Genomic DNA, 57,671 nt, shown 5'->3' with positions numbered 1-57,671 from the left:
GCAGTAGAAGCTGCATCTGAACGTATATGGGAGCAGATATGAGAATTTGAAAGGTGGAGAGTTTCTTATTATAAAAAGCGGATTTTAAAAATTTTAATCGGAAAGCAAGCACAAAATTGCCTTCTGTTTTTTCGGTTTAAGTTCTCTAAAACTTTTTAAAAGGAAATCTTCTTCTTTGTTCGATATTCCTTTATTACGAGGGTATGAAACATGTTCTTTTGTTGAAATATCCGCATAAAAAAAGGAAATAGAAACATCCAATAGAGTGGCAATTTCCTGTAAACGTCCTGCTCCTACACGATTTATTCCTTTTTCATATTTCTGAATTTGTTGGAAAGTGACTCCTAAGGAGTGGCCTAACTGTTTTTGAGAAAGTCCTAGCATCTTTCTTCTATAACGAATTCTCTTGCCTACAGAAATATCATTAAAATGCGGATTTTTGTTTTGCACTTTAAAGTCCCCCACCGGGTGCGAGCGCCCTCGCATTAGTATTCCGGGAGTAGTAAAGTACTGAGTTCTAATCAGCTTTTTGCTTTTAGTGCTGAGAAGCACTTGGACATGGCAAAAACTCCCGGAATCCGGGAAAGCTCACATAATGAGCTAATTTTTTTAGAACTTAGGGCTTTACTTCCCTTATTGATCGTTGCGTAACCGACCAAAAACATCTCATTAATAAAATAATCTTAGAATATTAGCAATGAAAATTTAAACAGTCTTTGTTTTCGAAAATGCTCTAAAGACCGCAGAGGCATCGTAGCAGAGAGACATCGTAGCGAAGATACATCGTACCGGAGATACAAGAGGAGAAATGGTCATTCAAATTTTAGCTGTTGTAACAGAGGTTGAACCTGCACGTATTTTGGAGCGGACCAATGATGGGTGCACCGCTGCTATGGCATCAGGTATAAAATTTGGTAGAAAACCCTATCCTAAAATAGAGATGACTCTCTCACTGATGAAATAAAGAATTTCATTCAAAATAATCAAGAAGAAAACAGTTCTCTCTTTTGCGACTTATTGCAGGTTTAAACGACAGATCTCTCTAAAGAATTCAGAGAGCCTGCGGTGATTGCTCATCTCAAAGCTCTTCAATGCGCTTTTGTACCTTTTGCATTTGCGGATAATATTCCAGTGCCGTTTCATAAGCTTTAAGTGCAAGCTTTGGCGGTTGCGTTGCTTCCATAGTAATTCCAAGCTCAAAAAATGCTATATAATTGCGCGGTTCGCGTTTTAGAGCATGGGTTACGGTCAAGCATGGCAAGTTTAAAATCACTCAAGTTGCATATGCACAAAAGCGCGTCTTATCCAGCCTTCAGCGTAAGTTGGTAAGAGCGTAAGGGTGTTATCACTAGTTTTCAGGGGTAAGTTTAAAGAGCCTGCGGTGATTGCTTGTCTAAAAGTTCTTCAATGCGCTTTTGTACCTTTTGCATTTGCGGATAATATTCCAGTGCCGTTTCATAAGCTTTAAGTGCAAGCTTTGGACGTTCTGTTGCTTCCATAGTAATTCCAAGCTCAAAAAATGCTATATAATTGCGCGGTTCGAGTTTTAGAGCATGATTAAGGTCAAGCATGGCAAGTTTAAAATCACTCAGTTGAATATGCACCCAAGCACGTCTTATCCAGCCTTCAGCGTAAGTTGGTAAAAGTGCAAGAGCATTGTCAATGTAATCAAGAGCAAGACCATAATTGTCAGCATTGATAGCATTTTCTGCCCATAACATCAAAAGATCAATCGTCTCACTGCCTGATTGTGACCATAAACGCTGAAGTTGCTGACTGATCTTTCTTGCTTTCTCAACATCGGCACAAAATTTCAATTCTTTAAGTAAGCGTAAAATTTCTGCTTCTTTTCGTTGTTCAGTTCTCTGGGCATAAGATTGGTGAACAGCATCAAAATCTTCAAGAATGGTCGCTGCCGAATCAGAATTAGGCTCAGCTGGTGCTGAGGAAGGATCATTGGGGATCAGATCATCCAAGGGCAAAAGCAATTGTGGAGAAGGAGGTTCCGCAGGAAGTGAAGGAGGATTTTGCCCGTATCCGCGAGAAATAAAACAAAGGTTGCTTACAAAAATAATAAAAAAACTGGTAAAAAAAAGCAAAAAACTTTGTTGGAAAATACAAAAGCTACGGGATTGTAAAGTTTTTAAAAAAACAAAAAACCTCATAAAAACATGTCCTCAAAAAATGAGGGATCAACCAACCGATTAGAAATGCAAAAACAAACTTCCAAAAGACCAAAAAGGTCTAATGCCTGCAAAAAAGCAGGCACAAAAACCATCAGCCCTGACGTGCTCTAAAACGTGGGTTCGTTTTGTTGAGGATATAAACACGACCTTTGCGACGCACCAAACGATTGTTACGGTGGCGTTCCCTCAGTGCTTTAAGCGAATTTTTAATTTTCATCATACTCACCGTTGATAGATATCTCTCTAACGCAATGTCATAACTTCAAGGTTATAATCTCACTCTCATAGTCGCGTGCTGTAAAAACAACATTGCACTTTAAAACTGTGATTGCGTCATAACATCTTGTTATGCACTTTTTCATTGTAATCACAAAAGAAAAACGCACCTTTAATAAGGCACGCATTAACACATTTCATTAGCACAACGAATAAGTGAAAATTGCAAAAAAAACTATCTTATTTCTAACAAGAAGTCTTATTTTTGTCAAGGGATTATCTCTTACAAATTCCCTATAACTTCTCATACACGCAGGATGTTGAAAAGAGTTTCCGATAAAGAGCACTTTGTGCGCATCAAGAGGAGCGCTGATGAGGTGTGAGGAGGTTTTTGGAAAAGAGCTTCTCGAGGAAGATCTGTTCTGGGGGCATTGGGGAGGTGTGAGGGCTGTGTGTGGGGGCAAGGTTTTTTTGGATGCTGGCGTGATAGGGGTGGTCGATGTTCCTGCCCATCATGATGCCCTTGCAAAAGTTCTGGTTTGTTTTGAGAAAGGATGTGTGCTTTTATCAGGTTTTTTCGCAGGATTGAGCACTGTTACGTTTGGAAAAAGCTATGGTTTTGTTTCTCTGTACTTTGCAATCAAGTCGCGGTGATCTGTTATGTATTGCCAAAGGTGGTGATATGAGGCTCTGGAGGATGTTTCAGGGGATGGGTGAGAAGCTGTTTGAGGGGGGGAATGCTCTAGGGGTGTTTTTAGGAATATGTTTTGAGGGGAGGGCGGTATTTTGTATATTTTCTCTCAGTCGCTCAGAGTGCTGAGAAAAGCTTGCGGATAAGGAGCACTTTGTGCGCATCAAGAGGAGCGCTGATGAGGTGTGAGGAGGTTTTTGGAGAAGGATTCTTGAGGAAGATCTGTTCTGAGGACATCGGCGAGGTGTGAGGGCTTGTTGGGGGCAAGGTTTTTTTGGATGCTGGCGTGATAGGGGTGATCGATGTTCCTGCCCATCATGATGCCCTTGCAAAGGTTCTGGTTTGTTTTGAGAAAGGATGTGTGCTTTTATCAGGTTTTTTCGCAGGATTGAGCACTGTTACGTTTGGAAAAAGCTATGGTTTTGTTTCTCTGTACTTTGCAATCAAGTCGCGGTGATCTGTTATGTATTGCCAAAGGTGGTGATATGAGGCTCTGGAGGATGTTTCAGGGGATGGGTGAGAAGCTGTTTGAGGGGGGAATGCTCTAGGGGTGTTTTTAGGAATATGTTTTGAGGGGAGGGCGGTATTTTGTATATTTTCTCTCAGTCGCTCAGAGTGCTGAGAAAAGCTTGCGGATAAGGAGCACTTTGTGCGCATCAAGAGGAGCGCTGATGAGGTGTGAGGAGGTTTTTGGAAAAGAGCTTCTCGAGGAGGATCTGTTCTGGGGGCATTGGGGAGGTGTGAGGGCTGTTTGAGGCGGGATGCTCTGAAAGAAAGGTTCTAGGATGTTATTCTTAAAAAGGTGGTGGAGTGATATTGCGAGTGCTGTATCTGATGAAGTGTTTTGACAGAAAACTTTTATGGGCAATGCTTGAAGGTGCTCTTGGGAAGTTGCGCTGCTGTTTTGCGTCTTCCCTTGCGCATCAAAAGCAAGCGTATGGGGAGTCTTGAGAATTGTTCCCCTGTGTTCAAACAGTGTGATGAAATATATTCTTTCTCACATAGGTCACTGCTTGGGGATTCCTGCTTGGGGTTACTGTTTGTATTTAGTCACTGGTCCCGTTAATTGGATGACATGCCCCATTTTGCGTGTCGGTTGCAAAAGGCTTTTGCCATATAAATGGACCGATGTGCGCTCTTGTGTGAGATAATATTTGAAATCTTGCAGATTGCTGCCAAGAAGATTGGTCATCTCGCAATTGCTGTGCCGGTATGTGCTCCCCAAAGGAAGACCGCAAATGGCACGGATATGTTGTTCAAACTGTGAAGTTACGCACGCCTTTTGCGTCCAGTGGCCAGAGTTATGAACACGAGGCGCTAATTCATTTACTAAAAGGCTCCCATCCATTAAGACAAAAAATTCAATGCAAAGAACACCTACATAATTCAAGGCATCCATAACCGTTGCACTTATTTCTTGCGCTGCCTTTTGCACCGAAAGCGGAATACGGGATGGAACAAATGATTTGTGAAGAATGCCGTTTTGATGCTGATTTTCAGGGCAATCATAAAAAATATGTTCCCCTTGTTTCGTGCGTGCCGAGAGAACAGAAATCTCCGATAAAAAAGGAACAATTTCTTCCAAAATCGATGCCTGTTCCTTAAAAGCCGTGAATGCTTTCTCTAGGGTTTCTTCATTGGGATGATTAAGCATCATCTGATTTTTTCCATCATAGCCAAAACGTCGTGTCTTCAAAAGACCACGACCGCCTAACTTGGAAAGTCCTGAGACTAGAGAAGACATATCATCAACAGCATGCCATAATGCCGTTTTGATCCCTTGCTCTTGCAAAAATTGCTTCTCAAAAAGCCGATCTTGTGTAAACTCTAATGCCTTCGAAGAGGGATAAACCGGCTTGCTTTTCTCTACATATTGAATCATTTGAAGGGAAAGATTTTCAAACTCATAGGTTATAACATCACACAGAGATATAAAACGATCTAAGGCTGAGTCATCATCATAGGGTGAAACAATATGATCGTTTGTTGTTTGTGATGCTGGACAATCCGTTTCAGGGCAAAAAACAACTGTTCGAAATCCTAGTTCTGCTGCCGCTATGGCTAACATGCGCGCCAACTGTCCTCCACCTATTAAACCGATCACGCTTCCTGAAGGAAGAATGCTGGGTGAAGGGGATATGCTGGATGAAGCGGATATGCTGGGTGAAGCGGATATGCTGGATGAAGCGGATGCGCTGGATGAGGGGGATGCGTTGGGTGAAGGGGATATGCTGGATGAAGCGGATATGCTGGGTGAAAGCAGAATGTTAGAAGAGTCTGTCATTTTAAACCTCAGTTGCAGGCGTTTGCGCGACACTGGCTGTTTGTTGCTGACGCCAATCGTCTAACCGTTGTGCCAAATGATTATCATAAACTGCCATTACTGCTGCTGCTAAAAGTGCTGCATTAATAGCTCCTGCTTTGCCAATTGCTAACGTGCCAACCGGTATTCCTGCCGGCATTTGCACAATTGAAAGCAAAGAATCTTGACCAGAGAGAGATTGTGAGTGCACTGGAACTCCAAAAACAGGAAGCGGTGTGAGTGCTGCTAGCATACCAGGAAGATGCGCTGCACCGCCAGCTCCGGCAATCAAAACTTTGAAACCTGCTGCTTTTGCTCCTTTTGCAAATTGGTAAAGTCGTTCAGGAGTTCGGTGGGCTGAGATAATATGTGCAATATGAGAAATACCAAGACAGGTTAAAATATCTGAACTATGGCGCATCGTTTGCCAATCCGATTGACTGCCCATTAAAATCGCTACGTCACATGATTCTTTCATCATTCTCCATCCTTTTCAAGTGTTCAAGGCGATTCTCTCTCCTTATTTTTTAAGAGCCTTACAGGCTTTTTGCAAAGTTAATTGATGACAGAACAACAGTTTTTTTCAATTTCGCCTTCTTTTAAGGTGGGCTATAGATATAGATTGTAAGACAAAATAAATAATAAGGAGTCTTCATGGTAAATATGAGGAGCAAAATATTGAGAACAGCTCGTTTATAAAGCTATGCATTGCTTTTATGAGCTTGAATATAAATGGATTGGGAATGCTCTGCTCGTTTTGCAGTGTTTTGTTTGATTTCTTTAAAATCAATTTCTTTCGTTGATGATAGTATCGTCGATATTTTCGCATGATTTGGCTAAACGAGAAAACGTCAAGATCATTGCAAAACAGCCTGTAAAGCTTGCTATTTTGTTCATCGCAATTTTGTTTTCAATGACAAGCCTCTCGTTGCCACTCCTTATATTAGATCAAAAGAACAATACCGAAAAAACGTTGTTTTTGACTATTTTAAACTTTTTTCTTTATCAATAGAATTGAGGTTTAGCATCTTTTGAAAACTTCAGTTGTTTAAAATAGAAGAAAATAGAATGGTAAAAAAACAACTGAGGTTAATAGAAAGGTTTTAGAAAAAGTGCCTTATACGGTAGGTTAAATTAACCTGTGTTTTCAATTTAAGTTATACATAAGGTAAAAAAAATTAGCACAGTAGGGTGATTGTTGGGTTGGGAAGAATGCCATGGTTTATGGAGGAGGCCCATGTTTATGGTAAGGCTACAGTGAGTGGCTATGCAAGAATCTATGGCTCTGTTTATGATAATGCTAAAATTTCTGGTTATGTAAACTTCAAGATAAAGCTTATGCGAATGTAAAATTAATAAGAATAGAATTTGTTCATACAACGTTTGAGGTTTATAATTGACACTAATGGGTTATGATGGCGATAATATTGTCGCTACAGCAGCGTATATAATGGGCAAGAGAAGCGCTTGTTTTTAAAGAGAAAAAGCCGTGTCACAGAAAAATGCAGCTTTATTATTGGTATTTATGATATTCAGAGTAAAAATGAATTTCTTGTATCGATATATGATAAATCATGATTTTAAGTTTTAAACATAAAAGGCTTAAAACCCCCTGTAATACTGGTACCTATAATACTGGTACGACCGAACAGATTATAACTGCCCATCCTAAAAAACTAAAGCGTATTTTCGCTGCTCTTGAAGTCGCTATAGCATCAAATGATTGAAATTATCCATCCTTTCGGCTCCATCCGTTAAAGGGTGATTTTAAGGGTTATTGGTCGATTACTGTAAATGGAAATTGTCACATAATATTCCGCTTTGAGGGCATAAATGTCGAAATGGTCGATTATCTAAATTATCACTAAAAAGGAGGGCTAAACAATGATGAAAAATCCTCCACATTCCAGCGAATTATTGCGTGAAGATGTGATTAAAGAACTTAGTTTGTTTGTTACTGAAGCAGTTGCACGTCTTGGTATGTCTCGTGTCGCGTTTTCTAGAGTTTTAAATGGAAAAGCCGCTATTAGTGCTCATCTCGCTATTCAGCTTGAAATGGCTGGTGTAAGTACAGCTCGTGCTTGTTGGCTTGCTATGCAAATTATGATTTAGCGCAAGCTCTAAAACATAAACAAGCTAAGATAGATCCACTTTCTATGCATTCACGCTAGTACCTTTCATATCGTATTGTGTAACACTTTCTTAAGGTGCCATTATGAGCCCCTCCCTAGAAAATCATGATTTCGCAGTCGCGTGTGAAAGACTCAATAACGCATTACGGTTCTAGGTCCCAGGATGGCGTCAAGCGCTCTGTAAGGGGTTGTTTTAACTTTAACAATCAAGCCTTATGAGTTCACCAAGGCTTATTAAATCTCTCAACAAATACGGGTCATGATTTCATGATTTTGGTGAGCGGACAGAGAGTTTTAAGAGGCGGAAAGCTTCTCATTTCACAAGCGAAGCGACCTATAGGGAAGGGAGCGCGCCCTCATATAGTGCTGTAGTGACCAACCTATACAAAAGAAAGCAAGCTTAAAAAAATAAACAATTTATCATCGTTAAATAAATCAATTTTTATTTTACAGGGATTCGATTAAATTCATTTAAACAAATTAGAATATGTTCCTGTTCTATCACAATGAACATGTTCATCACTCACATTATCAATTAACAAACGAATCTGGATCAATTAACAATCAATCTGGTTCTCTATGAAGATTACCACGTGGGCTTCCAATTTCCTTGCAAAAAGCGTGATCTTTTATATGTCTGGTAATTTCTTCTTATTTGATCAGAAGTTGCATAACCTCTGTTAATTTATACATATCTTTTCCGCATTTTTTCGCTCTTTTTAAACTTACCAGAATAGTTAACTGAACGCATAATTAAATATTGAGTTGTTTAAACAAGTCTTTTATATCTTTTGCATAAAAAATATCTTCACCTTTGTCTGTTTTTTCAAAAGTTTTAAGCGTTTTTGTATTAGGAATATGCATTTCAAACGGCAATCTTTCTTCACTAATAATTTTAGTAAAAGCAATCCCTCTAAAATCAGACACTGTAAGTCTTAGAACGCCTCATATTTCATGTGCTTCTTTTTTTTAATTTTTGTCTATGCGTATTCACATAACATCTTTTGAAGCCATTGCTATACTTTATAAACCTCCTTTGATTTCCTTTTATCATATGGCTTAATTGAGCTACTTTTTAAGAATGCCTTTTTCTTTTTCGTTTTGTTAAGCAAATTTATTTGAAAATTTTGACGTTTTTAAATTTTTCAAAAATTGATTTAATTCTGATTGAAACTAAAGAATTGTTTCATTTTTTGATTTTGGTTTAATATTTTTTTCTGTGTGTAGATTGTTCAATCTTTCTGTGCAATCTTGATTCAACAAAGCATAGAAAGTGCGTTCTTAAGTGTAATGCATGACGTTATTTTCTTTCTTGGTCTGATTATCTCTCAGTTTTTTAATAACTTCTGTAGCGCATACTTCAAAATTACTCATTACAGCGTTAAGATCATTGACTTCCTTTGCATTGAGGTCACGATGAAAATCTCCAGTTGCAAAAATCGCTGAGAATACATCACATTCGTTGATTTCAGTTTCGAAGGTATCAATTTGGTGATTTCTATATGATACAAAGTGAGAAGTTCTAGACTTGGTAACAACTTTAGACTGAGTAAATAAAACAGCGTGAGCAATAGAACGGTGTACAGTTTTCATGTCTCGATGAATTTCTTTGATAATCTCAATGGTGGCGAAAGCATCTTGTTGCTGTTCCTTCATTGGAATAATGATGAAATCAGACTGACTGATAGTTATAGCTAGTTAAACGAGATGCCGTATTTTCCAAATCGACAATGACAAATGGGTTACGAGAAGAAAAGGTGTAATAAGGGGGCGGTGAGAAGCTTAAAGGTATAATCAGAATAAAAAGTTGACAATTATAACCAAAATGTGTACAACACAAAAATAACTAAAATGTTAATAACACAAAATGTGCACTGCTTTGTTTCATAGCAGAGATCATTTATAAATTTAATTATTAATAAGGGAATTTATCTCATGAAACGTATTGTTTTAACTGCAACTTTGTTTTCTATTTTTTCTTCAGTATTATCTCCGGTAACGGCTAATGCACTGCCAGTGGGGAATGGCTGGGGAACTAAGAGCGATGCGATAGTCGGGCAACTTGTAACAAAAAATGGTTTTGGAGACAGAGAGAAAAAGATTCTTCAAGAAATCATTGTTCCTGAAAGAAAGAACCTCTTTACATATGACAATAATAAATTTAAAATTCAAAAAAAGTATCATGCAATTCTTAGGGCTATGGGAATGAGGAATGGTTGTAGAGATCTTGACCCTAAGGAATATAGCGGTCAAAAATGGATGTCATGCTTTATTAATTAAAAGTAGTAAAGAGAGAACGACTCTTGATAAAGAAAGTGCATCTTGTTGTGCGAGATGCACTTTTTCGTAAGGGAACGCCCTTGTTTTTAGCGGTTTAGGTCTTGGAAAAACAGATCAAGTGGCGTATTTACCTGATATATCAGCTATGATAGCAGGTAACATGTTGACCAAAGCGATCAAGTGGGAACTCTTCTTTTTGGTGAAAAAGGCAGCAAGGAATCTTTTTATCTCTTAGCTTTTTTGTGAGGAAGTTTTATTCTGGACACCGTAATAACTTCGTCCTTTTTCATTTTTTCAATAAAAACAGGTGCTTCTTCCTTCCTTAAAAAAATGGCACGGATAGCTGAGGCGCACAGATACTGAGGCATTGAGAAATATTGAAAAGCCTCCACTCAAATCATCAAAAAATGTTTTTACTCTATCAGCAATTTCCTTTAAACGCCCTGCACTCACACGATTTAATCCTGTTTCATATTTTTGAATTTGTTGGGAACTTACCCTCAAGTGATCAGCCAATGTTTTTTGAGACATTTTCAGCATTTTTCGCCGAAAACGAATTTTTTTGCCCACGAAAATGTCATTATGAAGATTTTTTGCTTGATGAAGATTTCTCGCTTGCATCTTCCCCCCGCCGGTTGCAAGCGCCCTCGCATTGGTATTCCGGGAGCTTGAAAATACTGAATCCGAGTCAGCTTTTTGCTTTTAGTGCTTGTAGCACCTGGACATAGCAAAATCTCCCGGAATTCCGGGACACCCACATCAGTGGGTTCATTTTTACGCTCGGATTTAGGGTTTTTAGATCCCTATTGGTCGTTGCGTATGCGACCAAAACATCTTTTAAGTCATAAAGGAATTTCAGAGGATTTACAATAACAATTAGAACAGTTTTTGAAGTTACAATTTTTGAATGAGGGAGTGATCGCTGGAGGATGAGGGGTGGAGGATGAGAAGCGGAGGATGAGAGGTGGAGAGTGAGAGGTGGAGAGTGAGAGGTGGAGAGTGAGAGATGGAGGATGAGAGATGGAGGATGAGAGATGGAGGATGAGAGATGGAGGATGAGAGATGGAGGATGAGAGATGGAGGATGAGAGATGGAGGATGAGAGATGGAGGATGAGAGATGGAGGATGAGAGATGGAGGATGAGAGATGGAGGATGAGAGATGGAGGATGAGAGATGGAGGATGAGAGATGGAGGATGAGAGGTGGAGAATGAGGGGTGGAGAATGAGGGGTGGAGAGTGAGGGGTGGAGAGTGAGGGGTGGAGAGTGAAAGGCGGAGGATGAGAGATGGAGGATGAGAGATGGAGGATGAGAGATGGAGGATGAGAGATGGAGGATGAGAGATGGAGGATGAGAGATGGAGGATGAGAGATGGAGGATGAGAGGTGGAGAATGAGGGGTGGAGAATGAGGGGTGGAGGGTGAAAGATGGAGGATGAGAGATGGAGGGTGAAAGCTGAACAGCTGTTAGAGCTATGTGGTTAAAATATCTCCTTCTTTCTTAGCGTAAATGGTTTTTTCTCTAATACCTTCCTCATTTTCCTTGAAGTTTCATTCTGATTTTTTCTTCTGCGAGATTTCAGAGGCACAAACCCATCTTTTTGTAAGACCTTCAGAAATTCTTACCGTTTTTTGTTTTCTAAAAGGGCAGAAAATAGGCGTTACAATTTAAACCATCACTTAGCTGGTGAGAAGGGGAATTTTGTGGCAAGAATAAGAAGAGTGTGTTGTGAAAAGAGAGAATAAAAATCTCAATATTTAGTGAATGATGATTATTTTGTCGTTTAGATAATTCTTTCAGGGTTAGGGTGAAAATACGCTCTTTTGCTTCATGAAAAAGTAAGCGCATGCTGAGATGCTTTGCTTTGAAATTCACTTTTAGCAGCCTCTCTGTTTTGTTGTATTTTCTATAGTCATAAAGAGAACACAATATAATTGTGAATTGTAATAATTTGTAATGAATTGTGAATAATTAATATATTATCTCTATTTTTTAGCCCAAGTGTGCAATATGTTGCCCGTTATATAAGAAAGGAGACTTTAATGTTTGTTCCGTTTTTAATCGCTTTAGGTACAGCAATAACGACTGTGTATGGCAAAAAAAACATAAGTTATGCCTTATGGGCAATCCTGTTAGTTGTTATTCTTCTCACTTTTAATCATCATGCAACTTCTACTTTAAATCTGTCTTTTTGAGATAATAATCATGGAACATGTTCAACAAAAAAATCATCATTTCATCATATTTATGAACACATTAGGATTGTTAGGACTTTCTGCTGTCCTGTTGGTGGCTTTCTATTATCAACTGGTGAAGTTTGAATTGCCGTGCCCTCTTTGTCTTCTTCAGCGCGTAGGTTTGATGCTGGCAGGATGTGGCTTCCTTCTTAATATTCACCATAAGGTCAAAAATACCCATTATGGTATGGTTATTCTTGGTTGTATGGTAACCAGTATTGTTGCTGCACGTCAGGTGTTTTTACATATCACACCAGATGATCTTGGATATGGTTCAACGTTCTTTGGACTCCATTTTTATACTTGGGCATTCATTATTGCAGTGCTTTGTATTTTTGCCGTTGCCTTCCTTATGATTTTAAGTGAACTGTCTTACAAATTCAAAGTATTTGCTCCTTTCCCTTTACTCAGTAAAATGGCAAGTGGTCTCTTTGTCTTTTTAATTGCAGCAAATCTGATTTCTACCGTGCTTGAATGCGGAACTGGGCAATGTGCCGATGATCCCGTAAGATATGAGTTGTTGTCTTATTGGTTTCCTTCCTCTTCTTAAAGAGGTTTTTTAATAAACTTTCTAGCTGTATATCTTGAATGTTATAACTAAAAAAAGCGGTACTTTTAAATATACCGCTTCTTTTTTGCAAAAGCTTTTGAGAACAAAGCTCTCCAGCTTCTCATCCACCGGGCAGACTGCTTTGCTTTTGCAAATGCAGTTGATTGAGCCCGTTTGATTGAAGTGGGTTCGGTCAATTTATCAGCTTGTTTGATTAATCTTAAGAATTCTTTGCGTCAAACAAGAATGGTGAGTCACCAAAAGAATTTGCTTATCAAAAATTTTTGGTGGGCCGTGTCTATTTGTCGCCGGATTATTTTTCGTATCATAATCTTGGTCGATTTTGTTGTAATGGCAGATTTTTAGCTGTAGCGATCAGATATCGTACGGATTTTTCCTGTTAAACGAAAATACGTATTTTAAGGATTTTATGAATGTAAAACATGCTTAAACAATGTTGAATAAGGGAGGAAAATTGTTTCAATAATCATATTCGTTACGCATTGACAAAAGCATTTTTCTGTTCATGCAATGTGGCATAATCATTCAATGCAAAACTTTGCGACTATTTAAGGATGGTAATTTTTGCCAAGCATAAGGAAGTATAGATTGAAATTATGAATGTAAAAAACAACGCAATTTTCATACACTATTGATGAAGATAACTACGATTTTTTTTAGATAAAAATGCAATAATGGTAAAGAATAAAAAATTGCCATTTTGGGGAATAGGAGTGCACTTGCGAAAAATGTTCAAGTATGCTCTTGGTCTTATCTTTTGTTCTTCACTTTCATTATGACTTTACACGGATGCTCTCTCAGAAACAAGCTGTACACCGTGAAAACAGTTGGAGATAAGGTTATGGACGTTATACCCAAAAAACAGAGCAGATATTAAGGGGCGAAGTAAAGATAAGAATAGGGTAAAACAAGATGGCGTTCGTCTTGTGTTTTTTTGAAGACTCTTAAGCTCTTAGTTGGATAATATGTCATCATAAACGGGCTATAAGATTATATACATGTTAAGAAAAGATTATCTCTTTAAAAATAGCAAAAGTTTATGCATTGCATAATGGGGTCAATGCCCCTTATGAAGAATAGAATGCCATTGAACAAACAGCTCAAAAAAACCGTTTCCTAAACCACAAAAATACCCCATACAGCAAAAGCCTAGTGTTGCCAATTCACGCCCTTGTTTTAAAGAACCCTTTTTCAAGGTTTTTAAGCCCATTTCATGAAGGTATTCGAAGGGTATACTGTAAAAGCCGTTGTTCACTATCGTCTTTAGGCTTATGAAGTTGGAAAATGGTCCCATCATTCCTCTTTACTAACTCAAAATATTGCGATTATTTTTGCATTGAAATGGTGGAGCATTTTTACCTCTTTTCTTAAAGAGTTTTTACCTACACGCTAGTCCTACTTATCACATGCAAGTAAGTGATTTTAATTGATTGACTATGAGAGGATTTGAGATGAGAGAATCTTTACGATATTCGGCACTCTCATTCAATAAACAAAGCGATGATTTATCCTTATAAATTAGTGTATTGCATTACTTTAATGCGAGGGATGTTGCGTTTTAATGTGGGGAATGGGGCACGTTTTGCCGTAAAAATACCGGCTTAAAGAGAGAATATCAATACGCTATAGCTTCTATAAGCGCGTTTTCTGATCGATAAGCTTAAAAACTTATTATCTTTTTTCATTTTATACGCTTTTCTGTCTTTCTGTAAATTTTTAAAAGTATAAAAACGTAAATCTTGAAAAAGAAAAAACAGAAAAACTGTGCATGATCTGCATCCTTACAAATGTGCTGTAAAATGGCGGGAAAGGCTGTGCAGGAGGATGGGGTGTGCGCTTTAAGGAGGAGTTGAAGAGTGAGGTGAAGGGAAGTTGCCGGTGAGTTTATTTCCGATGAATTTGGAAGATGTTGTGGAGAGCGTGGGTAAAGAAGCGTGCTAAAGGATGAGGGGGCGGTTGGTGCTAGGTAATTTGTAGGTTGGTTGCTGGTGAGGGGGCGGCTGATGTTTGGAGGTTTATGGGATGGTTGCTAGTGGGGTGGTTGGGAGGAGGCTGTTTCCAGAGGGAGGAAGAGTATGTTGGAGAGCAGAGAGAAGAGCCGGATGAGAGGAGAAGTGGAGGGAAGATGGGGTGGATTACAATGAGGTCATTGTTGTGGGGGTGAAAGATGATTGGTTGCTGATGAAGCGTGATAACGATATGGTGGGGTAGGCTTAGGATAGGGTGGAGAGCGTGGGTAAAGAAGCGTGCTAAAGGATGAGGGGGCGGTTGGTGCTAGGTAATTTGTAGGTTGGTTGCTGGTGAGGGGGCGGCTGATGTTTAGAGGTTTATGGGATGGTTGCTAGTGGAGTGGTTGGGGGGAGGCTGTTTCCGATGGAACTGGATGTTGGTGGGGAATGCTTGTCCGTAAAAGTTCTGCACAATGCAGAATTAAATGACATATTAAAATTTACTTTTCTCACTCTGCAATAAAGGGAAATAGGATTTTGCAAAATTGAATCGTGAAAGTAGTTTTTAGTTTAGTGGGGTGATTGTCCGTGGAAGTTTGCCTATAAGCTGAGAGCAGGCTGGAAAAGAGGGGAATAGATGAGTGGAATGAGAAGAGCACATTTCCATTTGTTTTCATTTTAATCAAGTGTTTTTCAAATGTATTCCAACGGTGTTTTTATCACAGGTTTACTTTACTATTTTTCGTGTAGTCGTAAAAACGATAAAACGTAAATCTTGAAAAAGAAAAAACAGAAAAACTGTGCATGATCTGCATCCTTATAAATATGCTGTAAAGATGAGGAAAAGGGGGTGCAGGAGGATGGGGTGTGCGCTTTAAGGAGGAGTTGAAGAGTGAGGTGAAGGGAAGCTGCCGGTGAGTTTATTTCCGATGAATTTGGAAGATGTTGTGGAGAGCGTGGGTAAAGAAGCGTACTAAAGGATGAGGGGGCGGTTGGTGCTAGGTAATTTGTAGGTTGGTTGCTGGTGAGGGGGCGGCTGATGTTTGGAGGTTTATGGGATGGTTGCTAGTGGGGTGGTTGGGAGGAGGCTGTTTCCAGAGGGAGAAAGAGTATGTTGGAGAGCAGAAAGAAGAGCCGGATGAGAGGAGAGGTGGAGAGTGAGAAGTGGAGAGTGAGAAGTGGAGAGTGAGAAGTGGAGAGTGAGAGCTGAACAGCAGTTTGGTTTTTCAAAGTTATCATTAAGCGTTTTTATGCTCTGACGAAATAAGAGCACTATCGTCATGGTAAGTGATTTTTAAAAATATGCATGCATGTTTATGAGCAGAGAGTGAAACACTCTAAGCATATTTTAAAAACTTTCATTTTGATCAGAGATCAACCATAAAATTGCCTTCTGTTTTTTCGGTTTGAGTTCTCTAAAACTTTTCAAAAGGAAGTATTCCTCTCTGTTTGAGGCGATTTCATCATGCTGGGTGGGGGTGTCTTGTTTTGTAAAGAGATCAGCGTAAAAAAAGGCAATAGGAACACTTAAGATATCAGCAATTTCCTTTAAACGCCCTGCACTCACACGATTTAATCCTGTTTCATATTTTTGAATTTGTTGGGAACTTACCTTCAAATGATCAGCCAATGTTTTTTGAGACATTTTCAGCATTTTTCGCCGAAAACGAATTTTTTTGCCCACGAAAATGTCATTATGAAGATTTTTTGCTTGATGAAGATTTCTCGCTTGCATCTTCCCCCCGCCGGTTGCGAGCGCCCTCGCATTGGTATTCCGGGAGTCTAAAAATACTGAATCCGAGTCAGCTTTTTGCTTTTAGTGCTTGTAGCACCTGGACATAGCAAAATCTCCCGGAATTCCGGGATACCCACATCAGTGGGTTCATTTTTACGCTCGGATTTAGGGTTTTTAGATCCCTATTGGTCGTTGCGTATGCGACCAAAACATCTTTTAAGTCATAAAGGAATTTCAGAGGATTTACAATAACAATTAGAACAGTTTGTGAAGTTACAATTTTTGAATGAGGGAGTGATCGCTGGAGAATGAGGGGTGGAGGATGAGAGGTGGAGGATGAGAGATGAAGAGTGAGGGATGGAGAATGAGGGGTGGAGGATGAGAGGTGGAGGATGAGAGATGAAGAGTGAGGGATGGAGAATGAGGGGTGGAGAATGAGGGGTGGAGGATGAGAGATGGAGAGTGAGGGGTGGAGGGTGAGAGGTGGAGAGTGAGGGGTGGAGGATGAGAGGTGGAGGATGAGAGATGGAGAGTGAGGGGTGGAGAGTGAGGGGTGGAGAGTGAGGGGTGGAGAGTGAGGGGTGGAGAGTGAAAGGCGGAGGATGAGAGATGGAGGATGAGAGGTGGAGGGTGAGAGGTGGAGAGTGAGAGGTGGAGAGTGAAAGGCGGAGGATGAGAGATGGAGGATGAGAGGTGGAGGATGAGAGATGGAGGGTGAGAGGTGGAGGGTGAGAGGTGGAGGGTGAGAGGTGGAGGGTGAGAGGTGGAGGGTGAGAGGTGGAGGGTGAGAGGTGGAGGGTGAGAGGTGGAGGGTGAGAGGTGGAGGGTGAGAGGTGGAGGGTGAGAGGTGGAGGGTGAGAGGTGGAGGGTGAGAGGTGGAGAGTGAGGGGTGGAGAGTGAGGGGTGGCTGGGGAGAATGGTGTGTAAAGCAGAGAGAAGAGTGCGCTAAACGAGAAGGCCTGTAATGTACGATGTCGGTGAGATAGAGGGAAAGAGAAAAAGGGATCAAATATAATGAAATTCTCCTTAAAGAATCTCTCAAAATTCTATCTGAACCTGCTCAAAAGGGTATACACAGAAATTTGTTAAAACTTTTTGAGAGCATTAAGAAACAAATATAAAAAGAAAAACCTTTTCCTTTTTGTTGAATTTTTGTTCACAAAACCAAGAAAATAAGGTATGAACGCTGAAAAATAACGTGCTGCTCAAAAACGCATCAACTGTCTATAAAGGAAATTATTGTTTATGTCAAAAGAAGAAGTCTTGGAGTTTTCTGGTATCGTAACTGAACTTTTACCGAATGCGATGTTTCGCGTAAAACTGGAAAATGATCATGAAATTATTGCTCATACCGCTGGAAGAATGCGCAAAAATCGTATTCGTGTGTTAGCTGGTGATAAAATCATGGTTGAAATGACGCCCTATGATCTAACAAAAGGCCGCATTATATATCGCTATAAGTAGTTCATCTGTGGTTGTTACTTTTTCTAAAAGCAGCAATAGTGTTCCTAAAAGCCTTTATCTTGCTTCCAAGAGCAAAAATCGTCCTGGAAATGCGTTATATGAGGGAGTAAAGAATATCAGAGGTCTCTCAAAAAAGAAAATCAGGGATGCTAAACGCATTGGCTAGTCGTTTAAAATCATTCTGAGGGGGTGGAAATGGAAGTCATAAGAAAAACTTTCTTTAAAAAATCTCGTTTGGAAGAAACCTCCTTAGAGGAAATCCAATTGATACTTGCTTCCGCTTCGCCCCGTCGCTTGGCTCTCTTAGCACAAATTGGTCTTGATCCCCATCAGGTTTATGCAACCAATATCGATGAAACACCAAAATTAAGAGAACATCCTGCAAATCTTGCAAAACGTTTGGCAAAGGAAAAAGCTCTTAAAGCACAAGAAACTTTTCTATGGCGCGATCAAAGCAGTGGAGAAAAAGTATCAGCGCAGAAAATAGTCATCTTGGCCGCTGATACTGTGGTTGCTGTTGGGCGTACTATTCTTCCCTCACCAGAAAGCGAAGATGAGGCTTATGAATGTTTGCGCTTCCTTTCTGGACGTGCACACAAAGTCTATGGCGCTGTTTGTGCGCTTAATGAATGCGGAAAAATAACCGTAAAATTGGTCGAAAGTTGTGTCCGTTTTAGACGGTTGACCTCTCCCATGATGGAGGCCTATCTTTATTCTGGAGAATGGCAAGGAAAAGCCGGTGGATACGCTATTCAAGGCAAAGCAGGTGCTTTTGTTGTCTATATCGCTGGTTCTTATTCCAATGTGGTGGGCTTGCCTTTGGCTGAAACAATGGATCTTCTCACGGCTTATCACTATCCACTTCTCACTCATTGGAATGGAAAAACACATTAGAGAAACGGATTGACTGGCAAAACCAATGGAACAGAATAACAAACAAACAGAGCAAAAATTAAGTAAAGGGCGCGAACAAATAAAAAAAGCCCACCAAACGCAAACAAAGCCGAATGTGAAGCAAACAGAGATCTCTTCAATCCGTCCTCCCCATCTTTGTCCCATTTGTGGTCAGATGGCACAACAAAACGCCTATCCTTTCTGTTCAACACGATGCCGGGCGATTGATCTGAACCGATGGCTTTCGGGCTCTTATATCTTGCCACCCCTGCCACAAAAAGCTGATGAAGAAGAGTAAAAAGGCTGCCTAGTCTTGAGAAGCGTTGGAAGTCCGGCTTTGGGTTGAACAGGGCAGGTATTTGAAGTTGAGCAGGGCTGGGCGTTTGAGCTTGGGAAATTGGCATTTAGGTTGAAGAATAACCGGGCATTGAAGCTGGGGAAGCTGGTATTGGATGCCAAGGACGACGTTGATTGTGTGAATGATAGGGTGGAGGTTGCGTGCTTGAGACCCGGATCGTTTAAGTGTTTGGAGTTGAAGAGAAGCTTCGTGTTCGCAATAAAACTTGTGAAGAAGAGTAAAAAGGCTGCCTAGTTTTGAGAAGCGTTGGAAATCCGGCTTTGGGTTGAACAGGGGCAGGTATTTGAAGTTGAGCAGGGCTGGGCGTTTGAGCTTGGGAAATTGGCATTTAGGTTGAAGAATGACCGGGCATTGAAGCTGGGGAAGCTGGTATTGGATGCCAAGGACGACGTTGATTGTGTGAATGATAGGGTGGAGGTTGCGTGCTTGAGACCCGGATCGTTTAAGTGTTTGGAGTTGAAGAGAAGCTTCGTGTTCGCAATAAAACTTGTGAAGAAGAGTAAAAAGGCTGCCTAGTTTTGAGAAGCGTTGGAAATCCGGCTTTGGGTTGAACAGGGGCAGGTATTTGAAGTTGAGCAGGGCTGGGCGTTTGAGCTGGGGAAGCTGGCATTGGATGCCAAGGACGACGTTGATTGTGTGAATGATAGGGTGGAGGTTGCGTGCTTGAGACTCGGATCGTTTAAGTGTTTGAAGTTAAAGAGAAGCTTCGTGTTCGCAATAAAACTTGTGAAGAAGAGTAAAAAGGCTGCCTAGTTTTGAAAGGCGTTGGAAGTCCGGCTTTGGGTTGAACAGGGCAGGTATTTGAAGTTGAGCAGGGCTGGGCGTTTGAGCTTGGGAAATTGGCATTTAGGTTGAAAAATGACCGGGTGTTTGAAGCCGGAAAGAAAATTGAGCCTTGAGAGTGGTCTGTTGAAAACAGAATATTGCCACTCTTTATTATGAATAATACTCTCTTTTTTCCAATTGTTTCCTTTGCTGTCATCTTTCTTGCACGGTTCTTCTTGTCGTTGTTTGTTTTTGATCTTTTTTCTTCTTTACTCGCGTGATCCTCCTCTTGCTATGGGGCGTGTGAGAACCCATATTTGTTTTAGCACTACAGCTATTTTCATGCTGCCTCGTTCGCGGTGTTTTGCGGGGGTAAGGCCGATCCTTGCGGGTGCTTTGGGGAGTTAAAGTGCAGCGGTAGTGCAAGAAAGGAAAAAAAATGAATCTGGAAAAATATAGCGAACGGTTGCAAGGCTTTTTACAAACAGCACAAAATAAGGCTCTCTCTTCTGATCATCAACAATTTATGCCAGAACATTTCCTCAAAGTGTTGTTAGAGGATTCTCAAGGATTGGCCGCATCATTGATCCAAAAAGCTGGCGGTGATCTCTCTCTTATTCAAAAAGCGCTCGAAGAAGCGCTCGATGCTTTGCCAAAAGTGCAAGGCGGAAATGGGCAACTTTATCTCTCGCAGCCGTTGGCAAAAGTCTTCACTCTAGCAGAAGATCTCGCACATAAAGCTGGGGATCAGTTTGTAACCGTCGAGCGTGTGCTGCAAGCGCTTATCATGGAAAAAACTGCAAAAACAGCCGATATTCTCACAAAAGCAGGTCTGACTCCGCAAGCACTCAATCAAGCCATTAACGCTTTGCGTAAAGGAAAAACGGCTACAAGTCCTCATGCCGAAAGCCAATATGATGCTTTGCAAAAATATGCACGCGATCTTACAAAAGATGCACGGGAAGGAAAACTTGATCCTGTTATTGGACGTGAAGAAGAAATTCGCCGCACTATTCAGGTGCTCTCACGGCGTACCAAAAATAATCCCGTGCTCATTGGTGAACCAGGTGTCGGAAAAACGGCAATTGTTGAAGGGTTAGCACTGCGTATTGTTAATGGCGATGTGCCAGAAACTTTGCGCGATAAACGGCTCTATGCACTCGATATGGGAGCACTTATCGCTGGTGCAAAATATCGCGGCGAATTCGAAGAACGTCTTAAAGCAGTGCTGGCTGAGGTGCAAGCCGAAAATGGGCAGATCATTCTCTTTATTGATGAATTGCATAATCTGGTTGGTGCTGGAAAATCCGATGGTCCTATGGATGCTTCCAATTTGCTAAAACCCGCTCTTGCGCGCGGAGAACTCCATTGTGTGGGGGCAACAACACTTGATGAATATCGCAAATATGTCGAAAAAGATGCTGCTCTTGCACGGCGCTTCCAACCCGTCTTTGTGCCTGAACCAACCCTTGAGGATACAATCTCTATCTTGCGCGGCATTAAAGAAAAATATGAACAACATCATAAAGTGCGTTTGGCAGACAGCGCCTTAATTGCTGCAGCCCGTTTGTCTAACCGTTATATTACTGATCGTTTCTTGCCAGATAAAGCCATTGATCTTATCGATGAAGCAGCGGCACGGTTGCGTATGCAAGTCGATTCAAAACCCGAAGAACTCGATGCACTTGATCGGAGAATCTTACAGTTGAAAATCGAACGTGAAGCGTTGAAAACCGATGTAGAGCCAACAGCAAAAGAGCGTCTGAAAACCGTGCAAGCTGAACTCGAAACATTGGAACAACAATCGAGAGAAATGACAACCGCTTGGCAGGCTGAAAAACAAAAATTAGGACATGCTGCGGATTTGAAAAAACAGCTCGAAGAAGCACGCAATGCTTTGGCTATTGCACAGCGTGATGGACAATTCCAAAAAGCCGGAGAACTCGCTTATAGCGTCATTCCGCAGCTCGAAAAACAATTGAGCATAGCTGAAAATGATGATCAGCAAAATCATCTCGTTGAAGAAACTGTTACCGCTGAACATGTGGCCCGGATTGTTTCTCGATGGACCGGAGTTCCTGTTGATCGTATGCTTGAGGCAGAACGAGAGGCGCTCCTGCGTATGGAAGACGAAATTAGCAAACGTGTGGTTGGACAGGGTGAAGCTGTGCAAGCTGTTTCCCGCGCTGTACGCCGTGCGCGTGCCGGCCTGCAAGACCCTAATCGCCCCATCGGCTCCTTTATGTTTCTTGGTCCTACCGGTGTGGGAAAAACCGAATTAACCAAAGCGCTTGCGGCTTTTCTCTTTCAAGATCAAAATGCTATGTTGCGCATCGATATGTCGGAATATATGGAAAAACATGCCGGTGCACGCTTGATTGGGGCACCGCCCGGATATGTCGGATATGAAGAAGGGGGAGTGCTAACTGAAGCCGTGCGGCGAAGACCTTATCAGGTCATTTTGTTCGATGAGATTGAAAAAGCCCATCCCGATATTTTTAATCTCTTGCTGCAGGTGCTTGATGAAGGGCGCTTGACAGATAGCCAGGGACGTACTGTCGATTTTCGCAATACCTTACTGATTATGACCTCAAATTTGGGAGCGGAATTTTTAACCGCCTTGCCAGAAGGACAAACGACCGATCAGGCAAAAAATGATGTCATGAATGTTGTAAAAGCGGCTTTTCGTCCCGAATTTCTTAATCGTATTGATGAGGTTATTCTCTTTCAGAGATTACAACGTAGCGACATGGAAGCTATCGTTGATATCCAGATACAACATTTGCAAAATTTGCTCAATGAACGCAAAATAACTTTGCATATCGAACCAGAGGTTCGGCAATTCCTTGGCGATAAGGGCTATGATCCTCTCTATGGCGCGCGGCCTCTCAAACGCATTATCCAAAGAGAAATTCAAGATCCACTGGCAGAAAACATCTTGTTTGGAAAAATTCATGATGAGATGGCGGTGACAATTGCAAAAGAAGGAGAGCATTTGACTTTTTTGCCTGAAAATTAAGATACTGTTCTAGAAATGAGGAATATGGCAATGAAATAAAGATATAACAATGCGTTAAGAAATGCCTATCAGACAGAAAAAAATGATAATAAAACATAAAAAAAACTTGACAAGGTAAATCTGAACGCGTATCATAATGATACAATCAGCATTCTGTGCTTTTGTGAAGCAGATTGAAGAATGATGATGGGGGTGAAGCTTCATTACGGCGGAAGCGGTTTGTAAATCAAACACTATCTGTTTCGGTTCTGTCTTTCTTAGAGCTTTCTAGAGCTTATGAGCCTTTTCACACCATCTCATTTTCAGTGATCGTTTTCTGATTTCTCAGGACAGGCTTATCGTTATAAACGGTTAGTTCATTTATAACTTCTTGAATTCTATTTCACTCATCGGTCAGACTTTGTCATATTCATCGGTCTCACAGTGTCGTATTATAATCAATAAGTTTTCCGGTCTTTGAGAAATTTCTAAGAGAGGGAGAGATTTCTAAGAGATGTCTTTCTCTAGAAAAGGGGATGGTTTTGCTAGCATTTATATAATGATACATTCTTGGTAATCCTTTGCTGGGTGACTAAGGTTGGGGGATGAGTGTAGGTCTTTCTCGTTTTTTTATCAGAAAATTCTATTTTTATTCTATTTCAGGTGATTGCTTTTCTAAAGTACCGTTATTCTTTTTATCTTCTATTGCTGTTATACCTTTTATGCGTTCTTTGTTGGAAGCTGTAACGGGAGATTTGCGTGTTTCTTTAGAGAACAAAGAGTATCATGGTTATGAGAGAAAGGAGCCTGGGATAAAAGGCAAAAAGATTTTCACTCAATTATCCAGCAAAGGATTGCCAAAAATGTATCGTCATATAAAGGCTAGCAAAGCTATTTGATTGGCCTCTGATCACAAAGTTTTTACATGTGGTTGGTTGTTCTTAAAAATTTTATTGCTGATTTTTATGCCATTTTTCAAGATATGGGATCAGCTTCTCTTTAATTTGAAGGAACAGGATGATGGCAGAAAAACCTTGTCTTCCCTTACGTCGAAGAGGGCGGTCAAAAGGTGCTGTGAATAAAACAACAAAGCGCTTTAATGAAGCCCTTCTTACAGCTGCAGAGCAAGCTGGATATCACTATGGTGAAGATGGGCTGGTGTCTTATCTTCAATATCATGCATTAAATAATCCTGTGCCTTTTTTTTCGCTGCTGGCTAAAGTATTGCCTCTGCAAGTTACCGGAGAAGCAGGTGGTGATGTTAAAACAATTTCACGTGTGGAGATTGTGCCGGTGATTGCAAAAAATGCCTCCTCTTGCGAGCCGGAGGCTAAAGAGGGTGATGCTTGAGGGGTGGAGTATTTGGCATGATGTTTGAAGATTTTGGAGCCTTGGGAGCGCGTGGTTTTTGGAACGCCATGGTTTTTGAAGGTTGTCGTGTTGTTCTTAGCTTATGACCAGTTTTTACTGGAAAAGTTGATATGTGTCCCGTGTGAACAGTTTTTCGCTTCTTGTAAAGATTTTGTCTGTGCAAGTTACGGCACAAAGCTGTGGGTGATGTTAAGACAATTTCACGTGTGGAGATTGTGCCGGTGATTGCAAAAAATGCCTCCTCTTGCGAGCCGGAGGCTAAAGAGGGTGATGCTTGAGGGGTGGAGTATTTGGCACGATGTTTGAAGATTTTGGAGCCTTGGGAGCGCGTGATTTTTGGAACGCCATGGTTTTTGGGGTATGTTTTTTTGAGGGGCGTTATGCTTGAGGATGAATGACAACAACGCAAATTGCTCTTATTCCAAAGCTTATACCTGTTTTTACTGGAAAAGCCGATGTACGTGCTGCTTGGGGAGGACGAGGATCTGGAAAAACACGTTCCTTTGCTTTGATGTCTGCCGTGATCGGATATCGACATGGAAAAGCTGGAGAGCGCGGCATTATACTCTGTGCACGGCAATTTCAAAATTCACTCAATGAAAGTTCGCTGGAAGAAATTAAACGAGCTATCGAATCCTATCCTTTTCTACAAGACTATTATGAAATCGGCGATAAATATATTAAGTCAAAAGATGGACGTATCGTCTATGTTTTCGCTGGGCTTGATCGCAATATCGCAAGTATTAAATCCATGGGGCGCGTTTTCCTCTGCTGGGTCGATGAGGCGGAACCTGTGACTGAGACTGCTTGGCAAACACTCATTCCAACTTTGCGCGAAGAAGGAAATGATTGGAATGCGGAATTGTGGGTGACATGGAACCCTTGCCGTGAAAATGCACCCGTGGAAAAACGTTTCCGAAATGTCAATAATCCTCATATCAAAGGTGCTGAAATCACTTGGCGTGATAATCCTCAATTTCCAGAAAAACTTAATCGAGATCGCAAGGCAGATTTAGAACAACGACCTGAACACTATAACCATATTTGGGAAGGGGAATATCTCCAAACTGTTGAAGGTGCCTATTACCAAAAAGCGTTGCTGGAGGCTTCACGGGAAGGGCGTATTACTACTGTTCCCCGTGATCCCTTGATGCAGATCAGAATCTTTTGGGATATCGGTGGAACAGGGGCAAAGGCTGATGCTACCGCTTTGTGGGTGGCGCAATTTGTGGGGCGGGAAATCCGTGTCCTCGATTATTATGAAGCCCAAGGACAGCCGCTCTCTGAGCATGTGGGATGGGTGTTCCAAAGGGGATATGATAAGGCGTTGATGGTCTTGCCCCATGATGGCGCAACGAAAGATCGTGTCTATAATGTGAGTTTTGAAAGTGCTCTCCAACAAGCAGGGTTTCAAACTAAGGTTATTCCTAATCAGGGTGTGGGAGCTGTGAAAATGCGTATCGAAGCGGTACGGCGATTGTTTCCTGCTATATGGTTTAACCGTGAAACAACACATGCTGGCCGAAAAGCGCTTGCTTGGTATCACGAAAAACGCGACGAACAGCGTAATATCGGATTGGGTGCTGAACATGATTGGGCAAGCCATGGCGCGGATGCCTTTGGACTGATGTGTGTGGCTTATGAACAGCCAAACATGCGGCCGAAAAAAAATACTTATCGTTCTTCTCACCATTCTCAAACTTCATGGATGGCTTTTTAATGAATATTTCTAAAGACTCTTTTGATCCATTAGAGACGCTTGAACACCAAGCACTCTTTAAAAAACTCGTCAGCTGGTATCAGGATGATATTGCACATGTCGAGCAATGGCGAAAAAATGCCCAAGAAGACTACGATTTTTATAATGGACGTCAATGGAATGAGCAAGATCTTGCCGTGTTGCGCGAACAAAACAGACCGGTCATGACTTTTAATCGCATTGCTCCTTTGGTCAATGCTGTGATTGGCACAGAGCGCAATAATAAACGACAAGTGCAATTTATTCCACGCCAAGAAGGGGCTGCCTTTGCCAACCAGATTCTCACCGGAGCAGCCGAATGGTTTCGTGATGAAGCTGATGGGGAGTACGAAGATTCTGATGCCTTTCAAGATGCTATCATTTGCGGAATGGGGTGGACCGATACCAGGCTTGATTATGAAGAAGATCCGCAAGGAAAACCCGTCATTGCAAGATTGGATCCAATGAAAATGGTCTGGGATGCAAGTGCCGTGAAGCCTAATCTGGTTGATGCGCAGCGCTTATGGTATATTGATGAAAAACCCTTAGCAATGGCTCAGGAAATGTTTCCTCATGTCCATTGGAGTGATCTTAATGCCGATTGGGTCAAACATCAGACGTTTTTTCATCAAACCAGCGCTGATAATATGCAAAGCTATCAGAAAGATGTGGAGGAGGAGAGCAGTTCTCAACGTCCTAAAATGGTTACATTGGCTGAATGCCGCTGGTTCGAACGTGAAGTTGTTTATAAGATCCTCGATCCTTTAAGTGGAAAATTTATCGATTATTCAGAGCAAGATTTTCAAAATTTGTGCAAAGATTTTCCTGCAATCCAAGCGACAAGATTAACGAGAAAAATTGTCAAACGTGCTTTTTTGGGTCGAAAATTGCTCGAAGCACCAGATAAGCCTCTGGTGCCAGCAGGTCAATTGGGATGGGAATGTATTACTGGCACTTTTGATAAGTTGAGCCGGCAATTTTATGGGATTGTCAAACCAACAAAAGATCCGCAACGCTGGGCAAATAAATATTTTAGTCAAGTGATGCATTTGCTTAATAGTCAGTCAAAAGGCGGAATTATGGCTGAACGCGATGCTTTTGATGATGATCGACAAGCCGTGGAAAGTTGGGCGAGAGCCGATAGCATTACTTGGCTGAAAAGTGGGGCTGTTTCTGGGGGAAGAATCCAGCCTAAGCCCGTTGCACAATTCCCCCAAGGCTTCTTTCAGCTGTTTAATGAAGCAAAGAGCGCACTCGAACAAGTGACCGGATTGTCTTCTGAATTTATTGGTACACGGGCGGTCAATCAACCAGGAATTCTTGAACAACAACGCCGCCAATCTTCACTCAATTTGTTGGCTTCTTTCTTTGATGGTTTGCGGCGATATCGGCAGCGACAGGGAAAAATTATTCTCTACCTTATTCAAAACTATCTTTCCGATGGGCGATTGGTGCGTATTGCTGGTGACGAAAATGCTAGGTATGTGCCGTTAACACGCGAAATGATTACCAGTTTGGAGTATGATATTGTGGTTGATGATGCTCCAACGAGTCTCAATGAAAAAGAGCGGACATTTGCTATTATTATGCAATTGCTGCCTTTGATGCAGAGTTTCACAACGCCAGATATTATGCTCGATCTTTTGCGTTATTCACCTTTGCCTGCATCACTCATCCATAAAATTGCACTCAAAGCACAAAAGCAGAGTTTAGAGAAACAAAGTGCTCCATTGCAAGACAGTGCTGAGGCTTTAGGAGGCCCTAGCGGTCATGCCGGTGTGGAACAGCTGATGCCAATCCATTTTGCAGAAGGCACATGAAAAGTGAAATGGCTTTGTGTTTAGGAAGTGCGGTTTTTTATGCATAGCATCTTTGTCTGCATCACTCATCCATAAAATTGCACTCAAAGCGCAAAAACAGAGTTTACTGGGTAAAGTTCCCTATTGCATGACAGTGGTGGAGGGCAGCTTAGGGGTGAAAGAGGAGAAATTAGTGGCGGGACTAATGGAGAGCATAACATTGCGGTGTGAATAGAGGAGCGCTGATAATGTTGGAGGGAGCCTCAGTGGTCATGCGCAGGCAAAGTCGCTGGTAGATCATTTTGCAGAAGGTAAAGGCGCAAAGGTAAATGGCTTTATGTTTAGGATGCCTAATCTTCTGCGTTCCTCTCCTTTGTCCGCATCTCTCATTCATAAAATTATACTCAGAATACAAAACAGAGCTTAGTGGAGCAAAGTGCTCCATTACGTGACAGCGCTGGAGGACAGCTTAGGGGTGAAAGAGGAGAAATTAGTGACGGGACTAATGGAGAGCATAACATTGCGGTGTGAATAGAGGAGCGCTTTGCAGGTAATGTTGAAGGGAACTTCAGTGGTCATGCGGGGGCAAAGCAAGTTGGTAGACCATTTTGCAAAAGGCAAAGGCGCAAAGGTAAATGGCTTTATGTTCAGGATGCCTAATCTTCTGCGTTCCTCTCCTTTGTCCGCATCTCTCATTCATAAAATTATACTCAGAATACAAAACAGAGCTTAGCGGAGCAAAGTGTTCCATTACGTGACAGGGCTGGAGGACAGCTTAGGGGTGGAACAGGACAACTTAGGGGTGGAGCTAGTGGAGAGTGTAACATTGCGGTGTGAATAAAGGGGGCGCTGGTAATGTTGGAGGGAGCCTCAGTGGTTATGCGCAGGCAAAGTCGCTGGTAGATCATTTTGCAGAGGGCATATGCGTAAAGATAAATGACTTCATTTGAAAAAACATCATTTTAATTGTCTGAAAAAGAGAAGGACAACAGTATGGATCAAGAACATTTAACACCAGCAGAACAAAACCAATTGAAACAGGGTTTTCTTTCAGGAGAACAACAGGGAGAAGATCGTGAAATTGGTATAGGAGAAAAAGCAAAAAATTTGGAAGAAAATTTCCAAGGGCACCAAAATGTACAGCAACAACAGCGATCATTGCAAGCAGGTTCACAATCACAAGATGTTCAAAAAGCGCTAGAGGTTGATGCACCACCAGATCCGCAAAAAGATTTTATGGGTTATATACAATGGTTGGGAAAAACACTCTACAAACAAGGGGCGTTGCTCTCTGAACAACCACCTGCTATGAGCCATGAATCAGAACAGTTGCATGCTTTATATCAGCAATCTGTTGCTGCTGTTAAACAAAAGCATCATGACTTTGATCAAGCTGCCGATTTTATTTATGATACGCGAGCTAAGCAGTTGGCAGCTTTCTCTTCACTCTATCCTGAAATGGCTGACCCAAACGTCGTGGATGCGGTGATTGGTAATGAATTGAAACAGATTTTGCATGATTGTGCGAAAAAAAATCAAAGTCCTGCCGAAGTGATCTACGCTGTCGCGCAAAAAATTGGTTACACAAATGCTCCAAATACCATTGGTGAAAATTTTCAGAAAAGGCAAAATTCTGCACGTACACTCGCTGCCTATAACGGCTTAACACCAAATGGACCGATTTCTTTGAATATGCTCGACAAAATGTCGGAAGCAGAATTTAGTCATTGGGTTTCTGATCCAAAAAACAAAGCCGCTTTTAATCGCTTAATGGGTGGTGGAGAATCCTAAAAGCATGAACGCGTGGATAGGGGAACTCTCGAAGTAGATGCGTGGAGGATTGAAGTGGCAGTGTGGGGAGTGTGGAGCAGTTGTGTGAAGGCGTGAAGAGGTTGCGTAGGGGTTGGAGCGGCAGTGTGGGGAGCTTGAAAGGCAAAATTCTGCACGTACACTCGCTGCCTATAACGGCTTAACACCAAATGGACCGATTTCTTTGGATATGCTCGACAAAATGTCGGAAGCAGAATTTAGTCATTGGGTTTCTGATCCAAAAAACAAAGCCGCTTTTAATCGCTTAATGGGTGGTGGAGAATCCTAAAAGCATGAACGCGTGGATAGGGGAACTCTCGAAGTAGATGCGTGGAGGATTGAAGTGGCAGTGTGGGGAGTGTGGAGCAGTTGTGTGAAGGCGTGAAGAGGTTGCGTAGGGGTTGGAGCGGCAGTGTGGGGAGCTTGAAAGGCAAAATTCTGCACGTACACTCGCTGCCTATAACGGCTTAACACCAAATGGACCGATTTCTTTGAATATGCTCGACAAAATGTCGGAAGCAGAATTTAGTCATTGGGTTGCTGATCCAAAAAATAAAGCCGCTTTTAACCGCTTAATGGGTGGTGGAGAATCTTAAAGCATGAACGTATGGTGGGGAAACTCTCGAAGCAGATGCGTGGAGGATTGAAGTGGCAGTGTGGCGGGTAAGGCTGTTGCGTGGGGGTTGAAGCAGATGCGCAGTGGGTGAGATGACTGTGTGGAGAGCTTGGAGCCGATATGGGCCGGGGCTTTTAAGACGTCTGTCTAGAAACTTTTGAGACAGATCTATAGGAGCTTGAGGGTGTTTATGCAATGAGAAGATCGTTCAAAGGGGGAGGCAAAGATCATCAATAAAAATAATATAAAAACACTTAATAACAAATTCACTCTCTGAAAAGGAAAAATGTGGAGTGTTAACAACCGGCGCTTTGCCGGGTTTTTTATGTCAATAAACTTTTAGAGGATAAAATGACTGTAACTTATATCGGACTTAATGACCCAATGGCAGTGCGCACATGGTCTAAACTCTTGAACCAGGAAGTCTCAAAAGCAATCCCTATTGCACCGTTGATTGGGAATGATTCAAATAGTATTGTACAATTAAAAGATGAAACCACCAAAGCAAGTGGTGATGCCATTAGCTTTAATTTACGTGTACAGCTGTTTGGTGATGGGGTGAGTGAAGGACAGGCGCTTGAAGGTAATGAAGAAGCTCTCCAATTCCTTAATGATCGCTTGGCAATTAATGAACTTGTTCATGCGGTGCGTGTCAAAAATGAAGGAACCATTGATCAGCAACGTATTTTGCACGATTTGCGTACCGAAGCCAAAAATGGTTTGGTCGATTGGTATGCTGATCGCTTGAGTTTGATGTTCTTTATTCAAGTTTGCGGCTATACCGCAAAAACCATTAACTTCGAAGGTCGTACTCTTACTCTTAAACCTGTCCATTACGGGTTTAATGCACCAACTGCACCAACCGATAAACGCATTGTGCGTCCTAATGGAAAAACAAAAGATGAAGATTTAAAACAAACCGATGTCTTTGATCTCAACCTGATCGATCAAGCTGTTGAACGGGCTAAGCTGGCAAATCCTAAAATTAGACCCGTACGCATTGATGGCGAAAGTGTTTATGTGCTGTATCTACACCCAACGCAGGTCACACAATTGCGAACCAATACAGATGCTGGACAGTGGCTCGATATTACCAAGGCAATCTATAGTGGAAGCCGTCTTAAAAATCCACTCTATGATGGATCGCTTGGAATGTATAATGGCGTCGTCTTGCGTGAGGCTGAACATGTTACCGAAGGTGTCGAGTCCGGTGCAACAAACAAAGCTGTGCCAAATGTGCGGCGTGCTGTGCTGCTGGGGGCGCAAAGTGCTGTCATCGCTTTTGGAAAAGATCGCGGTGCTACACGCTATAAATTGGTGGAAGAGCTGTTCGACTATGAACGAGAGTTCGGTGTTGCAGCAAAAACTATTATCGGTATGAAAAAGACTTGCTTCACCTTGCCAGGAAGTAAACAAGGGGCACAAGATTTTGGTACCATCGTGATCCCAACTTATGGAGCACCCGCTTAAAGGGTGTGTGAAGGCTCCTTCCCAACAGAATATCTTGTTGGGAGAGCGGATCCAAGCCATTGGTTTTAACAGCTTGTCAAAGAACAACCAAGGAGCCTAGAATTTTGCTAGTATCGTGATGCCAATTTATAGAGCATCTGCTTTCAGAGCTGCTTAAAGATTGTTCGAATCCTTCCTCTTGACAGAATATGCTGAAGGAGAGGAGAAATTTTTAGAGCAAAGAAGGTGCTCCAATTTCTGTACACGCGTGATCTGAGCTTCTGGAGTGCTTATTTTAAGAACTGTTTAAAAAGCTTGCGAATTCTTTCTCTCAAAAGAATATGTTTTTTGCGGGAGAGATGCTTAAAACGCCTCACACGCAAAAGGATTATCATTGCCCATGACCGTTTTACCTATTGATCCAAATCATCTCAATCTTACACATTCAGACCATTCTCAAAATTTTGCCTCTATGGTCGCGCTTATTCAAGATGAAATTGATGATACAACAGCTGAATATTCCACGCAAATTCAAGATTCAATTTTTACCGCTTTGCGTTTGTGTGAACGAGAACCCTTTTTCTTTAATGAAAAAAGAGAGGTGACATTCAAAACGCAATGTGAAAAAACATGGTATGGGCAAGAAGAGGGCGTTTTTATTCAATCAGAAAGGTCTCTTGAATCCGTCTTTTTAGGAATATGTGCTGCAACACAAATACAATTGCTTTTTAAACCCGCTGAGGTGTTGCAACAACAATATGGATTACAGCCTCCACAAGGAGCGCCTCTCTTTTATACCTACTTTGATCAAAAAATAGGCCTCTTTCCAACACCCAAACAGGTTGAGACCGTGCGTCTTGTCTATACTTCTCTTCGTTTTGGAGATGAACAGGTGATGGAGGATGATAATCCTTGGTTGATTTATGCATTTGATCTTATTAAAGCACGTGCAAAATACGAACTCTACAAAAATATCCTTAAGGATCCTGAATATGCCGCTGTTTCTTTTAGAGACTTTCAAGAACAGCTCCAAGCTTTGCGATTTGAAACATCGCGTCGAAAAGGCTCTTTAAATATTCTGCCCATGAGCTTTTAAAAAGCTTTTTTCTTCATCATTGATGATTGGTACTGGCGGCTGATGTTGGTGGCTGATGCTGGTGGCTGGTGTTGGTAGCTGATGCTGGTGGCTGGTGTTGGTAGCTGGTGTTGGTAGCTGGTGTTGGTGGCTGATGTTGGCGGCTGGTGTTGGTGGCTGATGTTGGCGGCTGGTGTTGGTGGCTGATGTTGGTGGCTGATGTTGGTGGCTGGTGTTGGTGGCTGGTGTTGGCGGCTGATGTTGGCGGCTGATGTTGGCGGCTGATGTTGGCGGCTGGTGTTGGTGGCTGATGTTGGCGGCTGGTGTTGGCGGCTGGTGTTGGCGGCTGGTGTTGGCGGCTGGTGTTGGTGGCTGATGTTGGTAGCTGATGTTGGTGGCTGGTGTTGGTGGCTGATGTTGGTGGCTGATGTTGGTAGCTGGTGTTGGTAGCTGGTGTTGGTAGCTGGTGTTGGTAGCTGGTGTTGGTAGCTGGTGTTGGTAGCTGGTGTTGGTAGCTGGTGTTGGTAACTGGTATTGGTGGCTGGTGTTGGTGGCTGATGTTGGTGGCTGTGTTGGTGGCTGGTGTTGGTAGCTGGTGTTGGTAGCTGGTGTTGGTAGCTGGTGTTGGCGGCTGATGTTGGTGGCTGATGTTGGTGGCTGATGTTGGCGGCTGATGTTGGCGGCTGATGTTGGCGGCTGGTGTTGGTGGCTGATGTTGGTGGCTGATGTTGGTGGCTGGTGTTGGTGCTCTGACATTTATGCCATCTTACTCGTGAATGTATCAATGTGTTTGCGTTTACCCTCTATAATCTGATTTTTATGCTTTTTTACAGAGTCTTATCTTACGGGGCTTTTTTGATTAAAATAAAAAAGTTTTGGCGATTTGAAATCTCGCATTGATAAGGTTTTTCAAATATTCTTCTAATGGGGTTCTCAATGGCTTTTTTCCCAGTTGCTGATTATCGGCCCGATGTTGCTGATATTAATGGCATCTTTACCGATGAGCTTATTAATGTGTTGCCTGCTGATGGGTCCTATATCCCTATGCCAAGCTTTCAACCTGTGTCAGAGCCTTGTCCTCATCCAATTTTAGGAGCTCTTGCTGTTAAAACAAAAAATGGTGTCTCTGTTATTGTTGGGACCGGACAAAAAATCTACCTTCTCGACAATACGACAAAGCAATGGAAAGATATCAGCCAAAAGGGAAAATCTTATCTTGCCAATGTCGATGCTCCATGGTCCTTCGCTTTGTTTGGGGATTATATCATTGCTGTGAATGCCAATGATAAGCCACAAGTGATCGACATTAATCATGACAAAAACTTTAGAGATTTAGGTGGAAATCCACCACAAGCGGGGATTGTGCGTGTGTGGGGAGATTTCGTTTGTCTGATGAAATTGACAGAGCATCCAAGACGTGTCCATTGGTCAGGATTGAACGATGCCGAATTTTGGACTGTTGGAAAAAAAAGCTGCGATTATCAAGATTTTCCCGATGGCGGTTTCGTGCAAGGTGCGACCGAAACAACAAATCCAATCATCTTTATGCGGTCCGCAATCTATGCCGGATCTTTTATTCCTGGATCTAAGATTATTTTCAGTTTCCAAAAAATCCATGATAAACGCGGTGCAAAAAACGCTGAATCTATCGTTTGTCGAGGCGATCTTGCCTTCTTTGCTGATGAGGGAGGATTTTATCAGATCACCAATGAGGGACAAATTATACCAATTGGCTTCGAAAAAGTCGACCGGACGATGACTGCAAAATCGAGGCAGAATAATCTGTATACTCTATCTGCTGCTATCGATGGAGTGTATAATCGCGTTTATTGGATGGTCGATACCGATGAAAGCGTCCACAAACGTATTTTACTTGTTTATGATTGGGGATTGCAAAAATGGACTAAGGCGGTTGTGGATATCAAAATGATTTTGCCCATCTTTTTAGCAGGAACTACCTTAGAAGGATTGGATCACGTCGCTCAGAATATTGATGATTTACCCTTTTCTCTCGACAGTAAAGCTTGGAAAAATGAATCTCCTATTCTTGGTGCCTTTGATCATCAAGGGAGAATGGGGTCGTTTTCTGGTCCTCCTATGGCTTGTGTGGTAACATCACAGGAAATGGGGCAGACAAATGGCATGATAACAAGAGTGAAAAATATTATGCCTCAAGTAAATAGTGGAGAGCTTTATTTGTCTGTGGGAATGCGCTTTCGGCAATCCCTCGAAGAGAAAACTGTTTGGTTGCCGGAAAGACAACCTTCCTATAATACGGGGCAAATTCATTTGCGCGCAAGAGCACGGTTTTATCGCTTTAAATTGCGTATCCCGGAAGGAGTAAATTGGTCTCATGTCACGGGCTTTGATGTGGAATTGCAGTCTGCCGGCATGCGATAATGCATGTCTTTGTGATTAAAGACGTTATGCGGTAACCTATACCTTTAAATAAAGACGCTATGTGGAAAAGTGCGCCTCCTATCGTGCAGGAATGATGCAGTGAGATACGCTTTATGAGGGGGAAGAAACGCATTAGTCATGCCTTATAACGTTAGAAGTAATGCATCAGAAGCGCTTATTATAAAAAACAAATAGTCCCCTTATATGCTGCGGAAAAGATAAATCTTTGTTGAGGATTTGCTGTGAAAGGGTGAAAAGATTCGTAACAAAAAAACGGAAAAAGCCAAAGTTATGACACGGCGATGCGAGAGACAAAATTCTTATTCTGCTCATCTTACAGAAAAATGGTCATGGCAAAAAATTGCGCACTATCAAGAGGCACTCAATGCCGCACTGAAAAAATACGCTCAGCGCTTTCCTGATGATGTTTGTCTGGCAACAATTGCCGAAGAACTGGCGAGAGGACAAGCACAATTGTGGCTGGTCTTGAAAAATAAAACCCAATTTAGTGCTTTTGCGATTACCAAAGTTGAAAGAACCCATACGGGAAAAAAACGCGTCGTCCTTTCAGATTTGGCTGGAGAGGGAGGACTGGAATTGGTCAAATTGATCGATAAAGTCGAAGAATGGGCGCGAACAATCCATGCTGAGGAAATACATATGTTTGGAAGATCTGGATGGTCTAAAATGCTTAGCCATCACGGATATTCCCGTAATCTTATTCATTACAGAAAGGTTCTAAACCCATGAGTAGAAAAACAAAACCTCAAGTGCAAACAACAACACAAACAAATGCACCACCCGCGTGGGCGGCTGATATCCTTAAAAAAGCAAGTAGCCAAGCACTTGACCTTTATAATAAAGGAATTGGTGGAAATGTTTATCAGGGAGAGCGCATTGCTGGTCTTGGTACTATGACAAAAAATGCTCTTACAGGTTTAGAACAGGCTGTTGGTCAGTATAATAATCCCGCATTGACGCAGTGGTTTAATGCACCAACGCAAAGTGCTCATAATCTTTTGGGTATGGCTAAGGGTGATTGGATTGGAAACAATAGTAAGTTTAATGCCGCCTTGCAAAGTGCCTTAAGTAAAACTTCCGATGCTATTAATCAATCTATGGCAGGAGCTGGGCGCTATGGTTCTGGTGCACATACCGGGGTGCTTGCCGATGAACTGGGTGCATTGGCAACAAATGCTGCCGCACAGCAATATAATCAAGATATTCATAATATGATGAATGCTAATCAGATGATTGATCGCTCCTTATATGATCAAGTGAATGCAGCAAATAACTACTATCAAGGGCAAAGTAATGCACAAAGCAATGCTTTGAAGGGTGGTCTTATTCAAGATGTTAATCGGCAGAATGCCTTAGATGCTGAGCGCCAAAAATGGACAGAACAAGATAATCAAGCTTGGAACCAATTAGAACGCTTGTTGCGCGTGGGAACGCAAGCTGCTGGAAATTATGGAACAACGTCAGGAAAATCCACAACAATGCCTTCCGTTACAAAAGATCCGTTGCGTGATGCACAGCAAGTGCTTGGATTGATGGGAGGAATTTTAGGACTTTGTGATGTGAGAGCTAAAGAAAATATTGTCCCTGTGGGTGAAAAAAATGGCTATCCGCTTTATGTCTTTAATTATAAAGGAGATCCGCAGCGCTATTGTGGCGTTCTTGCCCAAGAAGTGTTGCGTTTGAAGCCTGAGGCTGTGTTTGTGAATGCAAAAACAAAATTGTTGCATGTCGATTATAACAAAATCGGCCTGAAAATGAAGAAAATATCAGAACCTAAAAAAAGAATTGCTACTTTCTTTTCTGCTCTCTTTGCGCGTTTTCCCTTTTTGCAAAAAGGGTATCTTCTATGAGCTCGATTTATGATTGGTCGCTTACTACATCTGAAAATGCCTATGTTGATGAGAGTATAAACTGGGCAGAAGGACAACCTCCAAGTTCAGTCAATGATAGTGCGCGGGCGATGATGCAACGCATCAAAGAATATTTATTGGATAATGGTGGGGTGATTGAGACGCAGTTTATGCTCGATGAGGAGAAGAATAGAACATCTATCCGTTTGATGACAAAGTCTTCTTTTGAGGCTTATATGGGTGGGATTGTCGTGCGCTTTAAAGCACAAGGGGTGAATAAGGGAATAACAAATGTTGCTTTAAACCAATTGCTGTCACGGCCCGTTTATATGGTAAATTCCGATGATGGTATAGTGCCTTTAAAGGGCGGAGAAATTCAAAGGGGCGGGCTTTATGAACTCGTTTACACTTGTGATATTTCTGGAAAAAATGTAGATGGTTGGTTTTTAACCAATCCTACGCTCAGACTTCCTGAAATCCCCCCCTTGCCCCCTTTGCCAGAAAGTTTTTCACCAGGTTTTATTGGGACTTTTGCTACGGAAAAAATTCCAACAGGTTGGCTTCTTTGCGATGGGAAAGAATATTCTCGCAACGCATATGCAAGCCTCTTTGCTGTTCTTGGTGAAATATGGGGAAAAGGTGATGGGCAAACCACATTTAATGTGCCAGATCTGCGTGGAATGTTTTTGCGGGGGCTGGATAGTGGGAAAGAAATTGATAAAGGACGCTTCTTGGGAAGTAGGCAAGAAGAGTCTTTTAAAGCCCATACCCATGAAGGAAAAACAAACTCCGTCGGCAAACACAAGCATAGTTTTAAAGGGTTTAAAAGCGTAGTTGTACAGCGCAATTTGGATGAGTGGAAAGCTTATGCCTATGGATACGATTCCCAAAATTCTTTAACAGAATTTGAAGGAGAACATGAACATCAGGTCTTTTTGGAAAAAACAGGTGGGGATGAAACGCGCCCCGTCAATGTGGCTGTTGTTTATGCTATCAAAGTGTGAAAATTGAAACTCTTTTAGATTTCAATTGTTGCAAGAGCTTTGGTATAAAAGGTGCATTGAAAAATTAAAAATATGTTGTGCACTAAATTTAATGGCAAACGCTTGATTTTAAGAAAAATGTATCTTTGGTTTATTTTCTCTTGAATGCATTTCAATGCTTCTGAGCAGAGAGAAGTGAGAGCTGTGTGGTGTGTCTTACAGCATTTGGATCTGCTTCTTGGTCTCTTTGCCATTTTCCCCTATCGGTGGACAAGAGAGAAAGCACAAGCGCTTTTGTTTTCGGTAAGCGCTTCCCTTTTCTGTTAAGGGAGTACTATTTTTTTTGTATAGGAAAATTCGCTAAGAAAAATGCATACGTAAAGGTGTATTTAAAATTTATATGCATCTTTGCTCATGTTATTAGGAGGGATGTTTATTGAAAGACTTTCTGTATTTTTTTCAGTTTACTGTGGTTTAAGAAAGATGCATTGTCTCTTTTAATAAAAGAAGGAGAGCGTACAAAAAAATCTGCATGGTTTTTATCAATGACGGGTTTATGATGATATCAACCTGTGGCAGGCGTGTATGCTCTAAACCAGTTCTTCCTTAAGACGTTGTTTTGTTTGCTGAAAAATAGCTTAAGAGGAACAATATGAAGACCGGAAAAGCTGTTTGTGAAAGATTGTGGGTGAGGGAATGGATCCGCAAGGTCTTGGAGCATTCCTTTTGGGATTCTCATAGACTGGTTTCCAGTTTGTTGGTTTCCAAAGTGCTCGATTCCATTTTGCTTGTGCTTTGGTGAAGAGATACAGAGAAGCCACGTTAGCTTTAGGTGGTAAAACTTTTGGAAAAGGAAAATATTTAAATGAGAGAGTGGTGTTGAAGCACGCGTGGAGATGTTGCCGTCTGAGTTGGGATTTTACCAGTCTGGGTTCTCTGTTGGTTAGGTCTCATGGGTGCGTTACAGGGGCTAGATTCTAGAGGTTAAGTTCTAAAGGCTGGTTTGCGGAAAAATGTTTTTATGCTTGGGCGGTGGCGGATATAAGAAAGTTTTGTTGGGATGGTGCTTGTTCTAGAGAATGAGGTTTCAGATTGGCAGTTCACCGTTTCGGATGAGAGAAAAAATGCCATATTAAGATGATTTTTTGCTTGATTTTTCTAGATCTTTTTTAACAGTTTTTCAATGGTTCTGCCCTGGGGGTTCTGCCCTGGGGGTTCTGCCCTGGGGGTTCTGCCCTGGGGGTTCTGCCCTGGGGGTTCTGCCCTGGGGGTTCTGCCCTGGGGGTTCTGCCCTGGGGGTTCTGCCCTGGGGGTTCTGCCCTGGGGGTTCTGCCCTGGGGGTTCTGCCCTGGGGGTTCTGCCCTGGGGGTTCTGCCCTGGGGGTTCTGCCCTGGGGGTTCTGCCCTGGGGGTTTTTGCATGGTGCAAAAGTTTGTTGATAATAATGCACTGAAATCTACTAATATCGCTGTTCTAGAGTTCGGTAAAAGGAGAGAACGCAATGGCACTTTTTCCATTTTCTATTGCTGATGTTGATGATCCTGAACATATTCGTGTGGTTCTTTATGCTAGCGGAAGAATGGGTCATGCCCCTTTAAATGCACTGTTGAAGCAAATGCACCAAGCCATCGGATCTCTTGAGAAAAAACAGCTCCAGAATACCACGCAAATTTTGCAGCGTATGGATGCTTTAGAACAACAATTGAAAGTAATTCTCCAAGATCTTGAACATTTTAAACATCAACAAGATGCCAAAAAAGGTCCGTAAAGACTGTGAAACAGATTATTATGCAACAAAAGTAGTTGAAAAAGTGCGCCTACTGGTAGCTGAAAAATCTATCACTCGCTTGAAGGGAGTATAATCATTTATTGCACCGCATATAAAATATACAAGGAAGAGAAAAAGTAATCCCTAGCAGGTTATGAGGCTGTTTCTGGAGGCCAACGGGGACGCTCCTGGAGATGGGGTATGTGGTAAGTAATCGTCATGCCTTGTATTCCTATTTTATTTTTATATGTCCTAGGTGATTTGAGGAGTTTTAAAGAATGCGAAAAATTTCAAAAGAGGGACTTCTACTCATTAAACAATGGGAAGGACTCCATTTGCACGCTTATCAAGATGCCGTTGGTGTATGGACAATCGGTTATGGACATACCACTCAAGTGGGCGAGCCTTCTGTGCAGGAAGGAATGCAGATTACTGTTGCTGAAGCGGAAACTCTCTTACAAAAAGATCTCGCAAAATTTGAAAAAACTGTCGAAGAGATGGTGGAGCAACCCTTAAATGATGAGCAGTTTGCTACTCTTGTGTCTTTTTGCTATAATGTCGGAATAGAAACTTTTTGTAATTCTACACTCTTAAAAAAACTTAATAAAGGGAAGTATGAAGCTGTGCCGGCTGAATTGCAAAAATGGACCAGAGCAGGAGGAAAATGCTTACAGGGACTCGTAAATCGCCGAGCTGCTGAAGCAGGTTTGTGGGTTAAGGGTGCTTATGTTTCTTCCAATTATCAACAAGTCGAAATACCTCAAAATTCTTTTTGGGGAAAGATAGAAGTTTTAGCGCCAATCATTGGTTCATTTTCAGGGTTAACAGGGATTTTAACGGGACAGGGACCTATACAATGGGCTTTAGCCGTGGTTATGGTTTTGGCTACAATCGCCGCTATTGGGATGTCTGTCTATCGGATGAAAGAAGAGTATTCATAACTTTTTTCTCTCGTGAGAGTTTTCTTGTCTTCTTTATGCTTGGTGCTGCGTTGAGCAGCTTTTTTATGGACGCTTTTTTACGCCCAATAACTTTGATCCAAGCCGTTTCAATTTTGCAAATTCGTGAGAAAATGATGGAGGAAACTTTTTCTCTTTCTGCTGCTGTCTTGCTCTTTATAAGGCTTGGCAGGGGCTAGACGAATGTGTTGCTCCCTGGCCTGAGTTGGATAACTCCTTAACCATTTATAGATCTGTTTCTTTGATTAAAAAGACACTCTTATCACCTTGAATTTTGGCAATAGATCACTTTGGTTAAAAGCAAAGATATTGTGGATTATAAGGGAGGGGGAGAACTCAATATCGTCATTGATGTGGGGAAATCTCTTTTGTTTTTTTGTGTGCGACGCTCTTTCTTAAGAGAACGCGTGTGTTTGTTGTTGCTTGTAAATCAACATCCAATTCTAACGTCGTGGCATGTTTGATACAAATATTAAGACAATTTAGCGCTTTCTCAACTGTTGCAGCTTTTGTATACCAAATATAGAAAAAAGGGTATTGCGTATCTCTGTTTGTGTAATTTATGAAACGGGTATACAGCCTAATTGGGGAATAATATGAAGTTGTAAAGGTGAAAACCAATTATGAGCCTTATCATCTTCTTTTAATTCAACTTTACGACTTTCAAAGGCATCTAGAACAATGTCTTTTAAATAATGCAGGTTACGCAATTGCCTTATGCTTTTTTTCACGTTCTTTGATGGGGTTACGCCTCTCATTCATGTAAAGCAGAATGCCATTTTTTTGCCAATTCACATACTTTTTTTAAAGAAACATTTCTCAATGCTCGCCAGCATATTTCGTGACGCTGTCCGTGAATGGTATAGTGATAAAGCTATTGTGCACCAGCCTCTTTATGTTTATGAAAAAGCAAACCAGCACCATCATTCTCTTTGTTAATTCAAAATGTTTCACGAGTCCTTGCATGGAAATGGTTCATGAGAGGTGTTTTTAATCCTTTCTTTATTAGTTTTTATCCACGCGCTAACTGTGTTTGTGATTTGTACGCGAATGATTTTGAGTAATTTACTACAAGAGTATTTGCAATAAGAGAATCTTACGATATTTGAGGTTCTTATTCAATATTCAAAATGATTAATTATCTTTATAAGTCAATATGATACTTTATAAGATTATAATGATCATGCAGCGGAAATGTAAGGGAATCTCTTTTCATGTTATTAATGCTATAGCGTTAAAAATCAGAAAGTTCTTCAAAAGCTACTTTGAGTCGGTTGTCTCAAGAAGAGATAACCGGAACATCTTTTTTCCATAAAGTCTTTAAAAAGCATGAGAGAGGCGATTAAGCCGTTAAAACGTAAAAAAACAGACCACATTCATAATAATAAAACGCACGAAGTGATTGAAAAATTTAAGTAAAAAACATCAGATTTAATGAGCCACGTGGGGTGCAATAACGATTATTGCAGGGGCTTATGTTGTGTCTTGGGGGATAAGGGTTTGTGAAGCGTGTTTGTTTCTCCTGATCAGAAAACTTATTATATTTCTTGGATGAGATTTTGCATCATCAAAGTTTTATGGAGAATGCCTCTATACCCTTTTTACAAAGGCAACACAAAAAATTTTCGATAAGAATTTTAACAACAAAGAAATTAAAAATGTTCATGGCATAAAGAAAAAACGTATTTTTACAGAAAAGATTGATCATGTGTAGCGACAACATGTATGGTGTGCGTTGATACTTCTTTCATTTTTTGTTGTAAAAAGCTTCTCTTGAGATATTCAAAGGATACGGTCTTTATGGAAAAAAGAATCCGCGCGAGGCAAAAAGCTTATTTTAAAAAATTATATCGTAAGATCGCTTTTGTTTGTATACTGCTCTTTTTCGTGGTGTGTTTTTGTTTTGGTATTATAAAAATTATCGGTTATTTTTTTTCCAACAAACAAGTAACACAACATGTGCCTGTTGAATTGACACTTCCAGTTTTTGATCAGCGTGTGTATTGCAAGGAAATTGCTGCTTCAGTGATGCCCGATATGAAAAAGGAAGTTTATCAGCACTGTCTTTATTTGGAAAGTGAAGCCTATTTTGCAATTCGTGAAATGTGGGATACGCTTTCCGATACTTCAAAGAAAAGATGTATGAAAATGGTACGGCCAGGCGATGGAAACTATTTTCTCTTACAAGATTGTTTGCTCAATGAAAAAGACGGTGAAAAAAATAAGGCGCGCAACCACTTTTAAATTTTCACGTAAAAATTTAAAGGGCGGAAAGTTGCATGAAAAAAAGATAAAAGCTGTGCTCTTACTGCAAAAAAATGTATAAAAATAGTGTGGCCCTCGCGATGGAAACTATTGTCTTTTAAAGGTTTTTTTTGCTTCATGAAAGAATATCTCATTTTGTAAAACTACCTGTTTAAAGTGATAACTTTGAAGTGATAATGAGAGCATCGATGCATGCCGTCTTTTTTCTAACAGTTTGAAAGATATCATAAAGTAGTTTGGAGAGAAAGAAACCCTGATGCTGTTCTCGCTCTTCATGGTGATATGGCTATCGTTTGAGAAAAAGTTGAAAAGCTGTTGCAAAATCCCATACAAGAAATAGGATTAAGTTTTCTGATCACGATAAACAAACACACTTCATAAGCCCTTATCCCCCAAGACACAACATAAGACCTTGCAACAATCGTTATTGCAATCCACGTCACTCGTTAGATCTGATGTTTTTGACTTAGATCTTTCAATAACTTCGTGCGTTTCTGGTTGTTGTTTCGCAAAGTGTTTTATAAAAAGACGGAACATTTTCCAGTTCATTACCGGTCTATTAGTGATTTTATGGAGTTGTTCTTCCTAAGAGAGCGCGTGCTTTTTGCTGTTGCCTGTAAATCGACATCTAAATTTAGCGCAGTAGCATGTTTGAGACAAAGATTGAAACGGATACCGGCTTTCTCTGCTGTTGTAGCTTTTTGTATGCCAAGTAGAAGCAAGGGTCTTGCGTATCTCTATTGGGGTAATTTCTGAAACGGATAGACAACCTAAGTTAGGGAGAATATGAAGTTGTAAAGGTGAAAATCGCTCACCAGCCTTTCCATCTTCTTTTAATTCGGCTTTCCGGTTTTTTAAAGTATCCACAGCATTGTCTTTTAAATAATGGAGAGTGTGTATTGCCTTACGTTTTGTTTATTGCGTTTTTTAATGGGGGAACGCTTCTCACGAAGGATAGGATGCCATTGGGTTCCAGATTTACGCGCTTTCTTTAAAGAAATATTTTTCAAGGCACTCAACCATTTCACGACGGTGTCCGTGAAAAGTATAGCCTAAAAGCTATTGTGCACCGCCATCTTTACGCTTATGAAAAGAGCAGGCGGGCGTTATCATTCTCTTTGCCAGCTCAAAATGTTGTGACAACTCTCGCATTGAGAGGGTTCATAAGGAGCATTTTGATTCCTTTCTTGAAGAGTTTTTGTCCACACCCGCATCCCGCTTGTCATATGCAAGCCAATGATTTTGATTGATTCACTCTAAGAGGCTTTGAGATCAGAGAATTTTACGAAACTCCAGGGTTCTTATTCACGTTTTAAAACAATGAATTATCTTTATAAATCAATAGAATGTTCTTGAGAATGTTCTTGTAAGACAGCATGGACATTTCTAACCTGCAAAATTTCAAGCAAATCATACCCTATTGCTCTTGACAGTAAAGATGGATTTGGGGTTTCTTGTGAGTGCAAGTGAGGTGTGAAGGGAGCTTTTGTATTTTTTATATCACCTGTTGAGGTCAGCACTTTTTCATTAACTGTGCAGAGTGTTACGTCAGTTCTTTGTTGTAGCCGCCGCGAATGTGATTTGTTGTCCATTAAGTTCTTTGTTTGAGAGCAAAATTATCTTCTCTCTTCTGCTAAAAAGGGATTGAAGTTCCCATGTTTGAAATGAAAAGAGCCTTGCTGCAAAAAATCCGGTGTAGGTGTGTTGATGTCATCGGCAAAAACATCCAAGACAGGATTTTGGTAGGAATTGAGTTGTTTGCAATAACGTCCACATGTTTTACAGGTTTCTAGTACAATATCGTTGGGAGTGTTTTCTATAGCGCAGGTGGAAATATTCTGTGTTGCTGCACAAAAAGTGCATTGGGATTGTGGAGTGTGCCAGAGGGTGTTGCAATAAAGGCAAGAACACATCCGTATGGTTTTTCGCGGCTCCCTCTCGATAATGATGCTGGCTGAATGTGTGCCCCCGCAAGCAGGACAGAGGTTGTCTGGTTGTGGAAGTAAGCTTTGCCCATCAAGCTGTGATGCGGCTAGAGAATACATAATTTGCAACGTACCGATGATGAAAAGATGTTCTGCTAATTGCTGTTGGGGAAGTCTATGGTTTAACAGATTCTCTGCCCACAAGCGCCATTGATCTTCTTGCTGTTGCGTGCGTTTTAAAGCTTTGTGCCTTGTTGCCGAAAAGGCTCGGACAGAGAGCGTAGGGGGTGATAGACGTTGCAAAAAATCCTTCACAATGCTGCTATACAAGCCTAAAGATAACAATTTTGAGTGATCAAAAGAAGGGGGAGAAGCACAAGAAGAGGTGGAAGTTGTCCCAAAACGACTAAGAGGTATGGCAAAATCTTTAAATTTTTCGATTGATTGTTGTTGTGCATTGCAAAAATCTGCGAAAAAAAGCAAACACTCTTTGTTTGGCATTTCATTGGCTAAATGCGTAAAACGTTGTGTGCGTTTTGCAAATACAGTTTTCACATCAGGAAGTATAACAAAAACAGAAGAGTGTATTCTGCCATCCTTATTGATAAGCTTTGTTTTTAAGGTGCGCGCCATGTTGCTCGTTTCTTTCTTAAAAGCCCTATCGTTTTTTTTTTGCTTTTTTGCTGAACTTGTTCTCTAATTATAGATCCAATTCGCTTAAATCATCAAACTGAAAAATTTACAGTGTTTTAGGCCCGCTTTGGCCAGAAAAGAGATCCAATGATGGTTATAGTACTTGAATAATGCTTTCTGTTCATCTATATCCTTATGATATAGATATCAAAATGTCTTGTAAAGCGGAAGTATCGCTTAAGAATTTCATAGGGGGGTTGCTTTGGCAAGAAAGACAGGCTATGCTTATAGAATTAGTATGTTCGTGCAATAACTTCGGGGGGTAAAAGTGCTTGTAAGCTAAGTGCGCGAAAGGTAGAAATTATCGGTTTTTTAAGACCGATGGTTTTAGAGAAAAAGAGAAACAGATATTTTTTCTGGCAAAAGTGTTTTTTACGCCAGGAGTATCGTATGTTTGTTCTCATTTTTCATCATTTCCCCACAAGATGGTTATTTTTTTAGTAAAATATGGTCTATTTTAAAAAAAACACTTGGCATTTTATGTGAACATCACTAGGTTTCTGCTGGTTAGCAGAGAAATAGGGAATTTTAGGCTTATGGTTTCCCTGCTGTTTTTGTGATTTTCAAAAAATATATGCTTTATCAAATATCAGTAGGTATTATCATTTGAGTGAAATAAACGCCGATAGCCTGATAACCGTATTTCTAACATGATCAGCATTATGAAAAAGTAATGCGATGAGGAAGAGTCATTAAGACATACAAACACTCCAAAAGGGATAAAGATGAGGCCACAACAAAATAGACGGGCACGCGGTCGCAATAATAACAACAATGGTAATAGCAATAATAATCGTCGCGGCCCTAATCCGTTGTCTCGGAATTATGAAAGTAGCGGTCCGGATGTTAAGATTCGCGGAAATGCTCAGCAAATTGCCGATAAATATATAAGTCTTGCGCGTGATGCACAGGGTGCTGGTGATCGTGTTATGTCAGAGAATTATCTGCAACATGCTGAACACTACTTGCGTATTATTCTCGCAGCGGTGGGGCAAACGCCACAATCTGTTCGCCGTGATGAAAATCGCGATGAAAACAACGCGCAAGAATGCGGTGAAATAAATGCAGAAGATGCAAAAAAAGACACTGTCGTCCACTGTGATATCGATGTGTCACAAACACAGCCGCGAAAAAATGGGAAGGATCGACAGGCAGAAATCCAAAATGAATATGCCTGTAATGAGGTCTTAGAGGCAAGTGCTTTGTCAGATGAAAAAACCGACCAAGCGCAATGCGTTTTGGAAGAAAAGCCTGAACCTGTCAAAAAAATACGGCGGCCTTCACGCCGGCGTACTGTCCGTGTTAAAGAGGAATCATCTCTTGAACTGTCACTAGCAACATCAGAAAAGAATGATGTACGGACAGAAAAAGATGCGTCTTTGCCTGTATTGGGTGCAGAAATACAGAAAAAACCACGTCGTCGTCGGGTAGTAACCTCTTCGGCAGAGGAAAATGTTTAAATAAAAAACACTATTTAAGGGTCCGTGGTGGTGTTGCCGTATTAACGGGGCTGGGGGGGGCGATGTTTGGTTGCGTTCTTATTATCATTGAGAGGAGAAAGGTTGAGCAGATGCCGCAATCTGTTTGCCGTGATGAAAATCGCGATGAAAATAACGCGCAAGAATGAAGTGAAATAAATGCAGAAGATGCAAAAAAAGACACTGTCCTCCACTGTGATTCGATGTGTCACAAACACAGCCACAAAAAAATGGGAAGGATCAACAGGCAGAAATCCAGAATGAATATGCCTATAATGACGAGTTAGAGGCAAGTGCTTTGCCAAATGAAAAAATGGACCAAGTGCGTTGTGCTTTGGAAGAAAAGCTTGAACCTGTCAAAAAAACACGTCGACCTTCACGTCGGTGCACTGTAAAGCTCAAGGAGAATCATCCCTTTGAATTTTCCCATTTTAGGCTTTTATGGGAAACATCAGAAAATGGCCGTTGTACGGGGAGAAAAAGAATGCATCTTTGCCGTACTTGAGTACAAAAATACACAGAAAACCAAATCGTTGTCGGAGTCGTAATCTTTTGGGCTGACGAAAATGTTAAAATGAAAGAGTGCTCTTTAAGCGCTTATGGGGGATGTTGCTGGTTTAATATCAGTGTGGTGTGCATTTTTTGTTAAGAAACATCCTGTGATTTTGCATATTTTGAACTTTTAAGGAGAACATCAGAAACTTTTCAAAATGGTGTTCTACTTAGATAGAAAAAGATGCATTTTTGTCTTTAGCTTGGGGGCAGACATAGAGAGAAAACCGAATCAGTCTCTTGTAGTAATCTCTTTGGCCAAGAAAAATGTTGAAACAAAAGAACACTGTTTAAGGGTACGTGGTAGTGGTGTTTTGTTAACGGGGCTGGGGGACGATATTGGATCGTGTTGTTTCAACAGAAAGAACAGCAATAAGTGTGCCGGTATGATAATTGTAAACCATAAATTTTATGTGATCGTCTGGCATTAAGACTTTCAACACAATATTGTGTTTCGAAAGACTTTGCGACAGAATTTGTGTTCCTTTCGGTAAAGAGAGTGTGTGGTAAGCAACTTCTGGATTTCTATTATGAGAGGAAAATTGGGGAGGGTGTTTGGGTGTTGATCTCGTCGCGAGTATTTTGTAGACAACTAAAAATAAGACAGCAAGAGTCATCATGAGCGTTATTGAAATGGAAATAATCATGAAACGCATAAGCTTTTTTCTGACGCGCTCTACAGCAGGGTCTAAAGGGAGCTCTTGAGGCAGTGCACATTGCTCTCCACAATGGTCTTTTGAAGGTTGAATCTGCTTATTATCCACCATACTACACTCTTCTTTTGATTGTTTTCTGGGCGTTTGATGGATTTATGCTTTTAAGGGCATTTATGCAAGAAGTTTATGGGGAGGGATGCGAGAGAGGGGATGATGTGGTCAAGACATCTGCCTTGTTTTCTGTTGATATGTTATGATTGATGTTTTGGCTTTGCAGAAAGACATTGCGTGGGTTTGTCACAGACCAGATCAGATTGACTTCTTGTCGGTGTAGGTTTGCATAGAGCTTTGTGTATTGAGCGAAGATTCGTTGCCTTTATTATCTACCATGCTACACTCTTCTTTTGATTGTTTTCTGAGCATTCGATGAATTTATGCTTTTAACGGCATTTATGTAAGAAATTTATGAGGGAGAAGGCAGAAGAGGAGGGGATGATGTGGTTAAGACATCGGTTTCGTTTTCTGTTGACATGTTATGACTGATGTTTTGGCTTTGCAGCAGGAAATTTCCTCGGTTTGTCACAGACCAGATCAGATTGATTTCTTGTCGGTGTGGGATTGTATAGAGTTTTGTACATTGCGCGAAGATTTGTTGCCCATAAGATGCAAATTTTTTGGTGGAGGGTATCATGGCTTGTTCACAGGCTTCAGCTGTTGGGTAGATTGTGGCCATTGTATTGTTAGAATAACAGCTGTTAAAATCATCTGTACATGAAACCACTAAGAGAATAAAAATAAGGGTATTCATAAAAAACTTTCTCAATGAGAGGTTGGCATTAGGGAACATAATCTGTCCACTTTTGCCGGTTTTCTTACGGCAAAACGTTCTTAAAGGTTCTTTGTTCCAATGGGCTGGTTTCCAGTGGGCATATTATATTGTTCCTTTTGTTAGGATGGAGATAAAGCAACCGTATTGAGGCGAGGAATAACCTCTTTGACAGAGGAAAATGCTTAAATGAAAAAGTGCTGTTTAAGCATTCGTGGTGATGTTATTGTCTTAGCGGTGTGGGATGGTGGATATTTTTTTCCTCTTTTTTCTTATTTGGTAAAAGAGTAGGTAAAGACTTACACTTGTGCGCCGTGATGAGAATCGTGGTGAAAACAAGGTACAAGAATGTGATGCAATAAATACTGAAGATAAAAAAGATATCGTTTATCTTGTTCTATACTTTCATAATCGTACTTTGGAATAAATCTTTAGATTTTGTGAAAGCGATGTATCATAAAAAGAGCGGTAAAAAATGGAAATGTTCCGCTTATGAGAGTAGAAATAGGCATGTGCTAGGTGATGATGCTGTGGAATGATAGATTTTTAAACAATTTATGGTAATATATTTATCTGAATTGGATATTACGGGCATGAGTGCTGTTTGCTCGTTTTGCGTGTGCGTTTCAATGGGATAAATGCGAGAGGCTTGATTTTCAAGACGCTGATTGTTGGGAAACAGGTCTTTTTTGTGAGAAATGAAGGTTCTCAGAAAATTCTGCGGGCAAGCCTTTTGTTTTTCATTTCGCAGTGTTTTAAACGCTTTTTTCAAAAAAAAATGTCAAAATAACTGTCAGGGACCCACAAGCGATAAATAATTCCTTCTTCGGTCAATTTTAGGGAAGCTGAACCATTGACAGAAACAGGGACAATCTTTTCTAAGACAGCACTCCCAAAACAAGCTTTTTTGTGGTGAGAGAGAGGAGTCTCTGCCGCAAAACTTTCATTCCAAGTGATGAGAAGTTGTGTTGCTCCATTCATTTTTGTGTGCACTTCACACCGCACACAAACGCTTCCCTTTTCTTGTGATAAGGCGCCAAAAGAAAGAGAATTAACAATGAGTTCATGGAAAGCCAAACCAATATGTAAAGCAGCATTGGGAAACAGATAAGGATCTATCCCTTCCAGTGAAAAGCGTTCTGTTTCTTTCATCACATAGCCCAAAGTTTGCGAATGAACCAATTCGCGAAATTGGGCGCCACGCCAATCGGAAGCGGTGATCAGGTCTTGAGAATGCGAAAGAGAATGGAGGCGTCCTTGAAATTTGCGTAAGAAAACTTGAAGCGATTCAGTATAGCGTGCGGTTTGACTGGCAATACTTTGAATGATAGCCAGAAGATTTTTAGAACGGTGGCTGACTTCGCGAAGCAATATTTTTAGCACTTGCTCACGGCGGCGTAATCCTGAAATATCAACACCAGTGGTGATAATACCGATAATGTCTCCGTTATCGTTGCGGTGGCAATCAATAGAAAATTTATACCAAATGGCTTGTTTGGCCATATCTTCAAACCGTGCTTCAATGGTTTGCATTTCACCTGTGGCTAAAACCTGCAATTTGATGGTTTCCATATTGTCTGCAAGATCAAGCGAAAAAAAATCACTGTCACGGCAGCCCATCCGCCATTTGCTGTGTAGATGCTGTGGCAGGTTTTCAGCCCATAAATAGACCAGATTCGTTGTCTGGTATAAAACACAAATATCAGCCCCACGGATCGCTTGCATCAGAGCGCTTAGATGTGATCTCTCCAAAGGGGGCTTGGGAATAGGCGTAACAATCATGGTCTGGATGGTAATCTTTTCTAGGCAGCTTTGGAAGCATTCTCTTTAAAAAATAAAGCCTGTGAAATAAGCGCTTTTACCATATCAGGATTAAAGGGTTTAGTGACTAAAAAAGTTGGTTCTGGACGCTCTCCGGTCAATAATCTTTCAGGAAATGCTGTAATAAAAATCACCGGTATACGATCATTTTGCAAAATGTCATTGACTGCATCAATGCCGGAACTGTTATCGGCTAGTTGAATATCAGCCAAAATCAACCGTGGCTTTTCTTTATGATACATAACAACCGCTTCTTTGCGGGTTCGGGCTATGCCTACCACCTGATGGCCAAGACTTTCAACCATTTGCTCAATATCCATTGCAATAAGAGGTTCATCTTCAATAATCATAACCTGTGTGGCAATTTGTTGAGAAATATCCGTTGATGCTTGGTTGAGGAGCTTACGGAACTCTTTCGCATCCAGATTCATAATTTCACTGGCTTCTTTTTCATTAAATCCTTCAACAGCAATCAATAAAAAAGCTTGGCGCGCTCGTGGTGTGAGATACGATAATTTCGCACTGGTTTTTTGTTCGAGACCAAACTGTGGCATTGGTTCGGGAATATTAGGCGTGGTTTGGTCAAAAAGATGGCAAAAAAGCCAATAAGTACCAATCCGGTCACTGGATGATGCTCTTGGAAAAATGGAAATATCAGCAATGAGCGCTTCCAACATCGCTGAGACATAAGCATCGCCAGAGGTTTGGCTGCCTGTGACAGAGCGGGCAAAACGTCTAAGATAAGGGAGATGCGGTGCAATGCGCGTTGATAATGACATGATTTCTAACTCCTTTGACATTTGAAGCACTTTGTTGATCGAAATCCTTCACAGAGGAAAAAGTTCCTCTGTTCGTATGGAACTTTTTACAGATAAGCATATTTACAACTATAAGGCGAAAAATTGTTCTAGCTGCTACTTATTATATGGATTAGGGGGGTAAAAAATGAACGACCGTGATGAAAAAAATCTCACCAATCATTTTACGTTTGGAGAGGATCTTCTCGGTGTCAATAGCGAGATAGCACGGAAATTACGCCAATTTTACTTAGAAATTCAGGAAGAAGCACTGCCTGCTCATTTACTTGAACTTTTGGATAGGTTGGAGAAAGCAGAGCAATTTGGCTTAAAAAATGTGGAAAAGGTTTGAATCCTTTATGGCAAAAAGCATGAAAGATTTTAAACAGGAACTCCTTCTGATCCTACCGTCTCTGCGGGCTTTTGCACTTTCTTTAAGCAGCAAGCATGATAAAGCAGAGGATTTGGTTCAAGATACTCTTATGAAAGCATGGGCTAAGCAGGACAGTTTTGAAATGGGAACCAATCTTAAAGCTTGGCTTTTTACCATTTTACGCAATGAATTTTACAGTCAAATGCGCAAAAGGGGCAGAGAAGTTCAAGACAGCGAAGGGGTCTTTAGTGAAAATGTGGCTGTTCATCCTCCTCAATATGGGTCGCTTGATTTGCAAGATTTTAAAAAAGCCTTAAATCTACTTTCTGCTGATCAAAGAGAAGCCATTATTCTGATTGGTGCATCCGGTTTTTCTTATGAAGATGCTGCAGCGATTTGTGGTTGTGCTGTTGGAACAATTAAAAGCCGTGTAAGCCGAGCGCGTAATCGTTTACAGGAACTCCTCAAAGTGGATGGTGAATCCGATTATGGTCCCGATTCTTATTCGGCTGGGAGCACATTATGTTCATTTAACGGCTAAAAAAGTACAATAATTATGTTTAAGAGCCTTGTTTTTTTAATTCCCTTTATAGCTATTAAAGTAAAGTCAGCATCTAAAGAAATTCATGGTGTTTAGCGTGACCCTTGGGAAAAATAAAGAAAGTTTATAGGAATTCTTCAGTGGGTTTGCTGCACTATGATGCCATAAGGGCGCCCTCTTTTGCGCTGAAAAATGACGATTTTCAGGTTCGCCGATGGGAATTCTATGACAACAAAGACGAATTTGCTCCCTCATATACCCTCTTCTGATGCAATAATATCGCGTTGGCGTTGGTTAGCGATTATTGTTTCTCTTGTTATGGCTCTGTTGGCTTCGGCCTTTATTTTGTTACTCTCAAACGCCGTTGATCGCGAAGTTGCACAGTTGAATACAAGTTCAGAATTGCGTGAACAAGCTGATTTGGTGCTTATTAGTTTGATCGATATGGCCGTAGCTGACCGCAGTTATGCAAAAAACCACAAGGCAGAAGATAAAGCACGCTTTGAACATGCAGCTCGTAATCTTGATGATATTCTCGAGTATATTGAACTTATTGTTTACGCACATCCGCAGTGGTATGAATGGTTTACTTCTTTTAAAAAAGAGGTCGAAGCACGCAAAGCCTTTATGAATGACCATATGCGCGCTCTTGATGCGCTTCCTGATCAATCTTCTCAACCCTCTTCTTCTTCTGAAATCCCAAAAATTCAAGTGGCGCGTTTAGCGCAATTGATGACAAGCTTTATTAATGGCGATGATGTGGTGCGGCAAAAACAGCGCGAGGGAATCGCACTGATGCGGGCTGCTTTAACATTGGCTGCTATTGTTTCTGTCGTGAGTACTTTCATGTCGGCCTATTTTGTCATTAATCGTTTTCACCGTGATGTACGCTCTTTAAAAATGTATCAATTGCTGCTTCATAGTGAAAATATAGCCCTTGAAGCTCGGGTAAAAGAACGCACACAAGAATTGGAAAGAGCACGCAATCACGCCGAGAAAGAACGACAACGTGTTGAAATGTTGTTGCAAGATGTGAGCCATCGTATTGGCAACTCTCTTGGTACGGTCTCTTCTTTGCTAGGGCTCCAATTAAATCGCAGTGACAATGAAGAGGTGCGTTCTGTTCTTGGTGCAGCACGTGACCGTATCCAGACAATCTCCACAGCGCATCGTCGTTTGCGTTTGAGTGATGATATGGAAACAACTTTATTGGCAGAGTTTCTCAGTTCGGTAGTGCATGATGTTGAATTGGCAATGCCTCTTGAATTGCGGGAAAATATCACCATTCACACGAACTTTAAAGAGTGCCGATTGTCTTCAAGAGATGCGACGACATTGGGCATTATTCTTGGTGAGTTGTTGACAAACTCCTTAAAACATGCCTTTCCTGATAAACGCTCTGGTGATATTTACATCTCATTTGGTCCTCAGAAAAATGGGCAACTGATGCTGATTGTGGAAGATAATGGTGTGGGCATGAAGAATCAAACGCAAGAGAAAAAAACAGGTCTTGGTCGGGTGGTCGTTGAACAGCTTTGTATGCAGTTTGGTGAAAAACCGCTTTTTGAAACTTCTGCTTTGGGAGGAACAAAAATTGTAATTCCTTTGCCCAAATTAACCCCCAATGCCTCAAAAGAAGCCTATGCTTGATTTTAAATAAAGAACCAGTGCATACATGGCAACACATTGATTTATGATAATAATTCATTGTTTCGCATGTTGAATGAGAATCTTCGAATACATTAAGATTCTCTTACTTCAAACCTGTGTATATTCCATCAATAAAAACTATTCGATGACACATTACAAGCTGAATTGGCGTGTGGGAAAAACTCTTGAAGAAAGAAGTCAAAAAGAGGCATCATTGTGCCTCTTATGAACTGTTTCAAGTGCCAAGGGTTGTCGCAATATGGGGCTGGCACTCTTATAAATTGAACTTTGAAATTTTCCTTCTGTCCAGTTTACACTCTCATCAGCAAAGGTATTTTTAAGTGTCATAAGCGAACAATCATCAGTCAAAGATATAAGTGATGTCTTTATTTATAAAAGACAAAAATGGGTAAAGAGCAAAAAAGGCAAAAGATTTTATGTTTAAGTTTTGGTATTTTCTTCCTTTGCAAAGCATTTCCAGAGTAATTTTATCTTTCTTAAAATGAAGGGATGCTGGATTATTATTCTGATCAACCGTTAAGAAACGATCAATGACCTTTACGCTTCGTTCAGCAATATTTTTTTTACCAGCCTTTTTTTATTTTCTTATCCTTTCTCTTTTGGGGGAGGGAGAGGGTGAAACACTGCTCTTTCAAGTTTGCTAAGATGTGTCCTTGGTGTGATGCGTATGATAAAGGAACGTCAAGGCAGTGCTCACTTTAAAAACCTGTTGAGGTTTTCCGTCCTATCAGTTTCTCATGGCAAGAAGCACTTCAGAAAAGTTTTGTCACTTTGCTGCAATCAGCCTCGAAAAGTAAGAAATTAACGAGAGATCTCATCATCGATAATGAGGCTTTTGTAAAAAGGTTGAGAAAACGCTAAAAGCCAAGACTTCGTTCTTTTGTGTTGTCTCAGATTTTTACAGTGTTTCTTTTTGGCAAAAGATTCAAAGAAAGATAGTTTATTTTCAATGATCAAGAGGTTTGCATTGTATGGTTTAAGAAGTATCTTCTGATGGTTTCATCGGACTGTTTAGCAAAGAATCAATATTGTTTTTTTCGCGTAAGAATGCCTGTAGATCTTGATTGGTTAAGGTTTTACTGTCAGGTATACGGATGCGCATGGGATCAACTTTTACGCCATTGACAATAATTTCAAAGTGACAATGAGGACCGGTTGCCATTCCCGTTGTTCCAACATATCCAATGATTTGTCCTTGCCGTACTTTAACGCCTGGTTTGATATCTGGTGCATAACGACTTTGGTGTGAATAACTGCTGATATATCCATTGGGATGTTGAATTTCTGTATGGTTTCCATAGCCACCGCTAACACCCATTTTTATGACAATACCATCTCCTACAGCAATAATGGGTGATCCTTTTGGTGCAACCCAATCAACGCCTGTGTGCATACGGACATAGCCTAAAATAGGATGTTTGCGTGGTCCAAAGGGGGAGCCAAAAATGCCATTGGGAGTGGGTTTGCGGAGTAAAAAAGGTTTGGAACTTTTTCCTTCTGAATCATAATAATCGACACTGCCGTCTTTTGATTGGTAACGATAATATTTGTAAGTTGCATTGCCAAAAGTGGCACTGATATAACGAATTTCAGGATCTGCATTGGTTGGATATTCTTTTGCTTTCTGGCTCTTTTGACCATTTAGCGTTTCTTTGTTGTTTTTCTCTATCTCGCTTTGTTGTGGAACGGCATAAAATATTTCGAGCTGATCGGTTGGCGTTATACGACTTTTCATATCAACGTTGGTGGCAAGCAAACGAATGATACGTTGCGAGAGAGATTGTGACATATTATGACTTAGTATAGCATTATAGAGTGCATCATAAACTGTTGGTAATTGTGTTGTATTGACATAAGAATGCGGAATACCATTTTGAAAAGCGGTTTTCAGTGCTTGGGACATTTGTGGCTCTGTACTTTCAACGAACTGCCCTTCATCATTTAGGGCAACTGTGAGAACATGATACATGCCCTGATAGATGCTTGCTCGCACAAGGTGATCTTCTTCTCCCGCTTGTGTGACAATGCCAATACGTAGAAGACTCCCCGCTTTAAGCGTTTCGGAATGATTGAAAAAAGCTAAAGTTTTTGCAACCTGTTCAATTTGCTCTTTTGTATAATTAGTTTCTCTAAAAGCTTCGATTATCTTTTGTTTTTTATGAATAGGGATAATATCTTCAGCATAGTTTTTGGTGAGATCAATGCGGTGATTTTGAGAGGAGACGGTCACATTTTCTTGAATGATGCGTACCTCAGGGGTATCGGTAAATTGGGAGCTAGAGGATAAATCCTCTAGTTTCAAAGGGTCGACCAGTGTGAGAATTGAAAGGAGCTCATGGTTTTTTTCCAAAGTAAACCCAGCTTTTTGTAATTCTTGTTGTACTTCATCCTCTGTGAGGGTATCTGCGCCATCAAAGTTTACTTGATCAAGGATAAAATTATGGTTGCGTAGGGTTATTTTTGTTTCTACTTTTGCACCATAAATTTCTCCGGTGTCTTGTGGTGGAGCGGTTTGATTTTTCGAATCAGTAGCAAAAATATTTAAGGCATCAAATTTAGGATAGCTATATTTCTGGGGGCGCTCTTCAGCTAATGCCATTCGAATCCATTCGAAGTTTTGTGTCTGAATAACTTTTTGATCGCCCTTTTTTTGTAGAATTGACAATTCAAATTGACGCTTACTGTCGAAACTTTGCCGTGCATGGGTTTGAGCAATACGATCCCCTTTATGTCCGTTGGTATCAGAATTTTGTGTTTGTGGGAGGTTTGTTGGCGTAAACCATTGTGGGGGTGTTACTAAACGTTGTTGTTCATCAAGGGCAGCAAAAAGCGCAATACCCATAAGAAGGCAGGAAGTGATTCCGGTGAGAATTGTTCCTGTAAGCCAACGGATAGAAACTTGTCGATGATCAGGCAGAAAGCGTTTGACTACAAGAGCGGGGTCCAATCCGGGATCATTTTTTTGTTGTTTATTATCCCACATGGAATTTTATTGTACTCTTTTTTAAATATCGAATGTGAAAAATTTGCATAGCCTAGAATGTTTCTAAAAAAATTGATTATTTTACAGAAAGAACAAATCCTTATATCTCAAGCAATGGCTTTCTATGGACATAATAGCAAAGAAAAGCAGAAGAGCAACAACAGCGTTAAAAAGGATTTTAACATCGCACAATAAACATGCACGAAATATGCACGGATGATTCCTGGATTTTATGGCTAAAGATACCCTCTTTAGCAGTATTTTGGTTAAAGGACAGAAAGCTATTTATGGTAGTATTTTTCCAAAAATAACACTAAATTGCAATTTTTGATTGCAATTTATGGAAGAATTAATTTATTTTTAGGAAAGCTATAGAAATGATATTGACTCTTTAGAGGAAAGAGTACTATATAGCGATTGTGACGAGGGCGTTTTCTTTTTGCGAAGATTTGTTACGCTCTTGTTTTTGCTTTAAG

At 40.9% G+C, this 57,671-nt stretch carries 53 protein-coding genes and 4 pseudogenes; 35 read left to right on the top strand and 22 right to left on the bottom strand.

Translation table 11 applies throughout. The features are described from left to right. Positions 1 to 93: 93 nt before the first annotated feature. Entirely contained in the window at positions 94 to 552 is a 459-nt protein-coding gene (locus AYT27_RS07355; protein WP_011181211.1) for a helix-turn-helix domain-containing protein, read from the bottom strand. Positions 553 to 808: 256 nt separating this feature from the next. On the opposite strand from AYT27_RS07355, the gene AYT27_RS08865 reads away from it, so the two are divergent. Then, the gene (locus tag AYT27_RS08865; RefSeq protein WP_011181210.1) at positions 809 to 964 is read left to right on the top strand and encodes a resolvase fragment-like protein; all 156 of its coding nucleotides are present in this window, start codon (positions 809 to 811) and stop codon (positions 962 to 964) included. 114 nt (positions 965 to 1,078) lie between these two features. Here the strand turns inward: AYT27_RS08865 and AYT27_RS07350 are convergent. From AYT27_RS07350 to ykgO, 3 genes and pseudogenes are all read right to left on the bottom strand, one after another. Next, a pseudogene (locus AYT27_RS07350) lies at positions 1,079 to 1,359 on the bottom strand (hypothetical protein); the annotation flags it as partial. Between the two features lie 8 nt (positions 1,360 to 1,367). After that, positions 1,368 to 2,165, bottom strand: coding sequence for a tetratricopeptide repeat protein (locus AYT27_RS07345; RefSeq protein ID WP_011181209.1), 798 nt, complete (start codon positions 2,163 to 2,165; stop codon positions 1,368 to 1,370). 112 nt (positions 2,166 to 2,277) lie between these two features. Then, positions 2,278 to 2,403, bottom strand: a complete 126-nt coding sequence (ykgO, locus tag AYT27_RS07340; protein WP_011181208.1) for a type B 50S ribosomal protein L36 — start codon at positions 2,401 to 2,403, stop codon at positions 2,278 to 2,280. Between the two features lie 371 nt (positions 2,404 to 2,774). On the opposite strand from ykgO, the gene AYT27_RS07335 reads away from it, so the two are divergent. After that, positions 2,775 to 3,056: a hypothetical protein gene (locus AYT27_RS07335; RefSeq protein WP_034448284.1), complete on the top strand. Its 282-nt coding sequence runs from the start codon at positions 2,775 to 2,777 to the stop codon at positions 3,054 to 3,056. Positions 3,057 to 4,126: 1,070 nt separating this feature from the next. On the opposite strand, the gene AYT27_RS07325 is transcribed toward AYT27_RS07335, so the two are convergent. Then, positions 4,127 to 5,197 (bottom strand): 5-(carboxyamino)imidazole ribonucleotide synthase, encoded by a 1,071-nt coding sequence (locus AYT27_RS07325; RefSeq protein ID WP_236087025.1) that lies wholly within the window; start codon positions 5,195 to 5,197, stop codon positions 4,127 to 4,129. Positions 5,198 to 5,213: 16 nt separating this feature from the next. Here AYT27_RS07325 and AYT27_RS09465 point away from each other — a divergent pair, with 16 nt between their 5' ends. After that, a complete protein-coding gene (locus AYT27_RS09465) occupies positions 5,214 to 5,441 on the top strand; it encodes a hypothetical protein (RefSeq protein WP_223396459.1) in 228 nt (75 codons plus the stop codon). Here the strand turns inward: AYT27_RS09465 and purE are convergent. Then, positions 5,379 to 5,876 carry a 5-(carboxyamino)imidazole ribonucleotide mutase gene (purE, locus tag AYT27_RS07320; RefSeq protein ID WP_011181203.1) on the bottom strand — a complete coding sequence of 166 codons (498 nt, stop codon included), beginning with the start codon at positions 5,874 to 5,876 and terminating at the stop codon, positions 5,379 to 5,381. The genes AYT27_RS09465 and purE overlap by 63 nt on opposite strands. 731 nt (positions 5,877 to 6,607) lie before the next feature. On the opposite strand from purE, the gene AYT27_RS08860 reads away from it, so the two are divergent. From AYT27_RS08860 to AYT27_RS07310, 4 genes and pseudogenes are all read left to right on the top strand, one after another. Further along, positions 6,608 to 6,745, top strand: coding sequence for a hypothetical protein (locus AYT27_RS08860; protein WP_155245675.1), 138 nt, complete (start codon positions 6,608 to 6,610; stop codon positions 6,743 to 6,745). Positions 6,746 to 6,969: 224 nt separating this feature from the next. Further along, the gene (locus AYT27_RS09460; protein ID WP_223396400.1) at positions 6,970 to 7,122 is read left to right on the top strand and encodes a hypothetical protein; all 153 of its coding nucleotides are present in this window, start codon (positions 6,970 to 6,972) and stop codon (positions 7,120 to 7,122) included. An 18-nt stretch (positions 7,123 to 7,140) separates the two neighbouring features. Next, a pseudogene (locus AYT27_RS09455) lies at positions 7,141 to 7,263 on the top strand (type II toxin-antitoxin system RelE/ParE family toxin); the annotation flags it as partial. A gap of 16 nt (positions 7,264 to 7,279) precedes the next feature. Beyond that, positions 7,280 to 7,507, top strand: a complete 228-nt coding sequence (locus tag AYT27_RS07310) for a HigA family addiction module antitoxin (RefSeq protein ID WP_011181202.1) — start codon at positions 7,280 to 7,282, stop codon at positions 7,505 to 7,507. A gap of 773 nt (positions 7,508 to 8,280) precedes the next feature. Here the strand turns inward: AYT27_RS07310 and AYT27_RS07305 are convergent. Next, a complete protein-coding gene (locus AYT27_RS07305; RefSeq protein ID WP_197537102.1) occupies positions 8,281 to 8,454 on the bottom strand; it encodes a type II toxin-antitoxin system RelB/DinJ family antitoxin in 174 nt (57 codons plus the stop codon). Between the two features lie 354 nt (positions 8,455 to 8,808). After that, positions 8,809 to 9,183 (bottom strand): hypothetical protein, encoded by a 375-nt coding sequence (locus AYT27_RS07300; protein WP_011181201.1) that lies wholly within the window; start codon positions 9,181 to 9,183, stop codon positions 8,809 to 8,811. A gap of 279 nt (positions 9,184 to 9,462) precedes the next feature. Between AYT27_RS07300 and AYT27_RS07295 the strand changes: the two genes are divergently transcribed. Beyond that, a complete protein-coding gene (locus AYT27_RS07295) occupies positions 9,463 to 9,807 on the top strand; it encodes a hypothetical protein (protein WP_011181200.1) in 345 nt (114 codons plus the stop codon). A gap of 294 nt (positions 9,808 to 10,101) precedes the next feature. On the opposite strand, the gene AYT27_RS09450 is transcribed toward AYT27_RS07295, so the two are convergent. Beyond that, a complete protein-coding gene (locus AYT27_RS09450; RefSeq protein ID WP_011181199.1) occupies positions 10,102 to 10,428 on the bottom strand; it encodes a helix-turn-helix domain-containing protein in 327 nt (108 codons plus the stop codon). Positions 10,429 to 11,848: 1,420 nt separating this feature from the next. Between AYT27_RS09450 and AYT27_RS09015 the strand changes: the two genes are divergently transcribed. After that, positions 11,849 to 12,001, top strand: coding sequence for a DUF5993 family protein (locus AYT27_RS09015; protein WP_011181195.1), 153 nt, complete (start codon positions 11,849 to 11,851; stop codon positions 11,999 to 12,001). Positions 12,002 to 12,011: 10 nt separating this feature from the next. Next, positions 12,012 to 12,593, top strand: coding sequence for a disulfide bond formation protein B (locus AYT27_RS07280; protein ID WP_011181194.1), 582 nt, complete (start codon positions 12,012 to 12,014; stop codon positions 12,591 to 12,593). 1,078 nt (positions 12,594 to 13,671) lie between these two features. On the opposite strand, the gene AYT27_RS08855 is transcribed toward AYT27_RS07280, so the two are convergent. Both AYT27_RS08855 and AYT27_RS07260 read right to left on the bottom strand, forming a co-directional pair. Beyond that, complete coding sequence (locus AYT27_RS08855) at positions 13,672 to 13,809, bottom strand: hypothetical protein (RefSeq protein ID WP_155245620.1); 138 nt, start codon at positions 13,807 to 13,809, stop codon at positions 13,672 to 13,674. 2,102 nt (positions 13,810 to 15,911) lie between these two features. Continuing rightward, positions 15,912 to 16,298, bottom strand: coding sequence for a helix-turn-helix domain-containing protein (locus AYT27_RS07260; protein WP_011181192.1), 387 nt, complete (start codon positions 16,296 to 16,298; stop codon positions 15,912 to 15,914). 1,245 nt (positions 16,299 to 17,543) lie between these two features. Here AYT27_RS07260 and infA point away from each other — a divergent pair. From infA to AYT27_RS07175, 13 genes are all read left to right on the top strand, one after another. Next, the gene (infA, locus tag AYT27_RS07250; protein WP_004856585.1) at positions 17,544 to 17,762 is read left to right on the top strand and encodes a translation initiation factor IF-1; all 219 of its coding nucleotides are present in this window, start codon (positions 17,544 to 17,546) and stop codon (positions 17,760 to 17,762) included. 195 nt (positions 17,763 to 17,957) lie between these two features. Further along, positions 17,958 to 18,656 (top strand): Maf family nucleotide pyrophosphatase, encoded by a 699-nt coding sequence (locus tag AYT27_RS07245; RefSeq protein ID WP_011181190.1) that lies wholly within the window; start codon positions 17,958 to 17,960, stop codon positions 18,654 to 18,656. Positions 18,657 to 18,681: 25 nt separating this feature from the next. After that, on the top strand, positions 18,682 to 18,954 hold the full coding sequence (gene yacG / locus AYT27_RS07240; protein ID WP_034448268.1) for a DNA gyrase inhibitor YacG: 273 nt from the start codon (positions 18,682 to 18,684) through the stop codon (positions 18,952 to 18,954). Positions 18,955 to 20,218: 1,264 nt separating this feature from the next. After that, positions 20,219 to 22,798, top strand: a complete 2,580-nt coding sequence (gene clpB / locus AYT27_RS07225) for an ATP-dependent chaperone ClpB (RefSeq protein WP_011181188.1) — start codon at positions 20,219 to 20,221, stop codon at positions 22,796 to 22,798. Between the two features lie 584 nt (positions 22,799 to 23,382). After that, complete coding sequence (locus tag AYT27_RS07220) at positions 23,383 to 23,676, top strand: hypothetical protein (protein ID WP_011181187.1); 294 nt, start codon at positions 23,383 to 23,385, stop codon at positions 23,674 to 23,676. Positions 23,677 to 23,797: 121 nt separating this feature from the next. Further along, positions 23,798 to 24,127 carry a hypothetical protein gene (locus AYT27_RS07215; protein WP_011181186.1) on the top strand — a complete coding sequence of 110 codons (330 nt, stop codon included), beginning with the start codon at positions 23,798 to 23,800 and terminating at the stop codon, positions 24,125 to 24,127. A 415-nt stretch (positions 24,128 to 24,542) separates the two neighbouring features. Next, positions 24,543 to 25,868, top strand: coding sequence for a PBSX family phage terminase large subunit (locus AYT27_RS07210; protein WP_034448260.1), 1,326 nt, complete (start codon positions 24,543 to 24,545; stop codon positions 25,866 to 25,868). Beyond that, positions 25,868 to 27,706, top strand: coding sequence for a portal protein (locus tag AYT27_RS07205; protein WP_034448257.1), 1,839 nt, complete (start codon positions 25,868 to 25,870; stop codon positions 27,704 to 27,706). Before AYT27_RS07210 ends, AYT27_RS07205 begins: the two co-directional genes overlap by 1 nt. A gap of 972 nt (positions 27,707 to 28,678) precedes the next feature. After that, complete coding sequence (locus AYT27_RS07195; protein WP_011181181.1) at positions 28,679 to 29,476, top strand: hypothetical protein; 798 nt, start codon at positions 28,679 to 28,681, stop codon at positions 29,474 to 29,476. A 112-nt stretch (positions 29,477 to 29,588) separates the two neighbouring features. Continuing rightward, positions 29,589 to 29,783 (top strand): hypothetical protein, encoded by a 195-nt coding sequence (locus AYT27_RS07190; RefSeq protein ID WP_011181180.1) that lies wholly within the window; start codon positions 29,589 to 29,591, stop codon positions 29,781 to 29,783. Positions 29,784 to 29,895: 112 nt separating this feature from the next. After that, complete coding sequence (locus AYT27_RS07185) at positions 29,896 to 30,090, top strand: hypothetical protein (protein ID WP_011181179.1); 195 nt, start codon at positions 29,896 to 29,898, stop codon at positions 30,088 to 30,090. A gap of 371 nt (positions 30,091 to 30,461) precedes the next feature. Beyond that, complete coding sequence (locus tag AYT27_RS07180) at positions 30,462 to 31,580, top strand: N4-gp56 family major capsid protein (protein ID WP_011181178.1); 1,119 nt, start codon at positions 30,462 to 30,464, stop codon at positions 31,578 to 31,580. Between the two features lie 379 nt (positions 31,581 to 31,959). Continuing rightward, entirely contained in the window at positions 31,960 to 32,655 is a 696-nt protein-coding gene (locus AYT27_RS07175; protein WP_011181177.1) for a phage adaptor protein, read from the top strand. On the opposite strand, the gene AYT27_RS07170 is transcribed toward AYT27_RS07175, so the two are convergent. After that, the gene (locus tag AYT27_RS07170; RefSeq protein ID WP_041583397.1) at positions 32,629 to 33,390 is read right to left on the bottom strand and encodes a hypothetical protein; all 762 of its coding nucleotides are present in this window, start codon (positions 33,388 to 33,390) and stop codon (positions 32,629 to 32,631) included. The two genes, AYT27_RS07175 and AYT27_RS07170, sit on opposite strands and share 27 nt — an antisense overlap. A gap of 180 nt (positions 33,391 to 33,570) precedes the next feature. Between AYT27_RS07170 and AYT27_RS07165 the strand changes: the two genes are divergently transcribed. The 6 genes from AYT27_RS07165 (at position 33,571) to AYT27_RS07135 (ending at position 40,596) form a co-directional block, all read left to right on the top strand. After that, positions 33,571 to 35,034, top strand: coding sequence for a hypothetical protein (locus tag AYT27_RS07165; protein ID WP_011181176.1), 1,464 nt, complete (start codon positions 33,571 to 33,573; stop codon positions 35,032 to 35,034). 291 nt (positions 35,035 to 35,325) lie between these two features. Beyond that, positions 35,326 to 35,784, top strand: a complete 459-nt coding sequence (locus AYT27_RS07160; protein WP_011181175.1) for a hypothetical protein — start codon at positions 35,326 to 35,328, stop codon at positions 35,782 to 35,784. After that, positions 35,781 to 36,905, top strand: coding sequence for a tail fiber domain-containing protein (locus tag AYT27_RS07155; protein WP_011181174.1), 1,125 nt, complete (start codon positions 35,781 to 35,783; stop codon positions 36,903 to 36,905). Before AYT27_RS07160 ends, AYT27_RS07155 begins: the two co-directional genes overlap by 4 nt. Further along, entirely contained in the window at positions 36,902 to 37,909 is a 1,008-nt protein-coding gene (locus AYT27_RS07150; protein ID WP_011181173.1) for a phage tail protein, read from the top strand. Before AYT27_RS07155 ends, AYT27_RS07150 begins: the two co-directional genes overlap by 4 nt. 1,479 nt (positions 37,910 to 39,388) lie before the next feature. Next, positions 39,389 to 39,655 carry a hypothetical protein gene (locus AYT27_RS07140; protein WP_011181172.1) on the top strand — a complete coding sequence of 89 codons (267 nt, stop codon included), beginning with the start codon at positions 39,389 to 39,391 and terminating at the stop codon, positions 39,653 to 39,655. A gap of 278 nt (positions 39,656 to 39,933) precedes the next feature. After that, the gene (locus AYT27_RS07135; RefSeq protein ID WP_011181171.1) at positions 39,934 to 40,596 is read left to right on the top strand and encodes a lysozyme; all 663 of its coding nucleotides are present in this window, start codon (positions 39,934 to 39,936) and stop codon (positions 40,594 to 40,596) included. Between the two features lie 408 nt (positions 40,597 to 41,004). Here the strand turns inward: AYT27_RS07135 and AYT27_RS09445 are convergent. Further along, positions 41,005 to 41,554, bottom strand: a pseudogene (locus AYT27_RS09445) (integrase); the annotation flags it as partial. Positions 41,555 to 42,414: 860 nt separating this feature from the next. On the opposite strand from AYT27_RS09445, the gene AYT27_RS07125 reads away from it, so the two are divergent. Continuing rightward, a complete protein-coding gene (locus AYT27_RS07125; protein ID WP_011181170.1) occupies positions 42,415 to 42,858 on the top strand; it encodes a hypothetical protein in 444 nt (147 codons plus the stop codon). 517 nt (positions 42,859 to 43,375) lie between these two features. Here AYT27_RS07125 and AYT27_RS09440 read toward each other — a convergent pair. From AYT27_RS09440 to fdhE, 3 genes and pseudogenes are all read right to left on the bottom strand, one after another. Then, a pseudogene (locus AYT27_RS09440) lies at positions 43,376 to 43,978 on the bottom strand (integrase); the annotation flags it as partial. 232 nt (positions 43,979 to 44,210) lie between these two features. Further along, the gene (locus tag AYT27_RS07115; RefSeq protein WP_034454594.1) at positions 44,211 to 44,471 is read right to left on the bottom strand and encodes a hypothetical protein; all 261 of its coding nucleotides are present in this window, start codon (positions 44,469 to 44,471) and stop codon (positions 44,211 to 44,213) included. A gap of 24 nt (positions 44,472 to 44,495) precedes the next feature. Next, entirely contained in the window at positions 44,496 to 45,437 is a 942-nt protein-coding gene (gene fdhE, locus AYT27_RS07110; RefSeq protein ID WP_011181169.1) for a formate dehydrogenase accessory protein FdhE, read from the bottom strand. 785 nt (positions 45,438 to 46,222) lie between these two features. Here fdhE and AYT27_RS07105 point away from each other — a divergent pair. Together AYT27_RS07105 and AYT27_RS07100 are read left to right on the top strand one after the other, a co-directional pair. Next, entirely contained in the window at positions 46,223 to 46,957 is a 735-nt protein-coding gene (locus AYT27_RS07105; protein ID WP_011181168.1) for a DUF4167 domain-containing protein, read from the top strand. 223 nt (positions 46,958 to 47,180) lie between these two features. Then, positions 47,181 to 47,480, top strand: a complete 300-nt coding sequence (locus tag AYT27_RS07100) for a hypothetical protein (RefSeq protein WP_049784556.1) — start codon at positions 47,181 to 47,183, stop codon at positions 47,478 to 47,480. Positions 47,481 to 47,844: 364 nt separating this feature from the next. Here AYT27_RS07100 and AYT27_RS07095 read toward each other — a convergent pair whose 3' ends face one another. The 4 genes from AYT27_RS07095 to AYT27_RS07070 form a co-directional block, all read right to left on the bottom strand. Then, the gene (locus AYT27_RS07095) at positions 47,845 to 48,294 is read right to left on the bottom strand and encodes a hypothetical protein (RefSeq protein WP_011181167.1); all 450 of its coding nucleotides are present in this window, start codon (positions 48,292 to 48,294) and stop codon (positions 47,845 to 47,847) included. A 352-nt stretch (positions 48,295 to 48,646) separates the two neighbouring features. Continuing rightward, the gene (locus AYT27_RS07085; protein WP_034448236.1) at positions 48,647 to 48,991 is read right to left on the bottom strand and encodes a hypothetical protein; all 345 of its coding nucleotides are present in this window, start codon (positions 48,989 to 48,991) and stop codon (positions 48,647 to 48,649) included. 786 nt (positions 48,992 to 49,777) lie between these two features. After that, entirely contained in the window at positions 49,778 to 50,791 is a 1,014-nt protein-coding gene (locus AYT27_RS07075; protein WP_011181165.1) for a sensor histidine kinase, read from the bottom strand. A gap of 20 nt (positions 50,792 to 50,811) precedes the next feature. Continuing rightward, the gene (locus AYT27_RS07070) at positions 50,812 to 51,609 is read right to left on the bottom strand and encodes a response regulator (RefSeq protein ID WP_011181164.1); all 798 of its coding nucleotides are present in this window, start codon (positions 51,607 to 51,609) and stop codon (positions 50,812 to 50,814) included. 166 nt (positions 51,610 to 51,775) lie between these two features. Here AYT27_RS07070 and AYT27_RS07065 point away from each other — a divergent pair, with 166 nt between their 5' ends. The 3 genes from AYT27_RS07065 (at position 51,776) to AYT27_RS07055 (ending at position 54,191) form a co-directional block, all read left to right on the top strand. After that, positions 51,776 to 51,979, top strand: a complete 204-nt coding sequence (locus tag AYT27_RS07065; protein ID WP_011181163.1) for a NepR family anti-sigma factor — start codon at positions 51,776 to 51,778, stop codon at positions 51,977 to 51,979. A 7-nt stretch (positions 51,980 to 51,986) separates the two neighbouring features. After that, the gene (locus AYT27_RS07060; protein WP_011181162.1) at positions 51,987 to 52,541 is read left to right on the top strand and encodes an RNA polymerase sigma factor; all 555 of its coding nucleotides are present in this window, start codon (positions 51,987 to 51,989) and stop codon (positions 52,539 to 52,541) included. A gap of 225 nt (positions 52,542 to 52,766) precedes the next feature. Next, positions 52,767 to 54,191, top strand: coding sequence for a sensor histidine kinase (locus AYT27_RS07055; RefSeq protein WP_034448230.1), 1,425 nt, complete (start codon positions 52,767 to 52,769; stop codon positions 54,189 to 54,191). A gap of 198 nt (positions 54,192 to 54,389) precedes the next feature. Here the strand turns inward: AYT27_RS07055 and AYT27_RS08845 are convergent, their stop codons facing one another. Then, entirely contained in the window at positions 54,390 to 54,539 is a 150-nt protein-coding gene (locus AYT27_RS08845) for a hypothetical protein (RefSeq protein WP_155245597.1), read from the bottom strand. Positions 54,540 to 55,188: 649 nt separating this feature from the next. Next, a complete protein-coding gene (locus AYT27_RS07050; protein ID WP_011181160.1) occupies positions 55,189 to 57,195 on the bottom strand; it encodes a M23 family metallopeptidase in 2,007 nt (668 codons plus the stop codon). Positions 57,196 to 57,671: the final 476 nt, after the last annotated feature.

Source organism: Bartonella henselae str. Houston-1 (assembly GCF_000046705.1).
Classification (GTDB): Bacteria; Pseudomonadota; Alphaproteobacteria; order Rhizobiales; family Rhizobiaceae; genus Bartonella; species Bartonella henselae.
Note: the sequence above shows the minus strand (reverse complement) of the source record. Positions and strands in the feature narration are given on the sequence as shown.

Bases quoted from the DNA above. Each gene is read 5' to 3' on its own strand.
- AYT27_RS08865 (WP_011181210.1), top strand. From the start codon at position 809: ATGGTCATTCAAATTTTAGCTGTTGTAACAGAGGTTGAACCTGCACGT.
- AYT27_RS07345 (WP_011181209.1), bottom strand. From the start codon at position 2,165: ATGAGGTTTTTTGTTTTTTTAAAAACTTTACAATCCCGTAGCTTTTGT.
- ykgO (WP_011181208.1), bottom strand. From the start codon at position 2,403: ATGAAAATTAAAAATTCGCTTAAAGCACTGAGGGAACGCCACCGTAAC.
- AYT27_RS07335 (WP_034448284.1), top strand. From the start codon at position 2,775: ATGAGGTGTGAGGAGGTTTTTGGAAAAGAGCTTCTCGAGGAAGATCTG.
- AYT27_RS09465 (WP_223396459.1), top strand. From the start codon at position 5,214: ATGCTGGGTGAAGGGGATATGCTGGATGAAGCGGATATGCTGGGTGAA.
- purE (WP_011181203.1), bottom strand. From the start codon at position 5,876: ATGATGAAAGAATCATGTGACGTAGCGATTTTAATGGGCAGTCAATCG.
- AYT27_RS08860 (WP_155245675.1), top strand. From the start codon at position 6,608: ATGCCATGGTTTATGGAGGAGGCCCATGTTTATGGTAAGGCTACAGTG.
- AYT27_RS09460 (WP_223396400.1), top strand. From the start codon at position 6,970: ATGATTTTAAGTTTTAAACATAAAAGGCTTAAAACCCCCTGTAATACT.
- AYT27_RS07310 (WP_011181202.1), top strand. From the start codon at position 7,280: ATGATGAAAAATCCTCCACATTCCAGCGAATTATTGCGTGAAGATGTG.
- AYT27_RS07300 (WP_011181201.1), bottom strand. From the start codon at position 9,183: ATGAAGGAACAGCAACAAGATGCTTTCGCCACCATTGAGATTATCAAA.
- AYT27_RS07295 (WP_011181200.1), top strand. From the start codon at position 9,463: ATGAAACGTATTGTTTTAACTGCAACTTTGTTTTCTATTTTTTCTTCA.
- AYT27_RS09450 (WP_011181199.1), bottom strand. From the start codon at position 10,428: ATGCAAGCGAGAAATCTTCATCAAGCAAAAAATCTTCATAATGACATT.
- AYT27_RS09015 (WP_011181195.1), top strand. From the start codon at position 11,849: ATGTTTGTTCCGTTTTTAATCGCTTTAGGTACAGCAATAACGACTGTG.
- AYT27_RS07280 (WP_011181194.1), top strand. From the start codon at position 12,012: ATGGAACATGTTCAACAAAAAAATCATCATTTCATCATATTTATGAAC.
- AYT27_RS07260 (WP_011181192.1), bottom strand. From the start codon at position 16,298: ATGCAAGCGAGAAATCTTCATCAAGCAAAAAATCTTCATAATGACATT.
- infA (WP_004856585.1), top strand. From the start codon at position 17,544: ATGTCAAAAGAAGAAGTCTTGGAGTTTTCTGGTATCGTAACTGAACTT.
- AYT27_RS07245 (WP_011181190.1), top strand. From the start codon at position 17,958: ATGGAAGTCATAAGAAAAACTTTCTTTAAAAAATCTCGTTTGGAAGAA.
- yacG (WP_034448268.1), top strand. From the start codon at position 18,682: ATGGAACAGAATAACAAACAAACAGAGCAAAAATTAAGTAAAGGGCGC.
- clpB (WP_011181188.1), top strand. From the start codon at position 20,219: ATGAATCTGGAAAAATATAGCGAACGGTTGCAAGGCTTTTTACAAACA.
- AYT27_RS07220 (WP_011181187.1), top strand. From the start codon at position 23,383: ATGAGTGTAGGTCTTTCTCGTTTTTTTATCAGAAAATTCTATTTTTAT.
- AYT27_RS07215 (WP_011181186.1), top strand. From the start codon at position 23,798: ATGGCAGAAAAACCTTGTCTTCCCTTACGTCGAAGAGGGCGGTCAAAA.
- AYT27_RS07210 (WP_034448260.1), top strand. From the start codon at position 24,543: ATGACAACAACGCAAATTGCTCTTATTCCAAAGCTTATACCTGTTTTT.
- AYT27_RS07205 (WP_034448257.1), top strand. From the start codon at position 25,868: ATGAATATTTCTAAAGACTCTTTTGATCCATTAGAGACGCTTGAACAC.
- AYT27_RS07195 (WP_011181181.1), top strand. From the start codon at position 28,679: ATGGATCAAGAACATTTAACACCAGCAGAACAAAACCAATTGAAACAG.
- AYT27_RS07180 (WP_011181178.1), top strand. From the start codon at position 30,462: ATGACTGTAACTTATATCGGACTTAATGACCCAATGGCAGTGCGCACA.
- AYT27_RS07175 (WP_011181177.1), top strand. From the start codon at position 31,960: ATGACCGTTTTACCTATTGATCCAAATCATCTCAATCTTACACATTCA.
- AYT27_RS07170 (WP_041583397.1), bottom strand. From the start codon at position 33,390: ATGTCAGAGCACCAACACCAGCCACCAACATCAGCCACCAACATCAGC.
- AYT27_RS07165 (WP_011181176.1), top strand. From the start codon at position 33,571: ATGGCTTTTTTCCCAGTTGCTGATTATCGGCCCGATGTTGCTGATATT.
- AYT27_RS07160 (WP_011181175.1), top strand. From the start codon at position 35,326: ATGACACGGCGATGCGAGAGACAAAATTCTTATTCTGCTCATCTTACA.
- AYT27_RS07155 (WP_011181174.1), top strand. From the start codon at position 35,781: ATGAGTAGAAAAACAAAACCTCAAGTGCAAACAACAACACAAACAAAT.
- AYT27_RS07150 (WP_011181173.1), top strand. From the start codon at position 36,902: ATGAGCTCGATTTATGATTGGTCGCTTACTACATCTGAAAATGCCTAT.
- AYT27_RS07140 (WP_011181172.1), top strand. From the start codon at position 39,389: ATGGCACTTTTTCCATTTTCTATTGCTGATGTTGATGATCCTGAACAT.
- AYT27_RS07135 (WP_011181171.1), top strand. From the start codon at position 39,934: ATGCGAAAAATTTCAAAAGAGGGACTTCTACTCATTAAACAATGGGAA.
- AYT27_RS07125 (WP_011181170.1), top strand. From the start codon at position 42,415: ATGGAAAAAAGAATCCGCGCGAGGCAAAAAGCTTATTTTAAAAAATTA.
- AYT27_RS07115 (WP_034454594.1), bottom strand. From the start codon at position 44,471: ATGGACAACAAATCACATTCGCGGCGGCTACAACAAAGAACTGACGTA.
- fdhE (WP_011181169.1), bottom strand. From the start codon at position 45,437: ATGGCGCGCACCTTAAAAACAAAGCTTATCAATAAGGATGGCAGAATA.
- AYT27_RS07105 (WP_011181168.1), top strand. From the start codon at position 46,223: ATGAGGCCACAACAAAATAGACGGGCACGCGGTCGCAATAATAACAAC.
- AYT27_RS07095 (WP_011181167.1), bottom strand. From the start codon at position 48,294: ATGGTGGATAATAAGCAGATTCAACCTTCAAAAGACCATTGTGGAGAG.
- AYT27_RS07085 (WP_034448236.1), bottom strand. From the start codon at position 48,991: ATGAATACCCTTATTTTTATTCTCTTAGTGGTTTCATGTACAGATGAT.
- AYT27_RS07075 (WP_011181165.1), bottom strand. From the start codon at position 50,791: ATGATTGTTACGCCTATTCCCAAGCCCCCTTTGGAGAGATCACATCTA.
- AYT27_RS07070 (WP_011181164.1), bottom strand. From the start codon at position 51,609: ATGTCATTATCAACGCGCATTGCACCGCATCTCCCTTATCTTAGACGT.
- AYT27_RS07065 (WP_011181163.1), top strand. From the start codon at position 51,776: ATGAACGACCGTGATGAAAAAAATCTCACCAATCATTTTACGTTTGGA.
- AYT27_RS07060 (WP_011181162.1), top strand. From the start codon at position 51,987: ATGGCAAAAAGCATGAAAGATTTTAAACAGGAACTCCTTCTGATCCTA.
- AYT27_RS07055 (WP_034448230.1), top strand. From the start codon at position 52,767: ATGACAACAAAGACGAATTTGCTCCCTCATATACCCTCTTCTGATGCA.
- AYT27_RS08845 (WP_155245597.1), bottom strand. From the start codon at position 54,539: ATGACACTTAAAAATACCTTTGCTGATGAGAGTGTAAACTGGACAGAA.
- AYT27_RS07050 (WP_011181160.1), bottom strand. From the start codon at position 57,195: ATGTGGGATAATAAACAACAAAAAAATGATCCCGGATTGGACCCCGCT.